Raw genomic sequence first — 56,808 nt, 5'->3', positions numbered from 1 at the left:
CAGTGTGCAGCTCGGGGGTCTGCCAGTACCGGTGGGTACTGCGACCGCAGCCGGCCGGATTGGGCGGGCTGCACTGGACTGTTTGTCCGAGCAGTGATCTTGGTGATAAGCATAGGCCCGAGGCGTCGGCAGGCGATTGCGAAGATTGCTCGAATAAACTCCACTTGCGCAATTTTTACCTCAGGATGGATAATCCAACGCAATTAACCGAATAAAGGCCCGCTCGATGAGCAAACTTGACCGTTACGACCTGAGTATTCTGGCGGAATTGCAGCGCGACGCACGTATCTCCAACCAGGAACTGGCCGAACGCATCGGCCTCTCGCCCTCACCGTGCTCGCGGCGGGTCAAGCAGTTGGAAGACGACGGCTATATCACCCGCCAGGTTGCCCTGCTCGATCGCAAGATGCTGGGCCTGAGCCTCACCGCCTACGTGCTCATCGGCATGGATCGCCACACCCCCGATCGCTTCGAGACCTTCGAAGCCGCGATCCGCAACCTGCCGCAAGTACAGGAATGCAGCCTGGTCACCGGCATCGATGCAGACTACCAGCTCAAGGTGGTGGTGCCGGACATGGACCACTATCAGAAATTGCTGTTGGGGCATCTGACCCGAATCGAAGGGGTCACCAGCGTGCGGTCGAGTTTCGTGTTGAACCAGGTGCTCAACAGCACCGAACTGCCGTTGACACATCTGCGCAGCTGACCGCTTTTGTGGCGAGGGAGCTTGCTCGCGCTCGACTGCGCAGCAGTCGCAAACCGGCCCACTGGCAATCAGGAACCGGTCAGATCTTTTTGGGGTCGCTGCGCAACCCAGCGGGAGCAAGCTCCCTCGCCACAAAAGCTCCAGCTTGCGATGAATAGCTGCGACACACCGCCGCAGCCCAATCCTGCGCCCCGCCCCCATGCCGTATACTCGCCGCGCCTTTACAACCCCGCCAATGCCGGAGTGCCCCGATGGATCCTGCTGTTTTCGAAGAGTGGATGATGACCGGCCTGGTCAGCATCCTGATCATTTTCATGGGTTTCATCGTCTGGGACCTGGCGAAGAAGTCCAAGGCCGGGCGCTTTGGTTCGTTCATCCTGTTTTTTGTGCTGGGCCTGGGCGTCGCGGCGTTCATCATCAAGAGCGTGGTGATCGGCCTGATCGAATCCGGCGCGTTATAAGCGCGCCGGTACTTCCTTCCATTGGCCCTGGTCGAGCCCTTCGATCGTCCAATCGCCGATCCTGACCCGCACCAGCCGCAGAGTCGGCAATCCCACGGCGGCAGTCATGCGGCGTACCTGGCGGTTGCGCCCTTCGCGGATCACCAGTTCCAGCCAGCTCGTCGGCACGCTTTTACGAAAACGCACCGGCGGGTTGCGCGGCCACAACTGCGGTTCGTCCAGTTGGCGGGCCTCGGCCGGCAGCGTCATGCCGTCGTTCAATTCCACGCCATCGCGCAAGCGCTGCAGCTGTTCGTCGCTCGGCTCCCCCTCGACTTGTACCCAATACGTCTTGGCCAGTTTGTGCTTGGGGTCGGCGATTCGCGCCTGCAATTGCCCGTCGTTGGTGAGTAACAACAGCCCTTCGCTGTCACGGTCCAGCCGACCGGCTGGGTAGATGCCGGGCACGTCGATAAAATCCTTGAGCGTGGCGCGCCCTTCGCCGTCGCTGAACTGCGTCAGCACGTCAAAGGGTTTGTTGAACAGGATCAGCTTCGGCTCGGACGGCGGCGCCTTGGCCACGCGGCGCGGGGCGGAGGCTGAGGGCTTTGCGCCAGGGCGGCGGGAAACGGGACGGGGCGGTCGGGGCATGGCAGTGAAACATCTAACGGTCTGGGCCGACCATGCTAGTGGCCCGACCGTTAAATGACCACCACCTGATCAGCGGAACGGCGGCTCATCGAAACTGCGCAGTTTGCGCGAGTGCAACGAGTTGAGTTCGTTGCGCAGCAGGTCCAGCGCCGCGATGCCGATCTTCAAATGCTGGTTGACCGCCCGCTCATAAAACGCGTTGGCCGAGCCCGGCAGCTTGATCTCGCTGTGCAGCGGTTTGTCCGAAACGCAAAGCAACGTGCCATAAGGCACCCGCAGGCGATAACCCTGGGCAGCGATGGTGCCGCTTTCCATGTCCACCGCGACGGCGCGGGAGAGGTTGATCAACGGTCTCTCCTGGGCCCAGCGCAGCTCCCAGTTGCGATCGTCGTAAGTCAGCACGGTGCCGGTGCGCAGGCGCTTTTTCAGCTCGTCGCCTTTCTCGCCGGTGATGTTCGCCGCCGCCTGCTGAAGCGCCAGTTGCACTTCGGCCAGGGCCGGGATCGGGATGTTCGGCGGCACGACGCGGTCGAGGATGCCATCGCGGCGCATATAGGCGTGGGCCAGCACGTAGTCGCCGATAGTCTGGGATTGTCGCAGGCCGCCGCAGTGGCCGATCATCAGCCAGCAATGCGGACGCAGCACGGCCAGGTGGTCGGTGATGTTCTTGGCGTTGGACGGCCCGACGCCGATGTTCACCAGGGTTACGCCATGGCCATCGCTGGCCTGCAAGTGATAGGCCGGCATCTGGTAGCGGTGCCAGACCACACCCGCGGCGATGGCCGAGGCTTCGCCGTGGTCCATGTTCTTGTCGATGATCACGTTGCCCGGCAGCACCATGCGCACGAAGCGCGGGTCGCTGCGCAATTGCTCCAGGCCATGGACGATGAATTGGTCGACATAACGGTGGTAGTTGGTCAGCAGGATCCACGGCTGCACATGGCGCCAGTCACTGCCGGTGTAATGCACCAGCCGACGCAGGGAAAAATCCACCCGCGCGGCGTCGAACAGCGCCAGGGGCAGCGGGTCGGTGTTTTCCCAATCGTAGAGGCCGTCGGCGATGCCATCGGTGGCGGCCGACAGGTCGGTGCTGGGGAAAACCCGCGCCAGCACGGCGGCGGTCACACCGGAGCCGGCCAGCTCATCGCCCTGCTCCACCACGTACGGGTACGGAATGTTCTGCTCGCTGACGCCCACTTCGACGGTGACAGTGAAGTCGTGCATCAACGGAACGAGTTGTTCCAGCAGGTACTTACGGAACGCGGCCGGGTGGGTGACGGTGACGCTGTAGGTGCCTGGCAACTGGACCTTGGCGTAGGCGCGGGTGGTTTGCGGGACCTCGCCGTGGCAATGGTAGGTCAGGCGCAGGGCCGGATAGCGAAACAAGGCCCGTTGCTCGGCATCCGGCTCGATGCGGTCCTTGAGATACCGCTTGAGCGCCTGGTTCAGCGCAGTGGTCGCACGCTCGTGCAGGGCCGCCAGCCGATCCACGGCTTGCTCGGCGGTTTGAACGACAATAAACGCTTCGGTCACGATCAGCTTCCTGTGTTCTGACTTGCAGGCCTTCATCTTGCCTGCATCGTGGTCCGACGGGAACAGTGGCGTATGGGTATTGCGAGAGCGAGCCTGCTCGCGATAGCGGTGTGTCAGGCACTGGGAAGGTTGGTTGTGCCGACGCTATCGCGAGCAGGCTCGCTCACACAGGGTCATGTGCCGAACTGAGCCCTTTTTAGAAACCCCGTGGGGTCGAGCGAGCGACGATGGCCTCCACGTTCAAGCCTCGGGGCAATGCGCCGTAGACCCTGGCGCCGGCCCCAAGGCGACTGGCAATGAACCCATCGCTGACGTCGCTGTTGCCCGCTTCGAGCAGCAATCGCGCCTGCAGCCCAACAGCGATGTCTTCGGTCAATTGCCGGGCGCGGTATTGGATGTCGTCGGTGTCCTTGAATGCCGCGTGCAATTGGTCGATGTGGCGGGCCAGGCGTTTATCGCCATGGCCATCGCCCAGTTCGTTGAACAGCACTTCCAGTACGCCCGGTTCCTTGGACAGGGCCCGCAACACATCGAGGCATTGCACATTGCCGGAGCCTTCCCAGGTCGAATTGACCGGCGCCTCACGATACAGGCGAGGCAGGATGCTGTCTTCGACGTAGCCGGCGCCGCCCATGCACTCGGCGGCTTCGTTGATCATCGCGGGGGCGCGCTTGCAGATCCAGTATTTGCCCACCGCCGTCACCAGTCGGGCGAACTTGGCCTCGTGGTCGTCGTTCAAGTGGTCCAGCGCCCGCCCCATGCGCAGGCTCAGGGCCAGCGCGGCTTCGCTTTCCAGCGCCAGGTCGGCCAGCACGTTTTGCATCAATGGCTGTTCGCTCAATACTCTGCCGCCGACCTTGCGGTGCGCGCAGTGATGACTGGCCTGGGTCAGCGCCTGGCGCATCAGCGCGCTGGAGCCGACCATGCAATCGAAGCGAGTCATGGCAACCATCTCGATGATCGTCGGCACGCCTCGGCCCTCCTCCCCGACCATCCAGGCCAGCGCACCGCGAAACTCCACTTCGCTGGACGCATTGGAACAGTTGCCCAGCTTGTTTTTCAGTCGCTGGATATAGAACTGGTTGCGCGTGTCGTCCGGGCGATGGCGCGGCAGCAGGAAACAGGTGAGGCCCTTGTCGGTCTGGGCCAGGGTGAGGAAAGCGTCGCACATCGGCGCCGAACAGAACCATTTGTGCCCCACCAGTTCGTAGGCCTGGCCAGGCCCGCTGGCGCCTACCGGATAGGCCTTGGTGGTGTTGGCCCGCACGTCGGTGCCGCCCTGTTTTTCGGTCATCGCCATGCCAATCGTGACCCCGGCCTTGTGGGCGATGCCGACGTTGCGCGGGTCGTATTCGGTGGTGAGCACTTTCGGCACCCAGCGCTCGGCCAGGTCCGGTTGCAGGCGCAGGGCCGGCACGCTGGCGAAAGTCATGGTCAACGGGCAACCGGTGCCGGCTTCGGCCTGGCTGTGCAGGTAGGTCATCGACGCACGGGCGACATGGGCGCCGGGTTGCGGATGAGCCCACGGCAGGCTGGGCAAGCCGTGCTCGACGGCGGTGCGCATCAACTCGTGATACGCGGGATGAAACTCCACCAGGTCGATGCGATGGCCATACCGGTCATGACTGGAAAACACCGGCGTGTTCTGGTTGGCCAGGAACCCCGCTTCCATCAACGGCCCGCCGGCCAACGCACCGTAGGCATCGATCCGCGCCTGCGCCCAACCGGCACCGAAACGCTGGGACCACTGTTGCAACGGCAGATCGATGCGGTACAGGTTGGCGCCGTCCAAGGACGGCGGCTGATTGGTGACGTCGTGGGTTTCGGCGAACTGATGCAAGTTCATGACGGGGCTCCTCGGTCGGCCAGCAGAGGATCAGTTAAGCACCGCCTCTAGGTCGATCAAAGTGGCATATCCGCCTAAGTATCGGCGCTTTCACCCTGTTTCGGACAAAGCACCCGTCGCTGCAGAATCGCCTGGAGCACCTCGAACTTCACCGGTTTGCTCAGATAGTCGATCAACGCTCCAGACGCGCATCGCTCCTGTTCGAGGTTCGGACTGACTACCAGCACGGGCAGGTCCTCACAACCGGACAGCGCTCGTATCTGGCAGCAGAGCGACACCCCGTCCAATGGCGCCGAATGGCAATCGAGGAGCACCGCGTCAACACTCTCGCCCTGTAGCAGGTCCAGGGCCGCCCGACCGTTGTCGGCGGTGCGCACCCGATAGCCCAGCTTGAGCAACATGCCTCGCATGACCAATTGATCGACGGGGTTGTCGTCCGCCAGGAGTACCGTGCAGTCCTGGGGCTGGCGGGAATCCCGGCGCCCACCGAACGAAAAAGGCGTCGGGACCTCCACTGGCAAGGCGATTTCGAATTCCACGTCCAGCTGGAAACGGCTGCCGCGCCCCGGCTCGGAAATATGAGTCAGGCGCCCGTCGAGCAATTCGACCAGTTGGCGGCAGATCGCCAAGCCTACGCCGAGCCCGCCGTACTCGCGCGTCATCGAGCCATCGAGCTGGAAGAAACGCTGGTACAACGTCGCCTCGCCAAGATCGGTGAAACCGATGCCGGTGTCGATCACCGCGAATGACAGCACCAGGCGATCGAGCTCCGACGGTCGTCCACTGACCCGCAGGGCGATGCCACCCGAGCGGGTGAACTTGATAGCGTTATCCAGCAGGCATTCCAGGCACTGGGCCAATTTAGCGCTGTCTCCCACCAACCGATCCGCCAGGCTGGGGCTTATGTCGACCTTGAAGTCCAAACCCTTGGCCGCCGCGTTGGCACCGAACTGCACCTGCAGGGCATCAATCACACCACGCAGGCTGAACGGCGTCGGGTAGACCTTGAGCTTGCCGGCCTGCAACTCGGTAAGGGTGAGGATGCCGTTGACCATGCGCATCATGTCCCGCGCCGAACCGGCGGCGGTCTGTTGATACTGGGTCAGCTCCTCGTCCATCTCGACGGTTTCCATCAGCTCCAGGGAGCCGATCACACCGTTCATCGGGGTGCGCAATTCATGGGTGAGGGTGGCGAGGAATTCATCCTTGAGTTTGTTGCCGTGGGCCAATTGCTGGTTGAGCACTTCCAGTTTCTGTCCGGCGTCGAACAGCGTCTGGGCCTGCTGCTCGCGCATGGCGTTGATGCGGTCCGCCAGGGCCAGGGACAACAATGCCACCTCGATGGCAGAACCGATCTGGCTGGCATACATGGTCAGGAAGATGTTCGGCAGGTAACCGAGCACCATCATCGTGTTGACGATCCCCCCCAGCAGGAACGCCGACCAGGCGATAATGAAATAACGAGCCACCCGCAGGCCACGCCACCAGGCGAACAGCCCGGCGGCGAAAATCACCACGGTAAATACCAGGGCCAACGCCGTCGCCAGGCGCAGGGCCAAGGCGTAGCTGGTCATCAGCGACAGCCCTACCACCACGGCACTGTAGGCGATCAGCGCCAGCAGCAGTCGATCGAGCCAGCGACTGTGTTGTGAGGTCTGCAGGAAGCTGCGGGCGAATTGACTGCCGAACAGCCCCGCGCAGCCGATGAAGAACGGCGTTGCGGCATTGGCCCACCAGGGATTGTCCGGCCAGAAATATTCCACCGCCGCGCCATTGACCGACAACTGATACAGACCGAACGAGGCGATATAGAAGATGTAGTACAAATAACTGGTGTCGCGCACGCTCAGGTAAATGAACAGGTTGTAGACCAGCATCCCCAGCAGCACGCCATAGATGATCCCCAACACATACAGGCGCACCGGCTGCTGCTCCAGGTACGCCGTGCTCGACCACAGCGTCAACGGCGCCTGGATCGAACCCTGGCTTTGCAGACGCAAGTACACGACCTGGCGTTGATCCGGCTGGAAGTCCAGGCTGAACAGGTAATTGTTCTGGCGGACCTCGCGACTGGCAAAAGGCAGAGCATCGCCCGTCTGGCGGACCAGGCGATAGGCTCCGCTGCCGTCGGCCAAGTACAGGTCCAGATGATCCAGCGGCGGATACGCCAGCTCCAGCAACCAGGTCCGCTGGGCGTCGGGATTGGCAGGACGATAGTGCAGATCCACTTTCAACCAGAACGCCGAACGTGAGTAACCGGCGTTCAGCGTGGCTTTGTCATGGGGCTTGAAACGATCGGCCGCGGCCTGGGCCAGAATCTCATCGATGGAGGCCGTGCCACTGGGGTCTTCCAACACTTGCAAAGCGTGGCCCAAAGGCAGGCTTTGGGTTGATTCATCGAATTCGAGCGCACTTGCCAAGGGGGACAAGCACAGCAGCAACATCAGCAAATAGCGCATTTAAGCCCCAGCGTGGCCTGTCCGGTTGAGTCAGGAAGCCCCCCATTCCCTGAGTAGACGTAAAACCGGCATTACCTGTTATTGGTTGGATCCATCTCTAGCATAGCCGTTGATGGCCAATTTGCACCACGGAAATTTTTCCGACAAAAGGCTCTAGCACGGGCGTCTCAGCGCCAACCATTGAGATAGAGCTGTTGCTTTGGTCAGGTTGCCAATTGGTGAAGCACAAAAGTGGTCGCCAACAAAACCCTCTGAGCCCCATCACCGATAAAAGAGGTTTGGTGATAAGCTCGCGCACCATGAATATCTACAGCTCTCGCCCCGTTGTCCTCTGTCTCTCCGGCCACGACCCCAGTGGTGGCGCCGGCTTGCAGGCAGATATCGAAGCCCTGCTTGCCCAGGGATGTCATGCCGCCCCGGCCGTTACTGCGTTGACCGTGCAAGACACGGTCAACGTCAGCGATTTCCGCGTGCTGGATCGCGAGTGGGTGCTGGCGCAAGCCAATGCCGTGCTCAACGACTCCCCCGTCGCGGCGGTCAAGCTGGGCATGCTCGGCTCGCTGGAAATGGTCGACACCGTGGTCGAGCTGCTCCAGGCACACCCGCAGTTGCCGATGGTCTGCGACCCGGTGCTGCGCGCCGGCGGCGGCGGACGGCTGGGCAAGGATGAAGTCGGCTACGCCATGCGCGAGCGCCTGCTGCCCCTGGCCACCATCGCCACGCCCAACCTGCCTGAAGCACGCATCCTCGCCGAACTGCCTGTAGGCAGCGCCGATGAATGCGCCGAAAAACTGCTGCCCTTCGTCAAGCACCTGCTGATCACCGGCGGCCATGGCGACGAGCATGAAGTCCACAATCGCCTGTACAGCCGCGACGGACACCGCGAAACGTTCACCTGCCAGCGCTTGCCCGGCAGTTATCACGGCTCCGGCTGCACCCTCGCCAGCGCCATCGCCGGCCGACTGGCCCAGGGCGAACAACTCTCCAGCGCGGTCAAGACAGCCCTGGACTACACGTGGCGCACGCTGCGCGATGCCGAACAACTGGGCAAAGGCCAGTTCGTACCGCGTCGCCTACCGCTGGATTTCTGCTCGTAGCACAGGAGCCGTGGAATGAAATTACGTGGCCTTTATGCCGTGACCGACAGCCAACTGCTGGCCGGCAAGTTCCTTGCCTATGTGCAAGCCGCGCTGGAAGGCGGCGTGACCTTGCTGCAGTACCGCGACAAAAGCAGCGACGAGGCCCGCCGCCTTCGTGAGGCCGAGGCCCTGCGCAACCTGTGCGAGCGCTACAAGACCCAACTGATCATCAACGATGACGCCGAATTGGCCGCGCGCCTGGGCGTCGGCGTGCACCTGGGCCAGACCGATGGCCCGTTGGCGCCGGTGCGGGCGTTGCTGGGCCACAAGGCAATCGTCGGCTCAACCTGCCACGCCAGCCTGGAGTTGGCCGAACAGGCCGTCAACGAAGGCGCCAGCTACGTCGCGTTCGGGCGCTTCTTCAACTCCAGCACCAAGCCTGGGGCACCCAGCGCAAACCTTGAACTGCTCGAACAGGCCCGCATCAAACTGCATATACCGGTTTGCGCCATCGGCGGCATCACCCTGGAAAACGCCGCCCCGCTGGTGGCCCATGGGGTCGACCTGCTTGCGGTGGTCCACGGCCTGTTCGGCGCCGACAGCACCGCTGAGGTGACGCGCCGCGCCCGCGCCTTCAACGACCTGCTGCACATCAAATAGTCATTTCCGTTTTCGAGAGCCCTACCATGTCCCGTTCCGAAACCCTGTTTGCCAACGCCCAGAAACATATCCCCGGCGGCGTGAACTCGCCTGTTCGCGCGTTCAAGAGCGTCGGCGGCACACCGCTGTTCTTCAAGCACGCCGAAGGCGCGTATGTCACCGATGAAGACGACAAGCGCTACGTTGATTACGTCGGCTCGTGGGGGCCGATGATCCTCGGCCATAGCCATCCGGACGTGCTGGATGCGGTGCGCAAGCAGCTGGAGCACGGGCTGTCCTATGGCGCGCCGACGGCGATGGAAACCGAGATGGCGGACCTGGTCTGCTCCATCGTGCCGTCGATGGAAATGGTGCGCATGGTCAGCTCCGGCACCGAAGCGACCATGAGCGCGATCCGCCTGGCCCGTGGCTACACCGGCCGCGACAGCATCATTAAATTCGAAGGCTGCTACCACGGCCATTCCGACAGCCTGCTGGTCAAGGCCGGTTCCGGCGCCCTGACCCAAGGCGTTCCGAGCTCGGCGGGCGTGCCAGCGGCATTTGCCAAGCACACCCTGACCCTGCCGTTCAACGACCTTGAAGAAGTCGAGAAGATGCTCGGCGAAGTCGGTCAGGAGGTGGCATGCATCATCGTCGAGCCGGTGGCCGGCAACATGAACTGCGTGCCGCCGGCGCCAGGCTTTCTCGAAGGTCTGCGCAGCCTGTGCGACCAGCATGGCGTGGTGCTGATTTTCGATGAAGTGATGACCGGCTTCCGTGTCGCCCTTGGTGGCGCCCAGGCCCACTATGGCGTGACGCCGGATTTGAGCACCTTCGGCAAGATCATCGGTGGCGGCATGCCCGTGGGCTGCTTCGGCGGCAAACGCGCCATCATGGAATGCATCGCGCCGCTGGGCCCGGTCTATCAGGCCGGCACGCTGTCGGGCAACCCGTTGGCGATGGCTGCTGGCCTGACCACCCTGCGCCTGATCAGCCGCCCGGGTTTCCACGCCGAACTGACCGAATTCACCACGCGCCTGCTCGATGGCCTGCAAGTGCGCGCCGACGCGGCCGGCATTCCGTTTGTGACCACCCAGGCCGGCGGCATGTTCGGCCTGTATTTCAGCGGCGCCGATGACATCGTGACCTTCGACGACGTGATGGCCAGCGACGCCGACCGCTTCAAGCGCTTCTTCCACCTGATGCTCGAGGGCGGCGTCTACCTGGCGCCAAGCGCCTTCGAAGCCGGCTTCACCTCCATCGCCCATGGCGAGGCGGAACTGAAGATTACCCTCGACGCGGCTGAACGAGCCTTCGCGGCACTGAAATAAGCCTGTGGATAACTGACGCTGGCTGACACCAGCGTCAGTTATTGCCCATAACCCACCGTGCCTTTTCCTACATATCTGCCCAACAAACCGTCGTTGCGGTTCCTTTGCAGCAGAAAAACGAGTAAAGACTTTGTAAGGATGGCCCCGCTTATTTCATAATGCGCGCTTATTGGATCCCCCGAAGGGTCCACGCGCCCCTCAGAGGTAAGTCGATTCCCATGAACCGCACCGGCCGCACCCTTGCCTTGGGCTGCCTGTTGCTCCTTCAGCCCCTGCTCGCTCATGCACAGGCAGGCGGTAACTCGTTGTTGATCCCGGCGATGGGCCGTTGCACCCTCAACACCCAGCCACAAGATCTCGCACCGGCACTCGACGCCTGTCGAAAAGCGGCCGACGAGGGCGATGCCCAAGCGCAATATGAATTGGGCGAGTTCTACTACGACGGCAAGGCCGCGCCCCGCGACCTCAAGCTGGCCCTCAACTATTTCGAAAAAGCCTCGCTACAAGGCCACGCCCAGGCGCAGTTCAAGCTTGGCGGCATGTTCTTCCATGGCGAAGGCGTACCGGCCAACAATGTCCAGGCGTATATCGTCTTGAAGATGGCGGCGGTCAACGGCGCCGAAGAGGCATTGGACACCGCCGACGAAGTCGCCGAGCAGATGCCCCGCGACGAGCTGGAAGTGGCCACCCAGGTGCTGGGGCAGATCTTTCGCAAATACCTGATGGAATTGCAGAACGCCGACGGACGCACGCCGTTCTCGCCACTGCCCTGATTAATGTTCTGGCCTTGAAGGCCTCATCGCGAGCAAGCTCGCTCCCACAGTTGGCTCTCTGGCGACGCAAGATTTGCGCTCACCGGCGATTTACTGCGGGAGCGAGCCTGCTCGCGATTGGGAGCAACCCGGTCTTGAACCCTACTTCTCAGGCATCGGCATCGGAAACGGCATCACATTGCCGACCGCGCCGCGGGCTTCGCTGATTTTCGGAGTGCCAAGGCGCTCGACCTCATCGATGCGCACGATCGAATGCATCGGCACGAAGCTGCGCACCACGCCTTCGAATTGCGCCTTGAGCTTTTCTTCGCTTGGGTCGACGACCACTTGTGTACGCTCGCCAAAGACGAACTCTTCCACTTCCAGAAAGCCCCACAGATCACTCTGATAGATCTGCTTGGCGTACATCTCGAACACCTGGCCCTGGTTGAGGAAAATCACCTTGTAGATTGGAGCTTCACGTTTGGTCATGGCTGGCGAAACACATCGGCGGGTAAAAATGAGGGCGCGAACTATAGCATAGCCACTGCTCGCGCAGCGGTAGGAACCGGGGGACTTGTTGCCTATAATGCGCGGTTCTTTGAATCACGTGATGATCCGTCCATGGCCAAGAAGCTTTACATCGAAACCCACGGTTGCCAGATGAACGAGTACGACAGCTCGCGCATGGTCGATCTGCTGGGTGAACACCAGGCCCTGGAAGTCACCGCCCGCGCCGAAGACGCAGACGTGATCCTGCTCAACACCTGCTCGATCCGCGAACGCGCCCAGGACCGGGTGTATTCCCAACTGGGCCGCTGGCGTGAACTGAAGCTGGCCAACCCGGAAATGGTCATCGCGGTCGGCGGCTGCGTGGCCAGCCAGGAAGGCGCGGCCATTCGTGACCGCGCGCCGTACGTGGACGTGGTCTTCGGCCCCCAGACCCTGCACCGCCTGCCGGAAATGATCGACGCGGCGCGCGTGACCAAATTGCCCCAAGTCGACGTTTCGTTCCCCGAAATCGAAAAGTTCGACCACCTGCCCGAGCCGCGCATCGACGGCCCCAGCGCTTATGTGTCGGTGATGGAAGGGTGCAGCAAATACTGCACGTTCTGCGTGGTCCCCTATACCCGCGGCGAAGAGGTCAGCCGGCCGTTCGACGACGTGATCGCCGAGATCATCCACCTGGCGGAAAACGGCGTGCGTGAAGTGACCTTGCTGGGGCAGAACGTCAACGGCTATCGCGGCCTGACCCACGACGGTCGCCTGGCGGACCTCGCCGAGTTGATCCGCGTCGTGGCGGCGGTGGACGGTATCGACCGGATCCGCTACACCACGTCCCATCCGTTGGAGTTTTCCGACAGCCTGATCCAGGCCCACGCCGAAGTTCCCGAGCTGGTCAAGCACCTGCACCTGCCGGTGCAATCGGGTTCGGACAGAATCCTCGCAGCGATGAAGCGCAACCACACGGCGCTGGAGTACAAATCCAAACTGCGCAAGTTGCGCGCCGCAGTGCCGGGGATCTGCATCAGCTCGGACTTTATCGTCGGATTCCCTGGCGAAACCGAGAAAGATTTCCAGCAGACCATGAAGCTGATCGAAGACGTGGGCTTCGACTTCTCCTATTCCTTTGTCTACAGCCAGCGCCCCGGCACGCCGGCGGCCGACCTGGCGGATGAGACGCCCGAGGAAGTGAAGAAGGAGCGGCTCAATGCTTTGCAGCACCGTTTGAACCAGCAGGGCTTTGAAATCAGCCGACAGATGGTCGGTTCGATCCAGCGGATCCTGGTCACCGACTACTCGAAAAAAGACCCGGGCGAATTGCAGGGCCGTACGGAAAACAACCGTATCGTCAACTTCCGCTGCGACACGCCAGCCCTGATCGGCCAGTTCGCCGACGTACACATCGACGCCGCGCAACCGCACTCGCTGCGGGGTTCGCTGGTGCAGTAACTGTACAGATCCCTGTGGGAGCGAGCCTGCTCGCGAAAGCGGTCTATCTGCCAACACATGCGCTGAATACAAGACCGTTTTCGCGAGCAGGCTCGCTCCCACAATGGGCTGTGTAGGTCCTGTTGTCAGATTGCGCCGCTTAAGACCTTTCGCACCCAGCCTACTGGCGTTATCCTTGATTTCACCTTAATTGCCCCTGGGCGGCTAAAAACGACCTTGAACGCACCCATCGAACCTCATCGTTTCATTCTCGAGCCCTTTGAGGCTCGCCGCTTCGCCAATCTGTGCGGGCAATTCGACGAGCATCTTCGCTTGATCGAACAGCGCCTGGCCATCGAGATCCGCAATCGCGGGAACCAGTTCGAACTGATCGGCGATCCCAAGCACACCACCTCCGCGGAAAACCTGCTGCGCCGTCTCTACCGAGAAACCAAGGCGAGCGAGCTGTCTCCGGACATGGTCCACCTGTTCCTGCAAGAGTCGGCGGTCGAAGAACTCGACAATCACGCCCCGTCGGAACCTGCCGTGGCCCTGCGCACGAAAAAAGGCATGATTCGCCCTCGCGGCTTGAATCAGCAGCGCTACGTGAAGGAAATCCTGGCCAACGACATCAATTTCGGCATCGGCCCGGCCGGTACCGGCAAGACCTACCTGGCCGTAGCCTGCGCGGTCGACGCGTTGGAGCGCGAACAGGTGCGCCGCATTCTGCTGGTGCGTCCCGCCGTCGAAGCAGGGGAAAAACTCGGTTTCCTGCCCGGCGACCTGACCCAGAAGATCGACCCGTATCTGCGCCCGCTCTATGACGCGCTGTACGAAATGCTCGGCTTCGAATACGTCGCCAAGCTGATCGAGCGACAGGTCATCGAGGTCGCGCCGCTGGCCTACATGCGTGGTCGGACCCTGAACAACAGCTTCATCATCCTCGACGAAAGCCAGAACACCACCGTCGAACAGATGAAGATGTTCCTGACCCGGATCGGTTTCGGCTCCACCGCCGTCATCACCGGGGACATCACCCAGGTCGACCTGCCCCGAGGCACCAAGTCCGGGCTGAACCACGTGATCCAGGTGCTCAAGGACGTCCCGGGCATCAGCTTCACGCACTTCATGCCCAAGGACGTCGTACGCCATCCGTTGGTGCAGCGCATCGTCGAAGCCTACGAGCGTTTCGAGAACCGCGCCGATGAAGATTCGGCCGAAAGCAAAGGCAATCGCCACAATGCTTGAACTCGACCTGCAAGAGGCCAGTGAACACCCCGCCCCCAGCGAAGCCCAGTTCCGCCAATGGTGCGAACTGGCACTGCGCCAGCGCAGCGCCGACTCGGAACTGACGATCCGCCTGGTGGACGAAGCCGAAGGCCGCGAGCTGAACCACACCTGGCGGCAGAAAGACTACGCCACCAACGTGCTGTCGTTTCCCGCCGACGTGCCCGACGAAATGCTCGACATCCCGTTGCTGGGGGACCTGGTGATCTGCGTCCCGGTCGTCGAGCGCGAGGCCGCCGAACAAGGCAAGTCACCCGAAGCCCACTGGGCCCACCTGGTGATCCATGGCTGCTTGCATTTGCTTGGTTACGACCATATGGAAGAGGACGAAGCCGAGGAGATGGAAGCGCTGGAACGAACGTTGCTTGCCGAGCTGGGTCATCCCGACCCGTATGCCGGCGACGAACACTGAAACATCAACCTGTAACGACAAAGGATTCAGAGTAATCGCTATGAGCGAAGATCGATCGACCAACGGGCAGAAGTCATGGCTGGGCAAGCTCACCCAGGCTTTTGCCCATGAGCCGAAAAACCGCCAGGAGCTGTTGGAGCTGCTGCGCGATGCACACCAGAACAAATTGCTGGACAGCGAAGCGCTGGCCATCGTCGAAGGCGCCATCCAGGTGGCTGACCTGCAGGTTCGGGACATCATGGTCCCGCGCTCGCAGATGATCAGCATCAAGGCGACCCAGACTCCCCGCGAATTCCTGCCCGCCGTGGTCGACTCCGCTCACTCGCGCTACCCGGTCGTCGGCGAGAGCCATGACGACGTCATGGGCGTGCTGCTGGCCAAGGACCTGCTGCCGCTGATCCTCCAGGAGAACGGCGACAGTTTCAATATCAAGGACCTGCTGCGCCCGGCCACGTTCGTGCCCGAGTCCAAGCGCCTGAACGTACTGCTGCGTGAATTCCGCGCCAACCACAACCACATGGCCATCGTCATCGACGAATACGGCGGCGTGGCCGGGCTGGTCACCATCGAAGACGTGCTTGAACAGATTGTCGGCGACATCGAGGATGAGCACGACGTCGAGGAAGACAGCTACATCAAGCCCTTGCCCAGCGGCGACTTCCTGATCAAGGCCCTGACGCCGATCGAGAACTTCAACGAGTTCTTCGACAGCGAATTCTCCGACGATGAGTTCGACACCGTCGGCGGCCTGGTGATGAGTGCCTTCGGCCACCTGCCCAAGCGCAACGAAACCACCGAGATCGGCTCCTGGCGCTTCCGCATCCTGAATGCCGACAGCCGCCGGATTCATCTGCTGCGCCTGTCACCCATTGCCCGTTAAACCCTGCAAGAGCCGCTAAGGAAACACATGCGCTGGATAAACCGCCCCGGCTGGCCCGGTAACCTGCTGGCCGTGGCGGCCGGTGCGATCACCACCCTGGCCCTGGCGCCGTTCGATATCTGGCCGCTGGCATTGCTGGCGGTCGGGCTGTTCTATGCTGGCCTGCGCGAGCTCTCGCCGCGCCAGGCCCTGGGGCGCGGCTGGTGTTTCGGTTTCGGCCTGTTTGGCGCCGGCACCAGTTGGATCTACGTCAGCATCCATAACTTCGGTGGCGCCTCGGTGCTGCTGGCCGGGCTTTTGATGCTGCTGTTCATTGCCGCGATCGCTTGGTTCTTCGCCCTGCCCGCCTGGCTCTGGGCGCGCTGGCTGCGGCGCAACGAGGCACCGTTGGCCGATGCCCTGGCCTTCGCCGCGCTCTGGCTGGGCCAGGAAGCCTTTCGGGGCTGGTTCCTGACCGGATTCCCCTGGCTTTACTCCGGCTACAGTCAACTGGACGGCCCGCTGGCCGGCCTTGCACCGCTGGGTGGCATGTGGCTGATCTCCTTCACCCTGGCCCTGACCGCCGCGCTGCTGTACAACGCGCCCCGATTGCTGCGTTCCGGGCGCAAAGGCTTCGTCGTCGCGGGTGTGGCCTTGCTGATCGGCCCCTGGGCGGCCGGCTTTGCGCTCAAGGGGCATGCCTGGACCAGCCCCTCGGGCGAGCCGCTGAGTGTCGCGGCCATCCAGGGCAACATCGAACAAAGCATGAAGTGGGACCCCGAGCAGCTCAACGCGCAACTGGCGCTGTACCGTGACATGAGCTTCACGTCCAAGCGCGTCGACCTGCTGGTCTGGCCGGAAACGGCCGTGCCGGTACTCAAGGAGTCCGCCCAGGGCTACCTGGACATGATGGGCAGTTTCGCCGCCGAGCGGCATTCGGCACTGATCACCGGCGTACCGATCCGCCAGGAAGTACGTCATGAGAAGCGCTATTTCAACGGCATCACCGTGACCGGCGAAGGCGACGGCACTTACCTGAAGCAGAAACTGGTGCCCTTCGGCGAGTACGTGCCATTGCAGGATATCCTGCGCGGCCTGATCGCGTTTTTCGACCTGCCAATGTCGGATTTCGCCCGAGGCCCGGCGGATCAGCCATTGCTGCAGGCCAAGGGTTACCAGATCGCGCCATTCATTTGCTACGAAGTGGTCTACCCGGAATTCGCTGCCAACCTTTCAGCGCGAAGCGACCTGTTGCTGACGATCAGCAACGACACTTGGTTCGGTACGTCGATCGGCCCGTTGCAACACTTGCAAATGGCCCAGATGCGCGCGCTGGAGGCCGGGCGCTGGATGATTCGCGCCACCAACAATGGCGTGACCGGCCTGATCAACCCCTTCGGCCAGATCACCGTCCAGATTCCGCAGTTCCAACGCGGCATCCTCTACGGTGAAGTGGTGCCGATGCACGACCTGACGCCGTACCTTCAATGGCGCTCGTGGCCGCTGATCATTTTGTGTGTATTGCTTTTGGGTTGGGCGCTGGTAGCGAGCCGGATGGCCAAGACGGTTTAACTCGCTTCCCCATCCCTGTGGCGAGGGAGCTTGCTCCCGCTGGACCGGTCCGACGCTTCGGGCGCAGCAGGCCCCGCTTTTTGGGGCCGCTGCGCGCCCCAGCGGGAGCAAGCGCCCTCGCCACAACGGCGATCACCTCGCTCCACGCGGTGTTTCAGCGGTAGAACAACCTATACCCCACCTGCCCCACCGCCTCGTTCATCAACTGCCCCGATTGCCAGATCGCCTTGAATTCCGGCATCCAGCCGCCCAGCGGCCGGGCGTTATCCTGGCCGAGGAAACCCATCGGCGCCGGCACGACCTCAAACCCCGCCCGCTCGAAACTCCACACCGCCCTCGGCATATGCGATGCATGGGTCACGACTACGACGCGCTTGATACCTTCGGACAGCAACACTTGCGCACTCATTTGGGCATTTTCCCACGTGGTGCGGCTACGCTCTTCCTGCCAGCGCACCGTCACGCCGAAATCTTCGAGCATCGAGTCGGCCATCAGCTTCGCCTCGCTGGGCGGCGTACCGTAGTGCAAGCCACCGCTGGTCAGCACCGGCAGCCCGGATGCCTTGGCCAGCCGCGCCGCATAACGCTGGCGCTCAAGGCCAATGCCAGTGGGCTGGTCGGCGCCCCAGGCCAGATCGCCGCGCTCACGACCGGAGCCCAGCACCACGATGGCATCGGCCCTTTGGGCCAAGCTCATCCAGTCACTGCGCAGCAATGGCGGTTCGCGCTCCAACGCCTTGGCGCTCCATTGCACCACCACCGGCAGGCTCATCAACCAGAAACCACCCAGGCCCACGGCGAAACACAAGCGGGCCAGCCGCGGGCGAGAGTTGCGCCACCACCAGGCGAGCGCCAGCAACAACAAAAGAATGCCAGGCGGCAATAGAAGTTGTTTGATGAAATAGCGAAACGGCATCGGGCATCTCCATAGATGCCCGAAGCCTAGGTGGGTTGACGCAAAGCGACAACAGATTCCAAGAACCTCGAATCAAAAAAAAGCGACACGCGTGAATCCGGCCTTTACTTGAACTGCAGGGACCGGACCTTTACAGCATCCTTGTCGGGCGTCCGATCCTTGAGCCAGACAATCTTGGCCGATCGGGGCGCTTCGAGACGCTTGTTTGCCTGGGCCCCATTTGCTGAGGCCTGGTGCCCGGCCTGTTCAAGGTAAGCCTTGACCAGCTCGAACTCTGCGGGGCTCAGGCCTCGCAGTTCCAGCTCTGCCGGGCGTTCATCACGCAAGCGACCGGCGGTTCTTGCGGCGTCCAAGGCCATCCCCAGGCGATCGATCAGTTTTTCATACAACTCAGGTGTAGCGACTTTTCGTTGTGATTCAACCATCCCTCACCTCATTGAAGATAAGACTCACTCCCCATTCAGAAGCTTAGCTTCGCTGGGCAAACCGGCTGGACGCCGCGACCAACGGCCCAGAACCCCGGTCGTCGCCAATGGTCGGCAAAAGGCTCGGCAATGGTTGAGCAGCAATCAGGGTTTCCCTCGGCGGAGCGCGGTCATGTATGCTACGGCGCTTCCTGTAACTCCACTTCCAGCTTGGCTGGGCATCGAAAACGCCGCATTCGGCGTCATCTGCGTCCAGCATGGCAATGAAGAGGATTGGGCCACCCCATTCAGTACAAAAGTAGCCATGCACGAACACTACCAGCCCCGTGAAATCGAAGCCGCCGCCCAGTCGTTCTGGGACGAGCAAAAGTCCTTTGAAGTCAGTGAACAGCCAGGCAAGGAGACGTACTACTGCCTGTCGATGTTCCCTTACCCCAGCGGCAAGCTACACATGGGGCACGTGCGCAACTACACCATCGGCGACGTGATCTCCCGCTACCAGCGCATGCAAGGCAAGAATGTCCTGCAACCCATGGGTTGGGACGCCTTCGGCATGCCGGCGGAAAACGCCGCGATGAAGAACAACGTCGCCCCCGCCAAGTGGACGTACGAAAACATCGCGTACATGAAGACCCAGCTGCGCAGCCTGGGCCTGGCGGTGGACTGGTCCCGCGAGGTGACCACCTGCAAGCCCGACTACTATCGCTGGGAACAATGGCTGTTCACCCGCCTGTTCGAGAAAGGCGTGATCTACCGCAAGAACGGCACCGTGAACTGGGACCCGGTGGACCAGACCGTACTGGCCAACGAGCAAGTGATCGACGGTCGCGGCTGGCGCTCCGGCGCGCTGATCGAAAAGCGCGAGATCCCGATGTACTACTTCAAGATCACCGCCTACGCGGATGAACTCCTGGAGAGCCTCGACGAGCTGACCGGCTGGCCCGAGCAAGTCAAGACCATGCAGCGCAACTGGATCGGCAAGTCCCGGGGCATGGAAGTGCAGTTCCCCTACGACGTCGCCTCCATTGGCGAAGCCGGCACCCTGAAGGTCTTCACCACCCGTCCGGACACCCTGATGGGCGCCACTTACGTGGCCGTGGCCGCCGAGCATCCGCTGGCGACTCTGGCAGCGCGGAACAACCCCGATTTGCAGGCGTTCATCGCCGAATGCAAAGGCGGCAGCGTCGCCGAAGCCGACGTCGCCACCCAAGAGAAGAAAGGCCTGCCGACTTCGTTGTTCGTCGAGCACCCGCTCACCGGCGAGAAACTGCCGGTGTGGGTCGCCAACTACGTGCTGATGCACTACGGCGACGGCGCGGTCATGGCGGTGCCCGCCCACGACGAGCGTGATTTCGAGTTCGCCCACAAATACAACCTGCCGGTCAAGCCAGTCGTGCGCACCAGCGCCGGCGACCAGACACCAGCGCCTTGGCAGGACGCCTACGGCGAACACGGCGAGCTGATCAATTCCGGTGAGTTCGACGGCCTGGATTTCGCTGGCGCCTTCGATGCCATCGAAGTGGCCCTGATCAAGAAGAACCTCGGTGCCTCGCGCACCCAGTTCCGCCTGCGCGACTGGGGCATCAGCCGCCAGCGCTACTGGGGTTGCCCGATCCCGATCGTGCATTGCGACACCTGCGGTGACGTACCGGTGCCGGAAGATCAGCTGCCGGTGGTCCTGCCGGAAGACGTCGTACCCGACGGCGCCGGTTCGCCCCTGGCGCGCATGCCCGAGTTCTACGAGTGCAGCTGCCCGAAATGCGGCGCACCGGCCAAGCGTGAAACCGACACCATGGACACCTTCGTCGAGTCCTCGTGGTACTACGCCCGCTACGCCTCGCCGCACTTTGAAGGCGGCCTGGTGGAAAAATCCGCGGCTGACCACTGGTTGCCGGTGGATCAATACATCGGCGGCATCGAACACGCCATTCTTCACCTGCTCTACGCGCGCTTCTTCCACAAGCTGATGCGTGACGAAGGCCTGGTGAGTTCAAACGAGCCGTTCAAGAACCTGCTGACCCAGGGCATGGTGATCGCCGAGACGTACTATCGTCGCGAAGCCAACGGTGCCTACACGTGGTTCAACCCGAGCGACGTCGAACTCGAACGCGACAGCAAGGCCAAGGTCATCAGCGCCAAGCTGATCGCCGACGGCCTGCCGGTGGAAATCGGCGGCACCGAGAAAATGGCCAAGTCGAAGAACAACGGCGTCGACCCTCAGTCGATGATCGACCAGTTCGGCGCGGACACCTGCCGCCTGTTCATGATGTTCGCCTCGCCACCGGACATGAGCGCCGAATGGTCCGACTCCGGCGTCGAGGGCTCGCACCGCTTCCTCAAGCGCGTCTGGCGCCTGGCCCAGGCCCACGTCACCCAGGGCCTGCCGGGCAAACTGGACGTCGCCAGCCTGAACGATGACCAGAAAGCCGTCCGTCGTTCGATTCACCTGGCGATCAAGCAGGCCAGCCACGACGTCGGCCAGAACCACAAATTCAACACCGCCATCGCCCAGGTGATGACGCTGATGAACGTACTGGAAAAAGCCGCCCAAGGCACCGAGCAGGATCGCGCACTGATTCACGAAGGCCTGGAAGCAGTGACGCTGCTGCTGGCGCCGATCACCCCGCACATCAGCCACGAGTTGTGGAATCGCCTGGGTCACGCTGACCCGGTGATCGACGCCCGCTGGCCGCTGGTGGACGAAAGTGCGCTCGTGCAGGACAGCCTGACCCTGGTCATCCAGGTCAACGGCAAACTGCGTGGCCAGATCGAAATGCCGGCCGCCGCCACGCGCGAAGAAGTCGAAGCCGCCGCGCGGGCCAACGAAAACGTGCTGCGCTTCGTCGATGGCCTGACAATCCGCAAAGTGATCGTCGTGCCCGGCAAACTGGTCAACATCGTCGCAAGCTAATTGGATCGGGCGTCCGGGCCAAGGGCCCGGCGCCGAATTTGACCTGCGGGGCCGCACGCTCGGCCCATGGGTTTCAAGGGGAGCAACAAGATGATCAAACGTAATCTGCTGGTTATGGGCCTGGCGGTCCTGTTGAGCGCCTGCGGCTTCCAGCTGCGCGGCACCGGCACCACCGAACTGGCCATCACCGAACTGGACCTCAGCGCGCGCGACGCCTATGGCGATACCGTAAAAGCATTGCGCGACACGCTGGAAGACAGCGGCGTGAAAGTCTACAGCGGTGCGCCGTACAAGCTGGTATTGACCCGCGAACAGCAAAGCCAGCGCAGCCTGAGCTATGCCGGCGCCGGTCGCTCGGCCGAATACGAGCTCAACAACGTGCTGAACTATGAAATCCGCGGGCAAAACAACCTGGTGCTGCTGGACGACAAGCTGCAAGTACAGAAGGTCTACCTGCATGACGGCAACAACATCACCGGCTCCGACCAGGAGTCCAGCGAAGTACGCGAAGAAATGCGTCGCGACCTGGTACAACGGATGATGCTGCGCCTGCAACAACTGAGCCCGGCCCAGTTGGAGCAACTGCAACAGACCGCCGACGCCAAGGCCAAGGCCGAAGCCGAAGCGCTGGAAGCAGCACGCAAGGCGGAAGCGGAAACCCCGCAACAATCGCCTATGCAAATTCCTGCTCCATAAGCCTTGCGGGGCGCCTCGGCGCCCCGCTCGCCTTCTCTCCTGAACAGCGTTTATGAAACTGGCCCCCGCCCAACTCGGCAAACACCTGCAAGGCGCCCTCGCGCCGGTCTACATCATCAGCGGCGATGACCCGCTGCTGTGCCAGGAAGCCGCCGACGCCATCCGCTCCGCCGCTCGCCAACAAGGCTTCGACGAACGCCAGGTGTTCGCGGCCGACGCCAGTTTCGACTGGGGCACGCTGCTGCTGGCAGGGGCGAGCATGTCGCTGTTTGCCGAAAAACGCCTGCTGGAACTGCGCTTGCCCTCGGGCAAACCCGGTGACAAAGGCGCCGCCGCGCTGATCGAATATTGCTCGCGACCGGCCGAAGACACGGTGCTGCTCATCAGCCTGCCGAAACTCGACGGCAGCGCGCAGAAAACCAAATGGGGCAAGGCGCTGGTCGAAGGTCCACAGACCCAGTTCGTGCAGATCTGGCCGGTGGATGCCAGCCAGCTGCCGAACTGGATCCGCCAACGCCTGTCCCAGGCCGGTCTATCGGCCAGCCAGGACGCGGTTGAACTGATTGCCGCCCGGGTCGAAGGCAACCTGTTGGCCGCCGCCCAGGAAGTCGAAAAGCTCAAGCTGATGGCCGAGGGCGGCCAGATCACCGTGGAAACGGTGCAGGCCGCCGTGGCTGACAGCGCCCGCTTCGATGTCTTCGGGCTGACCGACGCAATCCTCAACGGCGAAGCCGCTCATGCCTTGCGCATGCTCGAAGGCCTGCGGGGCGAAGGCGTCGAACCTCCGGTGATCCTCTGGGCCCTGGCCCGGGAGCTGCGGCTGCTGGCCAACCTGTCGCTGCAATACAGCCAGGGGGTGCCCCTGGACAAGGCCTTCAGTCAGGCTCGCCCGCCAGTGTGGGACAAGCGCAAACCGCTGATGAGCAAGGCGCTGCAACGCTATTCCGCGTCACGCTGGGCCCAATTGCTGCTCGAGGCCCAGCGCATCGACGCGCAGATCAAGGGCCAGGCCGCCGGCTCGCCGTGGATGAGCCTCAGTCGGTTGTCGTTGTTGATGGCCGGACAACGACTCCCTTTACCCGCGGAATAAACCTCTTTTCCAAGCAACAGACTTTTTGTGTCAAGCATGATTTTGTGGCGAGGGAGCCACAATCCCCTCGCCATCTTGAAATTTCCTACGCAATGCAGGGACTGGACAAAACCCCAGTCCTGTCCCATGATTCCCCCCGCACAACCACCCCTACGAGAGATCCAATCATGAGCAAAAAGCCATCCAGGCATGGCCCCAACAAAGCCAAGTCCATCGTCGCCCAACCCCTGTTCCGCAGCCGCCAGGAACGACCCGCCAAGGGCAAAGGCAGCTACCGCCGCGAAGCCTTCCAGTCTGACAACTGGGAGGCTTCTTGCTTTCTGGCGGCATGAAACACCTGGACAAGCCCTACAGCCCTTTCGCATGTTAAGGTCAGCACCTGATTTGATTTTCTGGACCCCTGAATGCCCTTCTGTCTTCCCCGTGGTTGGCCTTTGCGCCAATTGATTGCCGCCACAAGCGTTGTCCTGCTGGTGGCCTGTGCAGAGAAACCCACCGCCGCCGACGCCCAACCGCTCCAGACCGCTCCCGTCGTGACAGCGCCGGCTATCGTGCCGCCTGTCGTGCCTACCGGGGACGACCTGGCCATCGTGCCCACCCAGACCTTTGCCGAATGGCAAGCCGGGTTCCGCAAGCAGGCATTGGCCGCCGGGATTCGAGCCGACCTGTTCGACCGCGCCTTCATCGGCGTCAGTCCGGACATGAGCGTGATCAAGGCCGATCGCAGCCAACCTGAATTCACCCGGCCGGTGTGGGAATACCTCGACGGAGCGTTGTCGCCTCTGCGGGTACGCAAGGGCCAGGCGTTGGTCCAGCAGCACGCCGATATCCTGCAAAGCATCGAGCAACGCTATGGCGTCGATCGCGCGGCGTTGGTGGCGGTGTGGGGCATGGAGAGCAATTTCGGCCAGTTCCAGGGCACCAAGGCGGTCATCAACTCCTTGGCGACCCTGGCCTATGAAGGACGACGCCCAGGTTTTGCCCACGCACAACTGATCGCCGCGCTGCAGATCCTGCAACAGGGCGATATCACGCCAGAAAAAATGCTCGGCTCCTGGGCCGGCGCCATGGGCCAGACCCAGTTCATTCCAACCACCTACAACACCCATGCGGTGGACTTCGACGGCGACGGCCGCCGGGACATCTGGGGCAGCTCTACCGACGCCCTGGCCTCGACCGCGCATTACTTGCAAAACTCCGGATGGCAGCGCGGCCAGCCGTGGGGGTTCGAGGTGCGGCTGAAGGAAGGCTTCGACTATCCGCTGGCCGACGGCTTGATCCGCAAGCCCGTCGCCGAGTGGCTGCAACTGGGTGTAAGCCTGCCCAACGGCGCCCAGCCGCCGGCCGGCTCCGAACATTTGTCGGCAGCCCTGCTGTTGCCCGCGGGCTATCGCGGCCCGGCGTTCCTGGTGCTCGATAACTTCCGTGCAATTCTCAAATACAACAACTCGTCGTCCTATGCATTGGCGGTCAGCCTGCTGTCGGAGCGTTTCAGCGGCGCAGGGCTGATTGACGGCTCATGGCCAAAGGACGACTTGCCCCTGAGCCGCAGCGAACGCATCGAATTGCAGACCCTGCTGGGCAAACATAATTACGACGCTGGCAACCCCGACGGCATCATCGGCGCCAATACCCGCAAGGCGATCCGCAGCGCCCAGCAGTCGCTTGGCTGGCCGGCGGATGGGTATCCGACGCACAAATTGCTGGAAGCGTTGCGTAGCCGTTGAAGCCGCTTATGGCGGAGTATCGCCATCGCGAGCAGGCTCGCTCCCACAAGGTCCTTGGAAAGCCTGTGGGAGCGAGCCTGCTCGCGATGACTGATTTGCAAACGCTCAATAACTAGCGACTGACCACCACATCCTGCCCCAACACCAGCCTCTTCTCCCCCGCATCCAGCGTCACCAGCGCCCCCATGGGCAACGTCAGGTTCGGATCACAGTGCCCGCTGCGCCAACCCGACAACACCGGGATGCGCAACGGCGCGAAGGTCTGCTTGAACAAGCGATTCAACGCCTCGACGTCCACACCCGCCACGTCTCCCAACAGCACTCCTCGCAATTTGGCCAGGGTTCCCGCCAATCGCAGCTGGGTGAGCAGGCGATCGATGCGGTAAAGCGGCTCGTTGACGTCCTCCACCAGCAGGATCACCCCTTCGGCGTCGATTTCGTAGGGCGTGCCCATGGTCGCGGCAATCATCGACAGATTGCCCCCCAGCAAACGGCCGTGGGCGATGCCCGGTTCGACTGTGGTCAACGGATACGCTGCCGGATGGCTCAACACGTCACCGGCCTTCAATTGCCCGCGTAGCAGGCTGAAGAATGAGGTAATGGTCGATGGCTCCTTGTCGCCCAACAGGTCGGCATTGAGCAAGGGGCCGTGGAAGGTGACGAAGCCTGCGTAGCGGCTGATGGCCAGGTGCAGGGCTGTGATGTCGCTGTAGCCTACGAATGGCTTGGGGTTGCCTTTCAAGAGGTTGAAGTCGATGCGATCGAGTAGACGCGGGGTGCCGTAGCCGCCGCGCAGGCAGATGATGGCTTTGACTTCTGGATCGGCGAAGGCGGCGTGGAGGTCGTTGAGGCGTGTTTCGTCGCTGCCGGCGAGGTAGCCGTTCGTTTCGTAGACGCCTGGGAAGATGCGCAGTTCGTGGCCCCTTGCGCGCATCCATTGGATCGCTTTCTCCGTATCCAGGGGGGCGGGGCCGGCGGGGGCGATCACGCCGACCAGGCCTTCGGGTGGGAGGGCTGGGACGGGGTGATGTGGGGTTAGAGTGTGGACCATGGGTTTTCCGATTTTTAAATCGTGTGAATATCCGTTTCTGCGGTAACGGCGGCTTATGGTTCCGCTCTTACAGCGGGTCACTTTTGGAAAGAGCGCCAAAAGTAACCAAAAACGCTCCGCCCCACCACTCGGCACCTCGCCTAGGCTCGGCGTACCCTCACTCCGGCATTGCTCCGTGGGCCCGCCGCGAAGGGCCATCCATGGCCCAGCGCGGCTATCCCGGCATCCATGCCGGGATATCCACTGCGCAATGCCTGCGTTCGGCCAGCGTGGTTTAACGGGGCGCCAAGATCAAGATCAAGATCAAGGTCCAAAGCAAGAGCGACACAAAATTCATATGCGCCGCAAACTCCTGTGGGAGCGAGCTTGCTCGCGATGAGGCCGGCACATTCGGCATAACCGCAAACTGACACATCGCTATCGCAAGCAAGCCCCCCACAGAAGAAACGCGCTCACCAAAAAACAGGTCGGCCTAAAGGCCGCCTCGCTTTTGCTTTTGCTTTTGATCTGAAACGCCCCGTTAACCACGATGCCTTCGTTCAGGCATGCCGAGCCTAGGCGAGGCACCGAGTGGTGGGGCAAAGCCTTTTTGGTTACTTTTTTGGCGTCTGAAAAAAGTAACCCGCCGTAAGGGCGGAACCATAAGCCGCCATCACACAATAACGGATCTACACACCACCCAAAGCTAAAAGATCAGGACCCCAGAAGCTCAGCCTTGACCAATTTGGCCTGCTCATCAGCATGATACGAAGAACGCACCAAAGGCCCCGAGGCCACATTCTTGAAGCCCATCTTGTACCCCTCCTCAGCAAACCAGGCAAAGGTATCCGGGTGCACAAAACGCTGCACCGGCAAGTGGCTGCGCGAAGGTTGCAGGTACTGCCCCAAGGTCAACATGTCGATGTCATGCTCACGCATGCGCTTCATGACTTCGATGACTTCCTCATCGGTCTCACCCAGGCCCAGCATCAAGCCGGACTTGGTCGGAATATGCGGCATCATTTGCTTGAAGCGTTGCAGCAGGGTCAACGACCACTGGTAATCCGAACCCGGACGCGCGGCCTTGTACAGGCGCGGCACGGTTTCCAGGTTGTGGTTGAACACATCCGGCGGCTCGGCGGCGGTGATTTCCAGGGCGATGTCCATGCGGCCGCGGTAGTCCGGCACCAGGGTTTCCAGTTGGACATTCGGCGACAGCTTGCGGATTTCGCGGATGCAGTCGGCAAAGTGCTGGGCACCGCCGTCACGCAGGTCGTCGCGGTCCACCGAGGTGATGACCACGTACTTGAGCTTCAGGTCAGCGATGGCGATGGCCAGGCTTTCCGGCTCGTTGGTGTCCAATGGCTTCGGACGGCCGTGGCCGACGTCACAGAACGGGCAGCGACGGGTGCAGATGTCGCCCATGATCATGAACGTCGCGGTGCCGCCGGAGAAGCATTCGCCCAGGTTCGGGCAGGAGGCTTCTTCGCAGACGCTGTGCAGCTTGTGCTTGCGCAGCAGCGCCTTGATGCGGTCGACTTCCGGAGAGACCGGGATGCGCACGCGGATCCAGTCGGGCTTCTTCGGCAATTCGGTGGTCGGGATGATCTTGACCGGGATGCGTGCAACCTTCTCGGCGCCGCGCAGCTTGACGCCGGCCTCTACCTTGGCACGCGGGGCCGGACGCTCGGTGACGTCCAGCGTCGGGATCATGGTTTGCACTGCATCAGTAGTCATATCAGTCGATTCCGCCCGTGAGGGTCGTCTGCTCAGCATAGTCGAGGTGTTTGACGAGCTGCGCGCGCAGCCGGGCATTTACCTCGGCAAATTCAATCGATCCTGTGTGATCGCGCAGCTGGGTCATCGCCAGCCCTGCGTAGCCACAGGGATTAATCCGTCGAAACGGCTCAAGATTCATGTCCACGTTCAACGCCAGGCCGTGAAACGAACAGCCATGGCGGATCCGCAGCCCAAGGGAGGCGATCTTCGCCCCGTCGACGTACACGCCCGGCGCATCGGGCTTTGCCGCCGCGCTTACGCCGTAGCTGGCGAGCAAATCGATCAGGCACGTTTCCATGCGGGTGACCAGCTCGCGTACACCGAATCCCAGCTTGCGCACATCCAGCAACAGATAGGCGACCAGTTGGCCGGGCCCATGGTAAGTCACCTGCCCGCCCCGGTCGACCTTCACCACCGGGATGTCGCCGGGCAACAACAAGTGCTCGGCCTTGCCCGCCTGGCCCTGGGTGAACACCGGTGGGTGCTCGACCAGCCAGACTTCATCGTCGGCGGTGGTACCGCGTTCGTTCGTGAAGCGTTGCATGGCATGCCAGACCGGCTCGTAAGCCATCGTGCCCAGCTCGCGAAAGCCCAGCGTGCCCGGCATCACAACACCATGTGCACGAAACCGGTCGCTCGCAGCTCGCTGTTGATGTCGTAGAGCTGTTCCTGGCCGGTGGCAATGATATGCAGCTGGATGGTCGTGTACTTGCCGTTGGTACTCTGGCGCTCGGCCAGCGTCTTGAGGTCAACGGTGGCGTGCTTCTCAAGGATCGCGACGATCTTGTCCTTGAAGCCCACACCGGTGTCGCCGATTACTTTGATCGGGTAGTCCTCGCAAGGAAACTCGATCTTTGGCGCCTTTACTTCGGAGTCTGTCATGGCGTAACGGCCTCGCAAGCCGTGGTAACGAACATGGCCCCGTGCCGGAAAGGAACGGGGCCATGCAGGTCAACACTTGAAATCAGTTGAACAAGCCGTAGAAGAATAGACGGATGCTATCCCACATGCGGCGGAAAATACCACCTTCCTCGACCGCATCCAGCGCGATCAGGTCGGCGCTGTGCACCACTTTGTCGTCCAGTTTGACTTCGACCTTGCCGATGACGTCACCCTTGGCGATCGGCGCGGTCAGTTGCGGGTTCATGGTCATGCTGGCGGCGAGCTTCTTGAGCTGGCCTTTAGGCAAGGTCATGGTCAGGTCCTGGGCCAGGCCGGCCTTGACCTGGTTGGTGGCGCCTTTCCAGACCTGGGCCTGGGCCAGTTCGGTGCCCTTCTGGTAGAAGGTCTGGGTTTCGAAGAAGCGGAAACCGTAGGTCAGCAGCTTCTGGGTCTCAGCGGCGCGGGCCACTTCGCTGTTGGTACCGAACACCACGGCGATCAGCCGCATGCCGTCACGAACGGCCGACGACACCATGCAGTAACCCGCTTCCTCGGTGTGGCCGGTCTTCAGACCGTCGACAGTCTTGTCGCGCCACAGCAGCAGGTTGCGGTTGGGCTGCTTGATGCCATTCCAGAAGAACTCTTTCTGGGAATAGATGGCGTAGTGCGCCGGGTCTTCATGAATGATGGCCCGCGCCAGGATCGCCATGTCGTGAGCCGACGAATAATGCTCCGGGTTCGGCAGACCGGTCGGGTTCATGAAGTGACTGTTGGTCATGCCCAGGTCGGCCACGGTCTTGTTCATCATGTCGGCGAATGCGTCTTCGCTGCCGGCGATGTGCTCGGCCAGGGCGACGCTGGCGTCGTTGCCGGACTGGATGATGATCCCGTGCAGCAGGTCGCTGACGGTCACTTGCGAACCGACCTTGATGAACATCCGCGAACCGCCGGTGCGCCAGGCGTTCTCGCTGACGGTCACCGGATCGTTTTCACCGATCTGGCCACGACGGATTTCCAGCGTGGCGATGTAGGCCGTCATCAGCTTGGTCAGGCTGGCCGGTGGCAGACGCTGGTCACCGTTGTTTTCCACCAGCACCTCGCCGCTGCTGGCATCCATGAGCACAAAGGATTTGGCGGCCAATTGAGGCGGCGCCGGCATCATCTCGACCGCGAACGCGGCCGGTGAGAGAAGCAGCGGGACTAGCAGGCAAAGGCGTTTGGCAAAGGTGGTGATGTTCATCCGTCTCTCGAAATCGCTAATGGAAACTGCCCGGAGGCAATACTAAACAGGCAGCTTTCTAACGGGCCGCCGCGCACTTAAGTTGCTCACTCACAACCCTTGCCGGGCTTTTGTTATTCATCGAGCCAACAACCTGACCCGCCCAAACCACAAGCGGGCCTCAATCAATTATTCAGCGGTGACCAGGCTCGGCGAACCGAGATTGGCCAGGCGCACGCTGTTCTGTACCTGCTGGACCTCACCCGGAGAACCGATCGGCCCCAGGCGCACCCGATGCAGTGTCTGCTGGTTGCGCACGATCGAGCTGATGAACACCGGCGCGCTGACCATCGAGCTCAGCTTCGATCTCAACAGTTCTGCAGCGTCCGGGTTGGCGAACGCGCCCACTTGAAGATACTGGCCAGACGCTGTTGCAGAAGCGTTTTTTTTTGCGTCGATCTGCACGGGCACCACGGCCGCCGCATGCTGCTGCGGCGGTGGGGTCCATTGCTCGACCGTGCCGGTGGAAGCCGTCACGGTTGGCGCGGCATTCTGCGCTACTTTTGGCTCGTTGAGCATCAAAGGCGCCGGACGGCCGCGCTGGGCCCACCATTCCTGCGGATCGATGCCCTCGACTTTTACCCGCGCGGTGCCAGTTTCAGCGTAACCGAGCTTTTTCGCCGCCGCATACGACAAGTCGATGATGCGATCGGAATAGAACGGCCCACGGTCGTTGACACGCAGGATCACCGTCTTGTTGTTGTCCAGGTTGGTCACCCGCACATAACTGGGCAGTGGCAAGGTCTTGTGGGCCGCGCTCATGCCATAGAGGTCGTAGACCTCGCCATTGGCGGTGTTCTGGCCGTGGAACTTGGTGCCGTACCAGGACGCCGTGCCCGAGGCGACGTAGCGCTTGGATTCAGCCATCGGGAAATAGGTCTTGCCCAGCACTGTATACGGGTTGGCCTTGTAGGGGCCGGTGTGCAGGGTCGGCGTCGCGTCGGGAATGCGCGAGACATCCACGTCCCACCACGGCGCGCCGTCCTTGTGGGCCCGGTTGATGTCCAGGCCTGGGGTGGCGCGCACGACGTTGGGGCTTTTCTGGGTGGGTGCGCGGCTGGTCGAACAACTGACAACCAGTAACGACAGCGCCGCCAATGCCACCAGCTTGAGGGGCCTGGCTTTCAGGGGTTGATAGGTAGGCAATGCCTGCATTATTTGACGCCCCGTGCTTTGACCAGCTCTTCAGACAGTTGATATACAGCCATGGCGTACATCACGCTGCGGTTATAACGCGTAATCGCGTAGAAATTCTTCAGGCCCATCCAATATTCAGGGCCCTGCTCGCCTTCCAGGCGCATCGCGGTGACCGACATATCGTCACGCAGCGCATCATGACTCGACCAGCCCAGCGCTCGCAACTCCCCGACGGTTTTCGTCGGCTCGATCCCTTCGGTCAAGCCCTCGTCAACCTGCTCGCCGCGCACGTCGGCACGGCTGACCACCGGCTCGCCGGCTTCCCAGCCGTGGCGCTTGAAATAACTGGCAACGCTACCGATCGCATCGGTCGGGTTGGTCCAGATATTGATGTGGCCATCACCGTCGAAATCCACCGCGTAGGCGCGGAAACTGCTGGGCATGAATTGCGGCAGGCCCATGGCTCCGGCGTAGGAACCCTTGAGAGTCAGCGGATCGACCTGCTCTTCGCGGGCCAACAGCAGAAACTCGCGCAGCTCCTTGCGGAAGAACTCGGCGCGCGGCGGATAATCGAAGCCCAGGGTCGACAATGCGTCGATGACCCGGAAATTGCCGGTGTTGCGGCCAAAGAAAGTTTCAACGCCAATGATCGACACGATGACCTGGGCCGGCACGCCATATTCCTGCTCGGCGCGAGCCAGGGCCGCCTCGTGCTGACGCCAGAAGTCCACGCCCCGGGCGATACGCGCCTCGGTGATGAACATCGGCCGGTACTCGCTCCACTGCTTGACGCGCTCGGCGGGCCGGGAGATCGCATCGAGGATCGACTGCTTGCGCTCGGCCTCGCGGAACACCCCCATCAGCTGCTCGCCGGCAAACCCGTAGTCGCGGGTCATCTCACCGACGAACTCGGCCACCTGCGGCGAGCCTTCGTATTCGCCCGCCAAGGCATGCGGCGCACAGCCCAGTAAGCCGACCAGGCCGACCCACGGCGCATATCGCGTCGACCAGCCACGCATTGCTTGCATTGAACTCTTCACCTTATTCAAACCTGCGCGATCCATTTGCGATGCGTATGAATCGACATCAAAACCCCAAACGCTGACAGTAGCGTCACCAGCGAAGTTCCTCCGTAGCTAATGAATGGCAACGGCACCCCCACGACCGGCAACAGGCCACTGACCATACCGATGTTGACGAAAACATAAACAAAAAAAGTCATGGTCAGGCTGCCAGCAAGCAATTTGCCGAACAGGGTCTGGGCCTGGGCGGTGATCACCAGGCCTCGCCCGATCAGCAGCAGATAGATCAGCAGCAGCACGCAGATGCCTACCAGGCCGAACTCCTCGCCCATCACGGCAATGATGAAGTCGGTATGGCTTTCCGGCAAAAAGTCCAGGTGCGACTGGGTGCCCATCAGCCAACCCTTGCCGAACACCCCACCGGAACCGATGGCGGCCTTGGACTGGATGATGTTCCAGCCGGTGCCCAGCGGATCGCTTTCCGGGTCGAGGAATGTCAGGACGCGTTGCTTCTGGTAGTCGTGCATCACGAAATACCACATGGCCACCGACACCGGCACGGCGGCGGCGATCACGCTGAGGATCCAGCGCCAGCGCAACCCGCCCATGAACAGCACGAACGCGCCGCCGGCCAGGATCAGCAGCGAAGTGCCCAGGTCCGGCTGGCGCACGATCAGGATGAACGGGATACCGATCAGCAACAGGCTGATACATACATGCTTGAGTTGCGGCGGCAACGAGCGTTTGGCCAGGTACCAGGCAATGGTCGCCGGCATGATGATCTTGAGAAATTCCGAGGGCTGGAAACGGATCACCCCGGGGATGTTGATCCAGCGGGTGGCGCCCATGGCGTTATGACCCATGATGTCCACCACCACCAGCAACCCCACGCCGACCACATAGGCCAGTGGCACCCAGCGCGCCATGAAGCGTGGTTCGAGTTGGGCGATGACGATCATCGACACCAGGCCGATGCCGAACGAGGTGGCCTGCTTGGCCAGCAGGTCCCAATTCTTGCCGCTGGCTGAATAAAGTACGAACAGGCTGCCGGCCGCCAGTGTCAGCAGCAGGATCAGCAGCGGACCGTCGATGTGCATGCGCTGCAGCAACGTGGCGCGACGGCGCATCACATCTTCGCTGGAGAGGATGCGGTCGAAATTATTCTTCACGGGCCGTAGCCTCCGCGCTGATCGGGCTTGCGAATTCGGGCTTGAGCTGGCCGTGCTCATCCAGCAGCCAGGCGTCCATGACCTGGCGCACCACCGGCGCGGCGACACCAGAACCGGACTCACCGTTCTCGACCATTACCGAGACGACGATCTTCGGGTTATCGGCCGGCGCGAAACCGACGAACAAGGCGTGGTCGCGGTGGCGCTCCTGGACCTTGGAGCGGTCGTACTTCTCACCCTGCTTGATGGCCACGACCTGGGCGGTCCCGCTCTTGCCGGCGATCCGGTATTGCGCACCGATGGAAGCCTTGCGCGCCGTGCCCCGGGCACCGTGCATTACCTGTTGCATGCCGATGTTGACCTTCTGCCAGTCCGATGGATTGCGCAGGATGATGTCCGGCACCGGGTCCGGATCCACGGGCTTCTGGCCCTCGATGGTCTTGGCCAGGTGCGGGCGATACCACTTGCCCTTGCTCGCCACCAGAGCCGTGGCCTGGGCCAGTTGCAACGGCGTGGCCTGCATGTAGCCCTGGCCGATCCCCAGGATCAAGGTTTCGCCCGGGAACCAGGCCTGTCGGCGGGTCGCGCGCTTCCACTCCCGAGACGGCATCAGGCCCGGCGATTCTTCGAACATGTCCAGGGAGACTTTCTGGCCGAGACCGAACTTGTTCATGTAGGACGACAACCGATCGATCCCCAGCTTGTGGGCCAGGTCATAGAAGTAGGTATCGTTGGAGCGCATGATCGCCGTTTCCAGGTCCACGTAGCCGTCACCGGTGCGGTTCCAGTTGCGGTACTTGTGGTCGTAGTTCGGCAGTTGGTAATAACCGGGGTCATAGACCCGGCTCGATGCAGTGACCACGCCGGCATCCAGCCCGGCGATCGCCACGGCCGGCTTGATGGTCGACCCCGGCGGATACAGGCCGCGCAACACGCGGTTGAACAGCGGCCGGTCGATGGAATCGCGCAGCTCGGCGTAGGCCTTGAAGCTGATGCCGGTGACGAACAGGTTCGGGTCGAAGCTTGGCTGGCTGACCATCGCCAGGACTTCGCCGGTGCTGGGGTCCAACGCGACCACGGCGCCACGCCGTCCGCCCAGCGCCGCTTCGGCGGCTTCCTGCAACTTGATGTCCAGGCTCAGGACGATGTCCTTGCCAGGAATCGGGTCGGTGCGCTTGAGCACCCGCAACACCCGGCCTCGGGCGTTGGTCTCGACTTCCTCGTATCCCACCTGGCCGTGCAGCTCGGCCTCGTAGAAACGCTCGATACCGGTCTTGCCGATATGGTGGGTGCCGCTGTAGTTGACCGGATCGAGGGTCTTGAGCTCTTTCTCGTTGATCCGTCCCATGTAGCCGACCGAGTGGGCAAAGTGCGGCCCTTGCGGATAATGCCGCACCAACTGCGCCACCACCTCGACGCCGGGCAGGCGGAACTGGTTCACCGCGATCAGCGCGATCTGCTCTTCGGTCAGCTCGAACATGATCGGCACCGGCTCGAAGGGGCGCCGGCCCTGGCGCATGCGCTTCTCGAAAATCGCCCGGTCCTCGGGTGTCAACTGCAGCACCTCGACGATCACGTCGAGGACTTTTTGCCAGTCGCCAGAGCGCTCGCGGGTCATGCTCAGGCTGAAGCTAGGCCGGTTATCGGCCACCACCACGCCATTGCGGTCGAAAATCAGCCCTCGGGTCGGCGGAATCGGCTGTACGTGGACGCGGTTGCTCTCCGAGAGGGTCGAGTGATACTCGTACTGGATGACCTGGAGGAAATACAGCCGCGCGATCAGCACGCCGATCAGCGTGACCACGGCGATAGCCCCGAACACGACGCGGCCCCGCACCAGACGGGCGTCTTTTTCGTGGTCCTTGATGCGGATCGGCTGAGGCATGAGGGCAGGATTACTTGTGATAAGGGTGCCCGGACAAGACTGTCCAGGCACGGTACAACTGTTCACCGATCAGGATCCGCACCAGTGGGTGCGGCAACGTCAGGGGCGACAACGACCAGCGCTGATCGGCCCGCGCACAGACTTCAGGCGCCAGCCCTTCCGGGCCACCGACCATGAAATTGACCGTGCGCGAATCCAGTCGCCAGCGATCGAGCTCCACCGCCAGTTGCTCGGTGCTCCAGGGCTTGCCGTGGACTTCGAGCGTGACGATCCGCTCGTTCGGCCCGACCTTGGCCAGCATGGCTTCGCCTTCCTGGCGGATGAAACGCGCCACGTCAGCGTTCTTGCCACGGGTATTGAGCGGAATTTCCACCAGTTCCAGGGCCAGCTCGGACGGAAGACGCTTGGCATATTCATGCCAGCCTTCTTCCACCCACTTGGGCATGCGAGAACCGACGGCGATCAGGCGCAGTCGCACAGCGATCCCTTATTGCTGGTCTTTGTTGAGCTTGGTGAAGTGCTCATGGGAGTTTTCCGGGCTGTGGTGCGCGGCACTGGCCGAACGGCTCTGCTCGGCGCCTGCCCACAGGCGTTCCAGGTCGTAGAACTGGCGCGCCGACGCGGTCATCATGTGAACGATGACATCGTCCATGTCCAGCAGCACCCAGTCGCTTTCGCCCTTGCCTTCTTCGCCCAACGGCTTGGCGCCTTGCTTTTTGACTTCTTCGCGAACTTTTTCCAGCATCGCATTGATCTGGCGATTGGAGGTACCGGTGGCGATGATCATGTAGTCGGTGATGCTCTGCTTCTCGCGAACGTCGATCACCTGGATGTCCTGGGCCTTGACGTCTTCCAGGGCCGCCACGGCCACCTTGACCAGCTCTTCGCCGGTCAGCGCCACGCCGGCGTGTGCTTCTACCGGCAGCGGGGCGCTCTTGAAGGTGCCCTTGCGCTTAACTTTGTTCAGGTCTTTGTCAGTCATAGAAAACTCGTTTTGCTCATGTGTTCGGGTGCTCGGTACACGTGGATTCGTGTCGGCGGAGCACGCCTTGTTCAGTTCGACGCACGGTACAGCCCGTGCGCATCGATGTAGGCCAGGACCGCGTCGGGCACCAGGAAACGTACCGACTTACCGCTGGCCAGCAGTTGACGGATCTGGGTGGCGGATACCGCGAGCGGCGTCTGCCAGACGAATGCAATCTGTCCGCTCGGCCCCTTGAGGGCCAGCGGGTCGCTCACCGAGCGCGCCGCCAGCAGGTTGCGCAAGGCATCCGGCGGTTCGCTGTCGGCATCCGGGCGTTGCAGCACCAGGATGTGGCAATGCTGGAGCAACTCTTCCCAGCGATGCCAAGTGGGCAGGCCGCAAAAAGCGTCCCAGCCCAGAAGCAGAAAAACCTGGGCATCAGCGGCCAGTTCGGCACGCATCAGCTCCAGGGTATCAATGGTGTAGGACGGTTTGTCCCGCTGCAATTCGCGGGCATCCACCACCAACGGCGCCACGCCGGCCACCGCGCACTCGACCATCGCCAGGCGATCCCGGGCCGACACCTGCGGCGTGTCCCGATGAGGCGGCCGGGCGCTGGGCGTCAGGCGCAACTCATCGAGGGCCAGCGCGTCGGCGACTTCCAGCGCACCGCGCAGATGGCCGATGTGCACCGGGTCGAATGTGCCACCCAGGATACCAATGCGCTTTGGCGCGATCGCCGTCACAACGGGCATCGTCATAGAGGCCAGTGGGTCGAGGTCGCCCAAGTCAGGCCGGCTCCTGTCCGCGCAACTGGCCGTCACCGACCACGATGTACTTCTCGCAGGTCAGGCCTTCGAGGCCCACCGGACCGCGGGCGTGCAGCTTATCAGTAGAAATGCCGATCTCGGCACCCAATCCGTATTCAAAGCCATCGGCGAAGCAGGTCGGGGTGTTGATCATCACCGAAGCAGAGTCCACTTGCGCCACGAAACTCCGGGTTTCGCCCTGGTGTTCGCTGACGATGGCGTCGGTGTGATGGGAGCCATGACGGTTGATATGCTCGATCGCCTGGTCGAGCCCATCGACCACGCGGATCGACAGGATCGGCGCCAGGTATTCGGTATCCCAGTCTTCTTCCGTGGCCGCAATGGCCTCGATGATTGCCCGCGTGCGCTCGCAACCACGCAGCTCGACGCCTTTTTCGCGGAACTGGGCAGCCATCGACGGCAGGAAATCCTTGGCTACGGCCTGGTCCACCAGCAGGGTTTCCATCGCACCGCAGATGCCATAACGATAAGTCTTGGCGTTGAAGGCAATGCGCTGGGCCTTCGGCAATTCGGCGTGGGCGCTGACGTAGATATGGCAGATGCCGTCCAGGTGCTTGATCACCGGCACGCGGGCGTCGCGACTGACGCGCTCGATCAGGCCCTTGCCGCCGCGGGGCACGATGACGTCCACAAACTCGGGCATGGTGATCAGCGCCCCGACCGCGGCGCGATCGGTGGTTTCCACCACTTGCACGACGGCGGCCGGCAGGTTGGCTTCGGCCAGGCCACGCTGGATGCAGGCGGCAATGGCGCGGTTGGAATGGATCGCCTCGGAACCGCCACGCAGGATGGTCGCGTTACCGGACTTCAGGCACAGGCTCGCGGCGTCGATGGTCACGTTCGGCCGCGACTCGTAGATGATCCCGACCACGCCCAGGGGCACGCGCATCTTGCCGACCTGGATACCCGATGGCCGATAGCTCATGTCGCGGATCGCCCCGACCGGGTCCGGCAGTGCCGCGACCTGGCGCAGACCGACGATCATGCCGTCGATGCGCGCCGGTGTCAGCGCCAGGCGTTCGAGCATGGCCGGCTCCAGACCATTGGCCCGGCCAGCGGCCAGGTCCAGCTCATTGGCGGCGGACAACTCGGCGCGAGACGCGTCCAGCGCGTTGGCGGCGGCCTGCAAGGCGCGGTTTTTCTGCGCGGTGCTGGCACGGCCGATGACGCGCGACGCTTCGCGGGCGGCGCGACCCAGGCGGGTCATGTAGTCAAGAACGGACTCAGTCATGGTCTGTGTGGTCTTGGCAAAGAGGAAAGCGGCAGATTATAGCTGTCGTAACCCTCGACTAACAGCATGGACTCACAGCGGTGACCGGCGGAGGCGCAAAACAGCCATCGAACGCGAATGTTTCCGTGATTGTTCAGCGGTAATTAAGCTTTCCATTGTTATCATCGCGCTACTTTTGGCCTTACTTCGTCCATCGACATGACCGATTCGCCTTCCGTACCCATCGCTTTGCCACACGCTTTTTTTGATCGCGACGCCCAGGTGCTCGCCCGGGACCTGCTGGGCAAGGTCATTCGGCACAAGGTCGGCAGCCTGTGGCTCAGTGCGCGGATCATCGAGACCGAAGCCTATTACTTCGCCGAGAAAGGCAGCCACGCCTCCCTGGGCTATACGGAAAAGCGCAGGGCGTTGTTTCTCGATGGCGGACACATCTATATGTATTACGCCCGGGGCGGCGATTCACTGAATTTCAGTGCGCAAGGCCCGGGTAATGCGGTGTTGATCAAGTCTGCGTATCCCTGGGTGGATGCCATCAGCGGCCCGGACAGCCTGGCGCAGATGCTCCTCAACAATCCCGACGCCCAAGGCCGACCACGCGCGCCACAAAAGCTGTGTGCCGGCCAGACCTTGCTGTGCAAGGCCCTGGGCCTGAAAGTGCCGGACTGGGACGCCAAACGCTTCGACCCTGAACGGCTGCTGGTGGAAGATGTGGGCGTGCCGACGGTGAATGTGATCCAGACCACTCGCCTGGGCATTCCACTGGGACGAGACGAACACCTGCCCTACCGCTTCGTCGATGCCGCCTACGCGCAATGGTGTACCCGCAACCCGATGCGGCGCGGACAGGTCGAGGGCCGGGATTATGTTTTGCTGTCCTGAACACAACGCCGTGCATGCCCATCAATATTCAATGGAGTTGTCTTTATGGGCCAATGGCTCGATAGCATTACCGGCTGGCTGACCGTCAACCCACAATGGCTGGCGGTGGCGGTGTTTGTCGTCGCTTGCGTTGAATGCCTGGCCATTGCCGGGTTGATTGTGCCGGGCACGGTGTTGTTGTTCGCCATCGCGGTGCTGGCCGGCAGTGGGGCGTTGTCCCTGGGCGAAACCTTGCTGCTGGGCCTTCTCGGCGGATTGCTGGGGGATCTGGTTTCGTACTTTCTCGGACGGCATTTCCACCAGAACATCCGGCGCCTGCCGGGGCTGCGACAACATCCGGAATGGATGAGCGCAGCGGAAAGCTATTTCCAGCGCTACGGTATCGCCAGCCTGCTGGTGGGGCGTTTCATCGGCCCGCTGAGGCCGATGCTGCCGATGGTGGCCGGGATGTGCGACATGCCGTTCCCACGCTTCGCGGTCGTCAGCGTGGTGGCGGCGGCAGGCTGGACCGTTGCCTACCTGCTTCCCGGCTGGGCCACCGGAGCGGCGTTCCGCCTGCCACTGCCCGAAGGCTTCTGGCCACAAGCCGGCGTCGTCATCGGCAGCATCGCGGTGATGCTCGGCCTGAGCGTCAACAGCAGCCTGCGTCGTCACCGTCATGCCTCGGCAATCATCGCGGGTGTTGGCCTGGCCATCCTGATCGGCCTGTTCACTGGTTTTCGCTACCTGACGGCTTTCGACCAGGGCCTGATTGCCCTGGTCCAGGAACATCGCAGCGCAACGCTGGATGAAATCGCCGTGACCTTCACGCTGATCGGCGAATTCCGCTACATGCTGATCTTCAGCGCCCTGGTTACCGGACTGTTGTTATTGGGACGCCAATGGCGCCAGGCAATCTTTGCCGGGGGCACGATGCTGCTCACGGCCCTGGCCAACACCGGCTCCAAACTGTTTTTCGCCCGCGTGCGCCCTGAGATCCTGAGCGAACCGTTGACCAGCTACAGCATGCCCAGCGGCCATGCTTCTGGCGCATTCGCGCTGTTCCTGACCCTCGCCGTGCTGGCCGGCCGGGGACAGCCGCCGCGCCTGCGCTTGACCTGGCTGCTGCTAGGCGCATTGCCGGCCCTGGCCATCGCCCTGTCGCGGGTGTACCTCGGGGCGCATTGGCCGAGCGACATCGTTGCCGGCGCCATGCTCGCCGCCACCGTCTGCGCCGCCGTCCTGTGGCTGACCCAGCGCCAGGAACCGCTGCGCGCCATGTCGCCAAGAGTCTGGTGGCTGGTCCTGCCGGCGCTGTTGGCGGCCTTCAGCTTCTTCGCCCTGCGGCACCTGCCGCATGCGATGTTGCGGTATGCCTATTGATGTCAGGCAAACAGTTCGCCCTGTAATTCATCCAACAGCGCTTGGATCGCATCCAGCCGCTGTTGCGGGTCGTCCAGTTGCAGCAGGTCGATCTTGTCCAGCTCATTGAACGGCAGCAGATAGGCCAACTGATTGGCGAGGGACTGTTGGCCCTTGGCTTCGGTGCCCATGTTCAGCGCCTCGACCATCGGGTGTTCGGCGAGGGCCTTGAGCAGCGCCACCAGGTCGGCATCTTCATCTTGCAACGGTTGTTCCGGCTCGTCCTCCAGCCACTCGACCTGCGCCACGGTGAGCTGATCCGCCTGGACGCTGGTGCTGTGCACCAGGAAACGCCGTGCGCCTTGCACGCGGATCCCCAGCAAACCGTTTTCCTGCTGGGAAAAATCGGTGATCAGCGCTTCACACCCGACCCGCGCGTAGCCATCGGGCGCAATGCCGACTTCCTCGCCATCGAGGATGCACACCACGCCAAAACCTTCGCCTTTTTTCATGCAGCGCCCGATCATGTCGAGGTAACGCGCCTCGAAGATTTGCAGATCAAGAGTGCAACCGGGGAACAACACAGTGTTCAACGGGAACAGCGGCAAGCTCATAACCCATTCCTTAAACAGTCATCGACACCACCAGCGGCAGCAGCACCGCCGTGGCCACGCCCATCAAACTCATCGCCAGGGCCGCGAAGGCGCCGGTCTCCTCGCTTTCCTGCAACGCCACCGAGGTGCCCACCGCGTGGGCGGTCAGGCCCAGGGCCATGCCCCGCGCTTCAGGGCTGTGGACACCCCATCGGGTCAAAATACTCGGCCCCAGGATCGCCCCCAGCACACCGGTGATCAGCACGAATACCGCCGCCATGGCCGCCACGCCGCCAATCTGCTCGGCCACCAGCATGGCGATCGGCGACGTCACCGACTTGGGTGCCATCGTCATGAGGATCATGTGCTCGGCGCCAAACGCCCAGCCCAGCACCACCGCGGAACCGGTGGCGAACACCCCGCCTACCACCAGCGTAGTAAAAATCGGCCAGAACAATTGGCGGATTCGCCGCAGGTTCAAGTACAACGGCACCGCCAGGGCCACGGTTGCCGGCCCCAGCAGAATGCTCAGGATCTCGGTGCTCTTGCGATACTCGGCGTAACTGATGCCGCAGCCCACCAGCACGGCGATCAACACCAGCATCGACATCAATACCGGCTGAAGAAACACCCAGCGAGTCTTCTCGAACGCCGCCAGCACCAATTGATAGGCGCCCAGGGTAATGCCGATGCCGAACAGCGGGTGATGGATGACCGAGGTCCAGGTGCCTTGCCAATCGAACATCATGGGGCGTCCTCCGGCTCGACACTGTGGCGCCGGGCCAGGCGCTGCATCATCACGCCCGTCAACGCCACCGAAAGGACCAACGACAACATCAGCGCACCGACAATCGCCCAGAAATCGGCGGCGATCGCCCGGGCATAGACCATCACCCCAACCGCCGGCGGCACCAGCAGCAACGGCAGGTAGCGCAACAGGCTGCTGGCGGCCAGGTTCAACGGCTCGCTGACTTCGCCGCGAGTGATCAGGTAGCCCAGCATCAGCAGCAGGCCAACGATCGGCCCCGGCAGGATCGGCAGGAACAAATGGTTGATGGCAGTGCCCAGCAATTGGAACAGCACCAGCCAGGTCAGGCCCCGTAGCAACATCCGCTCTTTCCCCCGCAACACGTGTTCAAAGAATGCGCCGGCATTATAAGCACGCCCACGCTATGGTTCGGCATTCGTAAAAAGCATGGTCGATGACCTTCCCGGTCGGCCATGTTGATCTACAGTGGTTCTCGGGGGCGCAGACCCCCGTTCCATAAAAGCAGGACAGATGAACCAAGGAGAGTCTCAATGCCCTACGTTCCCGTTACAGCGCTCAAGGATTATGTCGGCAAGGAACTGGGATGTTCCGACTGGCTGACCATCGACCAGGACCGCATCAACCTGTTCGCCGAAGCCACCGGCGACTTCCAGTTCATCCATGTCGACCCGGTCAAGGCCGCGCAGACCCCGTTCGGCAGCACCATCGCCCACGGTTTCCTGTCGCTGTCGCTGATGCCCAAATTGATGGAAGACATCCTGATCCTGCCCGAGGGTGTGAAGATGGTCGTCAACTACGGGCTCGACAGCGTGCGCTTCATCCAGCCGGTGAAGGTCGACTCCAAGGTCCGGCTCAAGGTCGATCTGGTGGACGTGACCGAGAAAAAACCTGGCCAATGGCTGCTCAAGGCCACCGCCACGCTGGAAATCGAAGGTTCGGAAAAACCGGCCTACATCGCCGAGCCACTGTCGCTCTGCTTCGTGTAGACCCTCGCGGTCGCGAAACCGCTCATGCAGTTTCGCATCGCGTCAACGCGCATAGCTGCGGCATACTCGTCGCCTGATTACCTGGATCCCGTTATGCGCGCACTTGTACCCCTGACCCTGGCCCTCCTGCTCACAGCCTGCGGCGATGGCGAATCGCTGCTGCCTCCCGATGCACGCCTGCCCGATGGCGGGCGTTATCGCGGCGACCTGGTGGACGGCCTGTTGCAAGGCCAGGGACGCATCGATTACCCCAACGGCAGCTGGTACGCCGGCCAGTTCGACAAGGGCCAGTGGCACGGCACCGGGGAGTGGCACGGCAGCAATGGCGAAGTCTATCGCGGCCAATTCGAGCAAGGCCTGTTCCATGGCCAGGGCAGCCTGACCACACCGACCAGCAGCTACACAGGCGGCTTCAAGCAAGGCCGGCGGGACGGCGAAGGGACGCTCAAGGAAAACGGCATGACCTACCGGGGCGAATTCAAGGCCGACCGTTACTCCGGCCTCGGGCGCCTCGAACTCGACGATGGCAGCCAGTATCAAGGCCCGTTCGCCAACGGCAAGCCCAACGGCGAAGGCCAGCGCTTCGATGCCAGCGGCAACCAGTTCACCGGGCATTTCGTCGACGGCCAGCTCCAGGGCAAGGGCACATTCAACAGTGCCGAAGGCGACGTCTACATCGGCGGTTTCCGCAACAACCAACTCAACGGTCGGGGGCGTTATGAAAATGCCGACGGCGATGTCTGGATCGGCCAGTTCAAGGACGGCGCGCTGACCGGCAAAGGCGAACTGATTGGCGCGGACGGCAGTCATTATCTCGGCCAGTTCAACGAATGGCGCTTCACCGGCGAGGGCCGCCTCAACCTGCCCGATGGCAGCTTCTACGTGGGCCAGTTCGAAAGCGACAGCTACCACGGGCGCGGCACCTTGGTACTGACCGACGGCACGGTGCAAAGCGGCACCTGGGCCAACGGCCTGCGGATACGCGACGCCGACGGCAAGCTGCTGCCGGACGTGCTCGAACGCGGCATCCTGGCCCAAGGCCGACTGCTCGACGAAGCGCTGGCCGATATCCCCGCGTCGACGCCTGAGGTGGAACTGTACAGCCTGACCCTGGGCGGCGACGGCAAGCAGAGCGTGTTCCTGCGTGAATCCGACTACGTTGCCAATATGCTTGCCAGCCGTTTCGGCGCGACCGGCCAGATCCGCCTGGTGAACCACCGCGATCACCTCAGCGACCGGCCCATGGCCAGCCGCGAAAGCCTGCGCCGCGCCGCCGTCACTTTGGCCGAGCGCAGCGGCCCGGAAGACCTGATATTCATCTACCTGACCAGCCACGGCACCAGCGAGCACGAACTGGTGCTCGACCAACCTCGCATGGAACTGGCCGACCTGCCCGCCGACGAATTGGCCGTTGTCCTGGCGCCGCTCAAGCATCGCGACAAGATCGTGGTGATCTCGGCCTGTTATTCCGGTGGGTTCATTCCGGCGCTCAAGGATGAACGCACGTTGATCATGACCGCGTCCCGGGCCGACCGGGTGTCATTCGGCTGCTCCGAGGAGGCCAACTTCACTTATTTCGGCGACGCCCTGTTCGCCCAGGCGCTGAACCAGACCGACGACCTGGAGCAAGCGTTCAAGCGCGCCAAGGGCATCGTTGCCGAACGCGAGCAGGCGGACAATTTCGAAGCCTCGGAACCGCAGATCTGGGCGCCGAGGACGGTGCTGTCCCACTGGCAATTGCTGCGCAAGCAACAAGCGCGAAAAGCATTGCGAAGTGCTGCATTGAACGACGAGGGCAAAAAGAGCAACTAAGCTGAACCGTATCAAGGGGGAGACACTATGTACTTGACGCCTCAGCATGTTTTGCTCGCCGGCGCGACCGGATTGACCGGGGAACATCTGTTGGATCGGCTGCTCAATGAGCCGACCATCACCCGGGTACTGGCGCCTTCCCGCCGGCCACTGGCCGAGCATCCGCACTTGGAAAATCCGGTTGGGGAACCGGCCGAGTTGCTGCAACGGCTCGAAGGCCCGGTCGACATCGCCTTCTGCTGCCTCGGCACCACCATCAAGAAAGCCGGCTCCGAACAGGCGTTTCGCGCCGTGGACCTGGACCTGGTGGTGGCCTTCGCCAAACGCGCCCGGGAGCTGGGCGCGCGGCATCTCATCGTGATCAGTGCGTTGAATGCCGACGCGAAGTCGTCGATCTTCTACAACCGGGTCAAAGGCGAAATGGAGGCGGCCCTCAAGGCCCAGGATTGGCCGCAACTGACCATCTGCCGCCCTTCCCTGCTGCTCGGCGAGCGGGTTGAACCGCGCCTGGCCGAGCAACTGGCCGGGCCGTTGTCCAAGCTGATTCCCGGCAAGTACCACGGTATCGAAGCCTGCCAACTGGCCCGGGCCATGTGGCGTCTGGCGCTGGAAGAGCAGGATGGGGTGCGGGTGGTGGAGTCGGATGAGTTGCGCAGGCTTGGGAAATGATTCTGTAGCGCCTGCGTGGATGCATAGTGGCGAGGGAGCTTGCTCCCGCTCGACTGCGCAGCAGTCGCCTTGGATCTCAGGGGAAAAAGCTGGGGGCTTCTCCGCAGCCCAGCGGGAGCAAGCGCCCTCGCCACAGGTTGTGAGGCAATTGCTTGCTACAACCCCCCAGTCGCCTGGAACCCCACACCCAACGCCGTAAACAACGACAACGGCAACAACAAAGTATCGAGCAACGCGCTCCCAGGCAGATCGAGGCCCGGATAGCTCGGCGCCTCAGCGCCAAAGCGGTCCTTGGCGCAGCAACCGCCGTTCAGCGCATAAAGATCCAGGCGCGTCCCGGCGTACACCACCGGCGCACCCGGCTTGGCGGCGTCGAGGGTGCGGGCGGTGGCGCAACCGGTCAGTTGCAACGCCAGCAACACCGCCAGCAGCTTATTCATCGCTGCTCAAATGATGCTCGCCCCAACGTGGCAGCATGTCTTGGGGAATGTTCATCAGGTTGAGGATCCGGGCGACCACGAAATCGATCAGGTCATCGATGGTCTGTGGCTGATGATAGAAACCCGGCGAGGCCGGCAAAATGGTTACGCCCATGTTCGACAGCTTGAGCATGTGCTCCAGGTGAATGCTCGAATACGGCGCTTCCCGGGGCACCAGGATCAACTGGCGACGCTCCTTGAGCGTGACGTCCGCCGCCCGTTCGATCAGGTTGTTGCAGGCACCGGTGGCAATCGCCGACAGCGTCCCGGTGGAACACGGCACCACCACCATCGCCGCTGGCGCGCCGGAGCCGGAGGCCACCGGCGACATCCAGTCTTCCTTGCCATACACACGAATCTGCCCCGCCGCCGCTCCGGTGTACTCGGTGAGGAAGGCCTGCATCATCTGGGTCTTGGGTGGCAAGGTCACGTCGGTCTCGGTGGCCATCACCAGTTGCGCGGCCTTGGAGATGAGGAAATGCACTTCGCGGTCTTCGCGCACCAGGCAATCGAGCAAGCGCAAGCCGTACTGGGCGCCGGACGCACCAGTCATCGCCAGCGTGATGCGTTCCGGGCCATTGCCCTGCAAGCGAGTGTTCATTTCAGCGCCTCGGCCAGTTTGCCGTGCAGGCCGCCGAAGCCGCCATTGCTCATGATCACCACGTGGGTGCCGGGCTGGGCCTGGCTTTTGACGCGTTCGATGATGCCTTCCAAGGAATCGCTGACAATCGACGGCACCGTACACAGCGCGGCGGTGGCGGCCAGATCCCAACCCAGGTTGGCCGGCGCATACCAGATCACCTGGTCGGCATCGACCACGCTTTCCGGCAAGCCGTCGCGGTGGGCACCGAGCTTCATGGAATTGGAGCGCGGCTCGATGATAGCGATCAACGGCGCATCACCGATGCGCTTGCGCAAGCCGTCGAGGGTGGTGGCAATAGCCGTCGGGTGGTGGGCGAAGTCGTCGTAAATGGTGATGCCGCGGACTTCGGCAACCTTTTCCATCCGCCGTTTCACGCTTTTGAACGCGCTCAACGCGGCGATGCCCATGGACGGCACCACGCCGACATGCCGGGCCGCCGCCAGGGTCGCCAGGGCATTGGCGACGTTGTGCTGGCCGGTCATGTCCCACTCGACCACGCCTTGGGGCTGGCCTTCGAACATCACTTCAAACTCAGAGCCGTCATCCTTGAGCAGCTTGACCTGCCACTGACCGCCCGCACCGGTGGTTTGCACCGGCGTCCAGCAGCCCATTTCAGTGACGCGCTGCAACGCCGGCTCGGTAGTCGGGTGGATCACCAGGCCTTCGCTGGGGATGGTGCGCACTAAATGGTGGAATTGCCGCTCAATGGCCGGCAAATCGGGGAAGATGTCCGCATGATCGAACTCGAGGTTATTAAGGATCGCCGTGCGTGGACGGTAGTGGACGAACTTCGAGCGCTTGTCGAAAAATGCGCTGTCGTACTCATCGGCCTCGATCACGAAGAACGGCGTGCCACCCAGGCGCGCCGACACCGAGAAATTCTGCGGCACGCCACCGATCAAGAAGCCCGGGCTCATGCCCGCGTGCTCCAGCACCCAGGCGAGCATGCTGCTGGTGGTGGTCTTGCCGTGGGTGCCGGCCACGGCCAGGACCCAACGGCCCTGCAGCACATGGTCGGCCAGCCATTGCGGCCCGGACACGTACGGCAGGCCTTTGTTGAGCACGTACTCCACCGCCGGGTTGCCACGGGACATGGCGTTGCCGATGACCACCAGGTCCGGCGCCGGGTCCAGCTGTGCCGGGTCATAGCCCTGGGTCAACTCGATGCCCTGGGCTTCCAGCTGAGTGCTCATGGGCGGATAGACGTTGGCGTCGGAACCCGTCACGTGATGGCCTAATTCCTTCGCCAAAACCGCCATCGAACCCATGAAAGTGCCGCAAATACCGAGAATATGGATGTGCATAATCGACCTCGTAAACATGGCCGCAGGTTAGCGTAGGGAGGGGAAAATCGCACCTTGTGTTTAGCCTTCGCACCGAGATCCACCGTGGGAGGGAGCCTGCTCGCGAAGGGCCGCGACGCGGTTATCGGGCAATCGCGTGCTTGCGCAGTTTGCGGTAGAGGGTATTGCGGCTGATCCCCAGCTGTTCAGCTGTGTGGGTCATATGCCAGCGCTGGCGCTCCAGCGCATCGAGCAACGCCAGTCGCTCGGCATCTTCCAGCGGGTGTTCTGTCGGGGCTTCTACCTGCTCCACCGGGCATTGACGGATCATCGCCGGCAAGTCTTCCAAACCAATCCGCCCGCCGTCGCACAACGCAGCGAGGGTACGCAGCACATTGCGCAGCTGCCGCACGTTGCCCGGCCAGTCGAAGCCCAGCAATGCCTGGCGCGCCGGTTCGTCGATAAACACCGTCTCGGCGCCGCTCTCTTCAGCCCACAGGAAATCCAGCAGCTGAGATTTGTCACTGCGCTCACGCAACGCCGGCAACGGGATTTCCAAGCCATTGAGGCGGTAATACAGATCCTCGCGAAAACTGCCATCGCGCACCCGGTCGAGCAATTGCCGGTGAGTGGCGCTGATGATGCGCACGTTCACCGCCTCGGGTTCGCCGCCGATGGGCACCACGAGGCGATCTTCCAGCACCCGCAGCAAGCGAGTCTGCAAGGCCAGCGGCATGTCGCCGATTTCATCGAGAAACAGCGTGCCGCCGTCGGCCTGTTGCAACTTGCCGCGCATGCCCTCTTTTCTCGCGCCGGTGAAGGTGCCGCCGCGATAACCGAACAGCTCGCTTTCGATCAGGCTTTCTGGAATCGCGGCGCAGTTGAGGGCGACGAAGTTTTTCTCGGCGCGCTGGCTGGCATGGTGCACAGCCTTGGCAAACGCCTCCTTGCCGGAGCCGGTCTCGCCGTGGATCAGCAGCGGCACATCGCGTTCGTAGACCCGCAGTGCCTTGCGAAAATGTTCCTGCAACGCCGCATCCCCCAGGCAGATCCCCGGCAGACGTGCCGACTCGATGACTTTGAGGGCCGGCGCGACCGGGGCCGGGACGCTACGCGGCTGGCCGCGCAACACGGCAAACAGATGTCGGCCGTCACGGGTGCGCAACGGCCAACTGGCGCTGGCCTGGGCACTGGCCCGGCCCATCAGCTCATCCAGGGAACAATCAAAAAAGTCTTCGACCCGCTGACCAAGCAAGCCGCCACGAATGTGCCCGAGCAGGTTCAGCGCGCTCTGGTTCACCGCGCAGATCCGCCCTTCGCCGTCGAACGCCATCAGCCCTTCGCTGAACAGCCCCACGGACTCGGCCTGCAAGTGGAAGCGCAGCAACCATTGATTGTCGAAGCAACGCAGGAAATAACAGCTCTCGATCATCTTCGCCGAGAGATTGACCAGGGCCATCGTGTGGAACTGGCTCTGGCGCGACACGTCTGGCCGGGCCGAGGACACATCGAGCACCGCCAGCAGTTCGCCATGAGGGTCGAACACCGGGCTCGCCGAGCAGGTCAGGCCGGTGTGACGGCCGCGAAAATGTTCTTCCTGGTGGATGGTCAGGGCTTGGCGTTCCACCAGGCAGGTGCCGATGCCGTTGGTGCCTTCGCAGGCTTCGCTCCAGTCGGCGCCCAGCCAAAGGCCGGCCCGCTCGAAAATCTTCCGCTCGCTGGGGGCAGTGACGCAGTTGAGGATCACGCCCCGAGCGTCGGTGAGCAGCACAGCGTGGCCGGCGCCGGAGAGTTGCTGATGCAGGCTGGTCATTTCCGTGCCGGCGATATGCAGCACTTGCTGCAAACGCTCGCGGCTTTCCAGCACGCGGCCATGTTCAAGCACCGTCGGCGCCAGGTTCTGCGCCGGGTCGAGGTGATAGTCCTCAAGGCAGCGCAGCCAGGAACGGGCAATCGACGGATCGCTGCCAGGCCCCTGCAAATGGGCCTTGCCCTGGGTGACCGTCAAGACTTGCTGGGCATGGCGACTCAAATGGTTGCTGTGCATTTCTTATTGTTCTCCCCTGAAGGACCTGCCTCACTGGAGCAACTGTTTAACATTTAACCCGTGCTCGACACTTAACCTGTGGCGAGGGGATTTATCCCCGCTGGGCTGCGCAGCAGCCCTGAAACCTGAGCATGCGGTGGATCAGATTGATCGAGTTGGCTGCTTTGGGGGCTGCTGCGCAGCCCAGCGGGGATAAATCCCCTCGCCACAATGCTGAGCAGGCCAACTTCGTGAGGCCCAGCATCCTCCAGCCCAACCGCCTTTGCAATGCTGGCGCGACCTGCCGGTCACAGACTGTCTCAGCCATGGCACAAACTGTCACACCCTGCGTATCGCAACCGTGACACAGCCCCTCCGTTTGTCTGACGAATTCCTCCCAAAGTCTTGATTTCCGGGCCCTGCAAGGCAATGGCCCAACCTTTGCTCTAGGCTTAAGTACCAGCGCGAATTTGCGCGGCTCCCTAATAAGCACAAAAGCCAAGGAGAACTCATCATGCGTTACGCTCACCCCGGTACTGAAGGCGCTATCGTTTCGTTCAAGGCCAAATACGGTAACTACATCGGCGGCGAGTTCGTCGCGCCTGTCAAAGGTCAGTACTTCACCAACACTTCGCCGGTCAATGGCCAGCCCATTGCCGAATTCCCGCGCTCCACGGCCGAAGACATCGACAAAGCCCTGGATGCCGCTCACGCCGCCGCTGATGCCTGGGGCGCTACGTCGGTCCAGGCCCGTTCGCTGATCCTGCTGAAAATCGCCGACCGCATCGAAGCGAACCTCGAAACCCTGGCGATCACCGAATCCTGGGACAACGGCAAGGCCGTGCGTGAAACCCTCAACGCCGACATCCCATTGGCAGCCGACCACTTCCGCTACTTCGCCGGTTGCCTGCGAGCCCAGGAAGGCAGCGCCGCCGAGATCGACGGCAACACCGTGGCCTATCACATCCATGAACCACTGGGCGTGGTCGGGCAGATCATCCCGTGGAACTTCCCGCTGCTGATGGCCGCCTGGAAACTCGCTCCGGCTCTGGCCGCCGGCAACTGTGTGGTACTCAAGCCGGCCGAGCAAACCCCGCTGGGCATCTGCGTGCTGATGGAACTGATCGGCGACCTGCTGCCACCGGGCGTGCTGAACGTGGTGCAAGGTTTCGGCAAGGAAGCCGGTGAAGCCCTCGCCACCAGCAAGCGCATCGCCAAAATCGCCTTCACCGGTTCCACCCCGGTGGGCTCGCACATCATGAAATGCGCCGCAGAGAACATCATCCCGTCCACCGTGGAACTGGGCGGCAAGTCGCCGAATATCTTCTTCGAAGACATCATGCAGGCCGAGCCAAGCTTCATCGAAAAAGCCGCCGAAGGCCTGGTGCTGGCGTTCTTCAACCAGGGCGAAGTCTGCACCTGCCCATCCCGCGCCTTGGTGCAGGAGTCGATCTACGACGAATTCATGCAAGTGGTGATGAAGAAAATCGAGCAGATCAAGCGCGGCGACCCGCTGGACACCGACACCATGGTCGGCGCCCAGGCATCCGAGCAGCAATTCGACAAGATTCTTTCGTACTTGGAAATCGCCAAGGGCGAAGGCGCGCAACTGTTGACCGGCGGCCAGGTGGAGAAACTCGAAGGCAACCTTTCCAGCGGTTATTACATCCAGCCGACCCTGCTCAAGGGCACCAACAAGATGCGCGTCTTCCAGGAAGAAATCTTCGGCCCGGTGGTGAGCATCACCACCTTCAAGGACGAAGCCGAAGCCCTGGCGATCGCCAACGACACCGAGTTCGGCCTCGGCGCGGGCCTCTGGACCCGCGACATCAACCGCGCCTACCGCATGGGCCGGGCGATCAAGGCCGGTCGCGTCTGGACCAACTGCTACCACCTGTACCCGGCCCACGCCGCGTTCGGTGGCTACAAGAAGTCCGGCGTCGGGCGCGAGACGCACAAGATGATGCTCGACCACTACCAGCAGACCAAGAATCTGCTGGTGAGCTACGACATCAATCCGCTGGGGTTCTTCTAAGTAAAATAGGGCGAGGCAGGCAACCCTGCTTCGCCCTTTAGATTGCCTTCGCGAGCAGGCTCGCTCCCACAGGGATTTGTGGATAACTCTTCTTCAGGGTTGGAACCGATCCACTGTGGGAGAGAGCTTGCTCGCGATGGCGGCGGCACATCCAGCACAGCTACAACTGAATCACGCGTCATGAGCAAGCCCGCTTCACAGGGCCAAAAAAAATAAAAACAGGTGAACCCTTATGCCAAGCGATCATGCAACCCCGCAACCGGCAACGTCCTCGGTCGATTTCGAAAAAGTCGGCTCCGAATATTTCCAACAACGTGAACTGAAGAAAGGCGCGGCGGGCTGGGTCCTGCTGGTGGGCCTGGGCGTGGCCTATGTCATTTCCGGCGACTACGCTGGCTGGAACTTCGGCCTGGCCCAGGGCGGCTGGGGTGGGATGTTCCTCGCCACGCTGCTGATGGCCGCGATGTACCTGTGCATGTGTTTTTCCCTCGCCGAGCTGTCTTCGATGATCCCCACCGCCGGCGGCGGCTACGGTTTTGCCCGCAGCGCATTCGGGCCTTGGGGCGGATTCCTCACGGGAACCGCGATCCTGATCGAATACGCCATTGCCCCGGCGGCGATTGCCGTGTTCATCGGCGCCTATTGCCAGTCGCTGTTCGGCATTGGCGGCTGGATGATCTACCTGGCGTTCTACATCATCTTCATTGCCATCCACATTTTCGGCGTCGGAGAAGCCCTCAAGCTGATGTTCATCATCACCGCCGTCGCCGCCCTGGCACTGGGGGTTTTCCTGGTGGCGATGGTGCCGCACTTCAACGTCGCCAACCTGTTGGACATTCCGGTCACCGAGGCCGCTGGGGCCAGTTCGTTCCTGCCGTTCGGCTACGTCGGCGTCTGGGCGGCCATCCCTTATGCGATCTGGTTTTTCCTCGCCGTGGAAGGCGTGCCGCTGGCCGCTGAAGAAACCAAGAACCCCAAGCGCGACCTGCCGCGCGGCCTGATCGGCGCGATGCTGGTGCTGGTGGCCTTTGCCCTGCTGATTCTGGTGATCGGCCCGGGCGGCGCGGGCTCCAACGCGCTGATGGCGTCGGGCAACCCACTGGTGGAAGCCCTGGCCAAGGCCTACGGCGGCTCGACCTGGATGGGCAACTTCGTCAACCTGGTCGGCCTGGCCGGTTTGATCGCCAGTTTCTTCTCGATCATCTACGCCTACTCGCGGCAGATATTCGCGCTGTCCCGCGCCGGCTACCTGCCGCGCAAACTCTCGGAAACCAATAAAAGCAAAGCGCCGGTCCTGGCGTTGGTCATCCCCGGCATCATCGGTTTCGGCCTGTCCTTGACCGGCCAGGGCGACCTGCTGATTCTGGTGGCGGTGTTCGGCGCGACCATTTCCTACGTGCTGATGATGGCCGCGCACATCACCCTGCGCATCCGTCGCCCCAAAATGGACCGGCCATACCGCACGCCGGGCGGCATCTTCACCTCGGGCGTGGCGCTGGTGCTGGCGTGTATCGCCGTGGTGGCGGGCTTCCTGGTCGATCCTCGGGTGGTGATCGGCGCCGCGATCATCTATGGAGTGTTAATTGCTTACTTTGCTTTCTACAGTCGGCATCACTTGGTCGCAGGCACGCCCGAAGAGGAATTCGCGGCCATTCAAAAAGCCGAAGAAGCCTTGCACTAAGCCGTAACGTGCCGAAAAACACGGCGCCGCCCAGCGGCGCCGTCACGGAGAACCTGTATGGCCAGTTTTGCACACACGGTCGGCGCCCAGACCTACCGCTTCGACAGCCTCAAAGACCTGATGGCCAAGGCCAGCCCGGCGCGTTCCGGGGATTTCCTGGCCGAGATCGCCGCGCTCAACGATGGCGAGCGCGTGGCCGCGCAAATGGCCCTGGCTGACTTGCCCCTCAGCCATTTCCTGCAAGAAATGCTGATTCCTTACGAGGCCGACGAAGTCACCCGTTTGATCGTCGACACTCACGACAAACAAGCTTTTGCCGTCGTCAGCCACCTCACGGTCGGCGGTTTTCGCGATTGGCTGCTCAGCGAAGCCGCCGACGAACAGAGCCTGCGGGCACTGGCTCCTGGCCTGACGCCGGAAATGGTCGCCGCCGTGTCGAAAATCATGCGCGTGCAAGACCTGGTGCTGGTGGCGCAGAAAATCCGCGTGGTGACCAAGTTTCGCGGCACCCTCGGCCTGCGCGGGCGATTGTCCACGCGCCTGCAACCCAACCACCCCACCGACGAACCCGCCGGCATCGCCGCGAGCATCCTCGACGGCCTGCTCTTCGGCAACGGCGACGCCATGATCGGTATCAACCCGGCCACTGACAGCACCGCCTCGATCTGCGCCATGCTGGAAATGCTCGACGCCATCATCCAGCGCTACGACATCCCCACCCAAGGTTGCGTGCTGACCCACGTCACCACCTCCATCGAAGCGGCGAACCGGGGCGTGCCCCTGGACCTGGTGTTCCAGTCCATCGCCGGCACCGAAGCGGCCAACGCCAGTTTCGGCATCAGCCTGAACATTTTGAAGGAAGGCTACGACGCAGGGCTCAGCCTGAATCGCGGCACCTTGGGCAACAACCTGATGTATTTCGAAACCGGCCAAGGCAGCGCGCTGTCGGCCAATGCCCACCACGGCGTCGATCAACAGACCTGCGAGACGCGGGCCTACGCCGTGGCGCGACATTTCAACCCGTTCCTGGTGAACACGGTTGTAGGCTTCATCGGTCCGGAATACCTCTACAACGGCAAACAAATCATCCGCGCCGGCCTCGAAGACCACTTCTGCGGCAAGCTGCTCGGCGTGCCGATGGGCTGCGACATCTGCTACACCAACCACGCCGAAGCCGACCAGGACGACATGGACACCCTGCTGACCCTGCTGGGCGTGGCCGGGATCAACTTCATCATGGGCATCCCCGGCTCCGACGACATCATGCTCAACTACCAGACCACCTCGTTCCACGACGCCCTCTATGCCCGCCAGACCCTGGGCCTCAAGCCCGCGCCGGAATTCGAAACCTGGCTGGCGAACATGGGCATCTTCACTCAGGCCGATGGCCGGGTGCGGTTCGGCGACAACCTGCCACCGGCGTTTCGTCACGCCCTCGCGCATTTGGGATAAGAGACCTGCCCATGGATAAAAACCCCGTCGACTCGCAAAACCCTTGGCTGAACCTGCGCAACCTCACCCCGGCGCGCATCGCCCTGGGCCGCACCGGCACCAGCCTACCCACCTCGGCGCAACTGGACTTCCAATTCGCCCACGCCCAGGCCCGCGATGCTGTGCACCTGGCGTTCGATCACCAGGGCATCCGCGCACAACTGACTGAGCGTGGCCGTGAAAGCCTGTTGCTCCACAGCGCAGCCAGCGACCGCAATAGCTATCTACAACGCCCGGATCTGGGTCGACGGCTCGACGACGCCTCCGCGCAAATCCTTCAGGACTACGCCGCCGCCCATCCCGGCGGTGTGGACTTGGTCATTGTGGTGGCTGACGGGCTGTCAGCGCTGGCGGTACATCGCCATACGCTGCCGTTCCTGGCGCGCCTGGAAGAACAGATCGCCGCCGAAGGCTGGTCTGTGTCGCCCATCGTTTTGGTGGAACAGGGCCGCGTCGCGGTGGCCGATGAAGTGGCGCAGCGGCTCGGCGCAAAAATGTCGGTGATCCTGATCGGTGAACGCCCCGGCCTCAGCTCCCCCGACAGCCTGGGGCTGTATTTTACCTACGCCCCCAAGGTCGGCCTGACCGATGCGTATCGCAACTGCATCTCCAACGTGCGCCTCGAAGGCCTGAGCTATGGCATGGCGGCCCATCGCCTGATCTATCTGATGCGCGAGGCCTGTCGCCGACAGCTCTCGGGGGTCAATCTGAAGGACGAAGCCCAGGTAAACACTTTAGAGGCGGAAAACGGTGCCGATATGAAAGGTAATTTCCTACTGGCGCCGCCCCCAAGCTGAACCTGTCATGCAATTGCGCTTTTGATCCGCTTTCAGGCAGCATCTGGGCACGGCAGTCCGCCGTTGTTGTCAGACTTGATGTCGACCTTTGCAGACGAGACCTACCATGCGGATTATCCAAGCGACGCTGGAACACCTGGACCTGCTGACCCCATTGTTCGTCAAATACCGGGAATTCTACGGCTCGCTGCCTTTTCCGGACTCGTCCCGGGCCTTCCTGGAAAAACGCCTGCGCCGCAAAGAGTCGGTGATCTACCTGGCCCTGCCGGATGATGACGACAGCAAGTTGCTCGGTTTCTGCCAGCTCTACCCCAGCTTCTCGTCACTGTCGCTCAAGCGCGTGTGGATCCTCAACGACATCTACGTCGCCGAAGACGCCCGCCGCCAACTCGTCGCCGACAACCTGATCCGCACCGCAAAAAAAATGGCCAAGGAAACCAACGCCGTCCGCATGCGCGTCTCCACTAGCAGCAACAACGACGTCGCGCAGAAAACCTACGAGTCGATCGGCTTCAAGGAAGACTCCGAGTTCAAGAACTACGTGCTGCCAATCAGCGAAGGGCTTTGACCCCTGCGGCTAGATGAAGCCTCTGTGGCCAAGTGAAACCTTGTGACTGAGTGAAACCCTCGTGGCGAGGGAGCTTGCTCCCGCTGGGCTGCGCAGCAGCCCCAAAACCTGAGCACGCGGTACATCAGGCCGACCGAGCTGCCTGCTTTGGGACCGCTACGCGGTCCAGCGGGAGCAAGCTCCCTCGCCACAAAATCGGTCCGAGCCACGCCTCATCCAGCCAGTCCCCTTGGAAATCCCCCGCTACAAACTCAACACGCGCTTCACAATCCCCACCGTATAATG

The 56,808-nt window shown here is 62.3% G+C and carries 53 protein-coding genes; 26 read left to right on the top strand and 27 right to left on the bottom strand.

Annotated elements, in window-relative coordinates; all coding sequences use genetic code 11:
- The first annotated feature begins 226 nt into the window (after positions 1–226).
- Positions 227–706: an Lrp/AsnC family transcriptional regulator gene (locus tag DOCECA_RS25975; RefSeq protein WP_039594083.1), complete on the top strand. Its 480-nt coding sequence runs from the start codon at positions 227–229 to the stop codon at positions 704–706.
- A gap of 251 nt (positions 707–957) precedes the next feature.
- Positions 958–1,167 (top strand): DUF2788 domain-containing protein, encoded by a 210-nt coding sequence (locus DOCECA_RS25970; RefSeq protein ID WP_003228500.1) that lies wholly within the window; start codon positions 958–960, stop codon positions 1,165–1,167.
- On the opposite strand, the gene DOCECA_RS25965 is transcribed toward DOCECA_RS25970, so the two are convergent.
- From DOCECA_RS25965 to DOCECA_RS25950, 4 genes are all read right to left on the bottom strand, one after another.
- Entirely contained in the window at positions 1,162–1,728 is a 567-nt protein-coding gene (locus DOCECA_RS25965) for a pseudouridine synthase (RefSeq protein ID WP_434611509.1), read from the bottom strand. The two genes, DOCECA_RS25970 and DOCECA_RS25965, sit on opposite strands and share 6 nt — an antisense overlap.
- Before the next feature lie 138 nt (positions 1,729–1,866).
- Positions 1,867–3,366: an AMP nucleosidase gene (amn, locus tag DOCECA_RS25960; protein WP_305501175.1), complete on the bottom strand. Its 1,500-nt coding sequence runs from the start codon at positions 3,364–3,366 to the stop codon at positions 1,867–1,869.
- Between the two features lie 160 nt (positions 3,367–3,526).
- The gene (locus DOCECA_RS25955) at positions 3,527–5,176 is read right to left on the bottom strand and encodes an acyl-CoA dehydrogenase family protein (RefSeq protein WP_434649947.1); all 1,650 of its coding nucleotides are present in this window, start codon (positions 5,174–5,176) and stop codon (positions 3,527–3,529) included.
- Positions 5,177–5,250: 74 nt separating this feature from the next.
- A complete protein-coding gene (locus tag DOCECA_RS25950; RefSeq protein WP_445571282.1) occupies positions 5,251–7,635 on the bottom strand; it encodes a 7TM diverse intracellular signaling domain-containing protein in 2,385 nt (794 codons plus the stop codon).
- Between the two features lie 299 nt (positions 7,636–7,934).
- Here DOCECA_RS25950 and DOCECA_RS25945 point away from each other — a divergent pair, with 299 nt between their 5' ends.
- The 4 genes from DOCECA_RS25945 (at position 7,935) to DOCECA_RS25930 (ending at position 11,457) form a co-directional block, all read left to right on the top strand.
- Positions 7,935–8,732, top strand: coding sequence for a hydroxymethylpyrimidine/phosphomethylpyrimidine kinase (locus DOCECA_RS25945; RefSeq protein ID WP_445571281.1), 798 nt, complete (start codon positions 7,935–7,937; stop codon positions 8,730–8,732).
- Positions 8,733–8,747: 15 nt separating this feature from the next.
- On the top strand, positions 8,748–9,374 hold the full coding sequence (gene thiE / locus DOCECA_RS25940; RefSeq protein ID WP_434609415.1) for a thiamine phosphate synthase: 627 nt from the start codon (positions 8,748–8,750) through the stop codon (positions 9,372–9,374).
- Between the two features lie 26 nt (positions 9,375–9,400).
- Positions 9,401–10,684: a glutamate-1-semialdehyde 2,1-aminomutase gene (hemL, locus tag DOCECA_RS25935; protein WP_420767316.1), complete on the top strand. Its 1,284-nt coding sequence runs from the start codon at positions 9,401–9,403 to the stop codon at positions 10,682–10,684.
- A 218-nt stretch (positions 10,685–10,902) separates the two neighbouring features.
- On the top strand, positions 10,903–11,457 hold the full coding sequence (locus DOCECA_RS25930) for a tetratricopeptide repeat protein (protein ID WP_420767317.1): 555 nt from the start codon (positions 10,903–10,905) through the stop codon (positions 11,455–11,457).
- Between the two features lie 141 nt (positions 11,458–11,598).
- Here the strand turns inward: DOCECA_RS25930 and DOCECA_RS25925 are convergent, their stop codons facing one another.
- Complete coding sequence (locus DOCECA_RS25925; protein WP_003185742.1) at positions 11,599–11,928, bottom strand: DUF1820 family protein; 330 nt, start codon at positions 11,926–11,928, stop codon at positions 11,599–11,601.
- Between the two features lie 132 nt (positions 11,929–12,060).
- Here DOCECA_RS25925 and miaB point away from each other — a divergent pair, with 132 nt between their 5' ends.
- The 5 genes from miaB (at position 12,061) to lnt (ending at position 17,498) form a co-directional block, all read left to right on the top strand.
- Positions 12,061–13,389 carry a tRNA (N6-isopentenyl adenosine(37)-C2)-methylthiotransferase MiaB gene (gene miaB / locus DOCECA_RS25920; RefSeq protein WP_420767318.1) on the top strand — a complete coding sequence of 443 codons (1,329 nt, stop codon included), beginning with the start codon at positions 12,061–12,063 and terminating at the stop codon, positions 13,387–13,389.
- Positions 13,390–13,605: 216 nt separating this feature from the next.
- Positions 13,606–14,616 (top strand): PhoH family protein, encoded by a 1,011-nt coding sequence (locus DOCECA_RS25915; RefSeq protein WP_434609410.1) that lies wholly within the window; start codon positions 13,606–13,608, stop codon positions 14,614–14,616.
- The gene (gene ybeY / locus DOCECA_RS25910; protein ID WP_434562148.1) at positions 14,609–15,067 is read left to right on the top strand and encodes an rRNA maturation RNase YbeY; all 459 of its coding nucleotides are present in this window, start codon (positions 14,609–14,611) and stop codon (positions 15,065–15,067) included. The genes DOCECA_RS25915 and ybeY overlap by 8 nt, the downstream gene beginning before the upstream one ends.
- A 40-nt stretch (positions 15,068–15,107) precedes the next feature.
- Entirely contained in the window at positions 15,108–15,947 is an 840-nt protein-coding gene (locus DOCECA_RS25905; protein ID WP_420767321.1) for an HlyC/CorC family transporter, read from the top strand.
- Between the two features lie 27 nt (positions 15,948–15,974).
- Entirely contained in the window at positions 15,975–17,498 is a 1,524-nt protein-coding gene (gene lnt / locus DOCECA_RS25900) for an apolipoprotein N-acyltransferase (protein ID WP_445571280.1), read from the top strand.
- Between the two features lie 154 nt (positions 17,499–17,652).
- Here the strand turns inward: lnt and DOCECA_RS25895 are convergent, their stop codons facing one another.
- Both DOCECA_RS25895 and DOCECA_RS25890 read right to left on the bottom strand, forming a co-directional pair.
- On the bottom strand, positions 17,653–18,414 hold the full coding sequence (locus tag DOCECA_RS25895) for a YdcF family protein (RefSeq protein WP_445571279.1): 762 nt from the start codon (positions 18,412–18,414) through the stop codon (positions 17,653–17,655).
- Positions 18,415–18,518: 104 nt separating this feature from the next.
- Positions 18,519–18,839 carry a hypothetical protein gene (locus DOCECA_RS25890; protein ID WP_445571278.1) on the bottom strand — a complete coding sequence of 107 codons (321 nt, stop codon included), beginning with the start codon at positions 18,837–18,839 and terminating at the stop codon, positions 18,519–18,521.
- A 304-nt stretch (positions 18,840–19,143) separates the two neighbouring features.
- Here DOCECA_RS25890 and leuS point away from each other — a divergent pair, with 304 nt between their 5' ends.
- The 5 genes from leuS to DOCECA_RS25865 all read left to right on the top strand — a co-directional run bounded on the left by leuS (position 19,144) and on the right by DOCECA_RS25865 (position 25,263).
- Positions 19,144–21,750 (top strand): leucine--tRNA ligase, encoded by a 2,607-nt coding sequence (gene leuS, locus DOCECA_RS25885; protein WP_445571277.1) that lies wholly within the window; start codon positions 19,144–19,146, stop codon positions 21,748–21,750.
- 90 nt (positions 21,751–21,840) lie between these two features.
- Entirely contained in the window at positions 21,841–22,446 is a 606-nt protein-coding gene (locus DOCECA_RS25880; RefSeq protein ID WP_420767326.1) for an LPS-assembly lipoprotein LptE, read from the top strand.
- Between the two features lie 52 nt (positions 22,447–22,498).
- Positions 22,499–23,536, top strand: a complete 1,038-nt coding sequence (gene holA, locus DOCECA_RS25875) for a DNA polymerase III subunit delta (protein WP_420767327.1) — start codon at positions 22,499–22,501, stop codon at positions 23,534–23,536.
- A gap of 167 nt (positions 23,537–23,703) precedes the next feature.
- Positions 23,704–23,868 carry an alternative ribosome rescue factor ArfA gene (gene arfA / locus DOCECA_RS25870; protein ID WP_030140368.1) on the top strand — a complete coding sequence of 55 codons (165 nt, stop codon included), beginning with the start codon at positions 23,704–23,706 and terminating at the stop codon, positions 23,866–23,868.
- Between the two features lie 72 nt (positions 23,869–23,940).
- The gene (locus tag DOCECA_RS25865; RefSeq protein ID WP_445571276.1) at positions 23,941–25,263 is read left to right on the top strand and encodes a lytic murein transglycosylase; all 1,323 of its coding nucleotides are present in this window, start codon (positions 23,941–23,943) and stop codon (positions 25,261–25,263) included.
- A gap of 112 nt (positions 25,264–25,375) precedes the next feature.
- Here the strand turns inward: DOCECA_RS25865 and DOCECA_RS25860 are convergent, their stop codons facing one another.
- From DOCECA_RS25860 to DOCECA_RS25800, 13 genes are all read right to left on the bottom strand, one after another.
- Complete coding sequence (locus DOCECA_RS25860; RefSeq protein WP_434649937.1) at positions 25,376–26,314, bottom strand: S66 peptidase family protein; 939 nt, start codon at positions 26,312–26,314, stop codon at positions 25,376–25,378.
- Positions 26,315–27,007: 693 nt separating this feature from the next.
- Complete coding sequence (gene lipA / locus DOCECA_RS25855; RefSeq protein WP_014340371.1) at positions 27,008–28,030, bottom strand: lipoyl synthase; 1,023 nt, start codon at positions 28,028–28,030, stop codon at positions 27,008–27,010.
- 1 nt (position 28,031) lies between these two features.
- Positions 28,032–28,679 carry a lipoyl(octanoyl) transferase LipB gene (gene lipB / locus DOCECA_RS25850; protein ID WP_434649935.1) on the bottom strand — a complete coding sequence of 216 codons (648 nt, stop codon included), beginning with the start codon at positions 28,677–28,679 and terminating at the stop codon, positions 28,032–28,034.
- Complete coding sequence (locus DOCECA_RS25845; protein WP_420767331.1) at positions 28,679–28,954, bottom strand: DUF493 domain-containing protein; 276 nt, start codon at positions 28,952–28,954, stop codon at positions 28,679–28,681. Before DOCECA_RS25845 ends, lipB begins: the two co-directional genes overlap by 1 nt.
- An 82-nt stretch (positions 28,955–29,036) precedes the next feature.
- A complete protein-coding gene (locus DOCECA_RS25840; RefSeq protein WP_420767332.1) occupies positions 29,037–30,194 on the bottom strand; it encodes a D-alanyl-D-alanine carboxypeptidase family protein in 1,158 nt (385 codons plus the stop codon).
- Between the two features lie 168 nt (positions 30,195–30,362).
- Positions 30,363–31,388 carry a septal ring lytic transglycosylase RlpA family protein gene (locus tag DOCECA_RS25835; RefSeq protein ID WP_434562130.1) on the bottom strand — a complete coding sequence of 342 codons (1,026 nt, stop codon included), beginning with the start codon at positions 31,386–31,388 and terminating at the stop codon, positions 30,363–30,365.
- Complete coding sequence (gene mltB, locus DOCECA_RS25830) at positions 31,388–32,398, bottom strand: lytic murein transglycosylase B (protein WP_420767334.1); 1,011 nt, start codon at positions 32,396–32,398, stop codon at positions 31,388–31,390. The genes DOCECA_RS25835 and mltB overlap by 1 nt, the downstream gene beginning before the upstream one ends.
- Before the next feature lie 17 nt (positions 32,399–32,415).
- Positions 32,416–33,519, bottom strand: a complete 1,104-nt coding sequence (gene rodA / locus DOCECA_RS25825) for a rod shape-determining protein RodA (protein ID WP_045157031.1) — start codon at positions 33,517–33,519, stop codon at positions 32,416–32,418.
- A 31-nt stretch (positions 33,520–33,550) separates the two neighbouring features.
- Complete coding sequence (gene mrdA / locus DOCECA_RS25820) at positions 33,551–35,446, bottom strand: penicillin-binding protein 2 (protein WP_420767335.1); 1,896 nt, start codon at positions 35,444–35,446, stop codon at positions 33,551–33,553.
- Positions 35,447–35,456: 10 nt separating this feature from the next.
- A complete protein-coding gene (rlmH, locus tag DOCECA_RS25815; protein WP_003185785.1) occupies positions 35,457–35,924 on the bottom strand; it encodes a 23S rRNA (pseudouridine(1915)-N(3))-methyltransferase RlmH in 468 nt (155 codons plus the stop codon).
- 9 nt (positions 35,925–35,933) lie between these two features.
- Entirely contained in the window at positions 35,934–36,428 is a 495-nt protein-coding gene (gene rsfS / locus DOCECA_RS25810) for a ribosome silencing factor (RefSeq protein ID WP_420767336.1), read from the bottom strand.
- Between the two features lie 71 nt (positions 36,429–36,499).
- Positions 36,500–37,171: a nicotinate-nucleotide adenylyltransferase gene (gene nadD / locus DOCECA_RS25805; RefSeq protein WP_162488984.1), complete on the bottom strand. Its 672-nt coding sequence runs from the start codon at positions 37,169–37,171 to the stop codon at positions 36,500–36,502.
- A gap of 28 nt (positions 37,172–37,199) precedes the next feature.
- Entirely contained in the window at positions 37,200–38,471 is a 1,272-nt protein-coding gene (locus DOCECA_RS25800; protein WP_445571275.1) for a glutamate-5-semialdehyde dehydrogenase, read from the bottom strand.
- Positions 38,472–38,669: 198 nt separating this feature from the next.
- On the opposite strand from DOCECA_RS25800, the gene DOCECA_RS25795 reads away from it, so the two are divergent.
- Together DOCECA_RS25795 and DOCECA_RS25790 are read left to right on the top strand one after the other, a co-directional pair.
- On the top strand, positions 38,670–39,350 hold the full coding sequence (locus DOCECA_RS25795; RefSeq protein ID WP_445571274.1) for a DNA-3-methyladenine glycosylase: 681 nt from the start codon (positions 38,670–38,672) through the stop codon (positions 39,348–39,350).
- Positions 39,351–39,395: 45 nt separating this feature from the next.
- A complete protein-coding gene (locus DOCECA_RS25790) occupies positions 39,396–40,712 on the top strand; it encodes a bifunctional DedA family/phosphatase PAP2 family protein (RefSeq protein WP_434609381.1) in 1,317 nt (438 codons plus the stop codon).
- A 2-nt stretch (positions 40,713–40,714) separates the two neighbouring features.
- Here DOCECA_RS25790 and DOCECA_RS25785 read toward each other — a convergent pair whose 3' ends face one another.
- Genes DOCECA_RS25785 through DOCECA_RS25775 form a run of 3 tightly spaced genes read right to left on the bottom strand, consistent with a single transcriptional unit; the run spans position 40,715 to position 42,394 of the window.
- Positions 40,715–41,305, bottom strand: a complete 591-nt coding sequence (locus DOCECA_RS25785) for an LON peptidase substrate-binding domain-containing protein (RefSeq protein WP_420767340.1) — start codon at positions 41,303–41,305, stop codon at positions 40,715–40,717.
- Positions 41,306–41,315: 10 nt separating this feature from the next.
- Positions 41,316–42,032: an LrgB family protein gene (locus DOCECA_RS25780; protein WP_445571273.1), complete on the bottom strand. Its 717-nt coding sequence runs from the start codon at positions 42,030–42,032 to the stop codon at positions 41,316–41,318.
- Positions 42,029–42,394, bottom strand: coding sequence for a CidA/LrgA family protein (locus DOCECA_RS25775; protein WP_434609378.1), 366 nt, complete (start codon positions 42,392–42,394; stop codon positions 42,029–42,031). The genes DOCECA_RS25780 and DOCECA_RS25775 overlap by 4 nt, the downstream gene beginning before the upstream one ends.
- Positions 42,395–42,583: 189 nt before the next feature.
- On the opposite strand from DOCECA_RS25775, the gene DOCECA_RS25770 reads away from it, so the two are divergent.
- The 3 genes from DOCECA_RS25770 (at position 42,584) to DOCECA_RS25760 (ending at position 45,520) form a co-directional block, all read left to right on the top strand.
- Positions 42,584–43,039 carry a MaoC family dehydratase gene (locus DOCECA_RS25770; RefSeq protein WP_039594307.1) on the top strand — a complete coding sequence of 152 codons (456 nt, stop codon included), beginning with the start codon at positions 42,584–42,586 and terminating at the stop codon, positions 43,037–43,039.
- Between the two features lie 93 nt (positions 43,040–43,132).
- Positions 43,133–44,851, top strand: coding sequence for a C13 family peptidase (locus DOCECA_RS25765; RefSeq protein ID WP_420767344.1), 1,719 nt, complete (start codon positions 43,133–43,135; stop codon positions 44,849–44,851).
- A 27-nt stretch (positions 44,852–44,878) separates the two neighbouring features.
- Positions 44,879–45,520 carry an oxidoreductase gene (locus DOCECA_RS25760; protein WP_420767345.1) on the top strand — a complete coding sequence of 214 codons (642 nt, stop codon included), beginning with the start codon at positions 44,879–44,881 and terminating at the stop codon, positions 45,518–45,520.
- 155 nt (positions 45,521–45,675) lie between these two features.
- Here DOCECA_RS25760 and DOCECA_RS25755 read toward each other — a convergent pair whose 3' ends face one another.
- From DOCECA_RS25755 to DOCECA_RS25740, 4 genes are all read right to left on the bottom strand, one after another.
- The gene (locus tag DOCECA_RS25755) at positions 45,676–45,960 is read right to left on the bottom strand and encodes a YceK/YidQ family lipoprotein (protein ID WP_045157038.1); all 285 of its coding nucleotides are present in this window, start codon (positions 45,958–45,960) and stop codon (positions 45,676–45,678) included.
- Positions 45,953–46,600, bottom strand: a complete 648-nt coding sequence (gene ubiX, locus DOCECA_RS25750; RefSeq protein WP_420767346.1) for a flavin prenyltransferase UbiX — start codon at positions 46,598–46,600, stop codon at positions 45,953–45,955. Before ubiX ends, DOCECA_RS25755 begins: the two co-directional genes overlap by 8 nt.
- A complete protein-coding gene (gene mpl / locus DOCECA_RS25745) occupies positions 46,597–47,946 on the bottom strand; it encodes a UDP-N-acetylmuramate:L-alanyl-gamma-D-glutamyl-meso-diaminopimelate ligase (protein WP_445571272.1) in 1,350 nt (449 codons plus the stop codon). Before mpl ends, ubiX begins: the two co-directional genes overlap by 4 nt.
- 121 nt (positions 47,947–48,067) lie before the next feature.
- The gene (locus DOCECA_RS25740; RefSeq protein WP_445571271.1) at positions 48,068–49,972 is read right to left on the bottom strand and encodes a sigma-54-dependent Fis family transcriptional regulator; all 1,905 of its coding nucleotides are present in this window, start codon (positions 49,970–49,972) and stop codon (positions 48,068–48,070) included.
- Between the two features lie 493 nt (positions 49,973–50,465).
- Here DOCECA_RS25740 and exaC point away from each other — a divergent pair, with 493 nt between their 5' ends.
- The 5 genes from exaC to DOCECA_RS25715 all read left to right on the top strand — a co-directional run bounded on the left by exaC (position 50,466) and on the right by DOCECA_RS25715 (position 56,523).
- Positions 50,466–51,986 (top strand): acetaldehyde dehydrogenase ExaC, encoded by a 1,521-nt coding sequence (gene exaC / locus DOCECA_RS25735; protein ID WP_434562114.1) that lies wholly within the window; start codon positions 50,466–50,468, stop codon positions 51,984–51,986.
- Between the two features lie 232 nt (positions 51,987–52,218).
- A complete protein-coding gene (gene eat / locus DOCECA_RS25730) occupies positions 52,219–53,667 on the top strand; it encodes an ethanolamine permease (protein WP_434609370.1) in 1,449 nt (482 codons plus the stop codon).
- 57 nt (positions 53,668–53,724) lie between these two features.
- A complete protein-coding gene (locus DOCECA_RS25725) occupies positions 53,725–55,119 on the top strand; it encodes an ethanolamine ammonia-lyase subunit EutB (RefSeq protein ID WP_434609367.1) in 1,395 nt (464 codons plus the stop codon).
- Positions 55,120–55,130: 11 nt separating this feature from the next.
- On the top strand, positions 55,131–55,955 hold the full coding sequence (eutC, locus tag DOCECA_RS25720; RefSeq protein ID WP_434562108.1) for an ethanolamine ammonia-lyase subunit EutC: 825 nt from the start codon (positions 55,131–55,133) through the stop codon (positions 55,953–55,955).
- Between the two features lie 106 nt (positions 55,956–56,061).
- A complete protein-coding gene (locus tag DOCECA_RS25715; RefSeq protein ID WP_420767353.1) occupies positions 56,062–56,523 on the top strand; it encodes a GNAT family N-acetyltransferase in 462 nt (153 codons plus the stop codon).
- Positions 56,524–56,808 lie beyond the last annotated feature (285 nt).

Source organism: Pseudomonas sp. E102 (assembly GCF_052660185.1).
The sequence above is the reverse complement of the archived record's forward strand: the minus strand, read 5'-3'. Positions and strand labels throughout refer to the sequence as shown.

Bases quoted from the DNA above. Each gene is read 5' to 3' on its own strand.
- lipA (WP_014340371.1), bottom strand. From the start codon at position 28,030: ATGACTACTGATGCAGTGCAAACCATGATCCCGACGCTGGACGTCACC.
- DOCECA_RS25860 (WP_434649937.1), bottom strand. From the start codon at position 26,314: ATGGTCCACACTCTAACCCCACATCACCCCGTCCCAGCCCTCCCACCC.
- exaC (WP_434562114.1), top strand. From the start codon at position 50,466: ATGCGTTACGCTCACCCCGGTACTGAAGGCGCTATCGTTTCGTTCAAG.
- DOCECA_RS25760 (WP_420767345.1), top strand. From the start codon at position 44,879: ATGTACTTGACGCCTCAGCATGTTTTGCTCGCCGGCGCGACCGGATTG.
- mpl (WP_445571272.1), bottom strand. From the start codon at position 47,946: ATGCACATCCATATTCTCGGTATTTGCGGCACTTTCATGGGTTCGATG.
- eat (WP_434609370.1), top strand. From the start codon at position 52,219: ATGCCAAGCGATCATGCAACCCCGCAACCGGCAACGTCCTCGGTCGAT.
- DOCECA_RS25755 (WP_045157038.1), bottom strand. From the start codon at position 45,960: ATGAATAAGCTGCTGGCGGTGTTGCTGGCGTTGCAACTGACCGGTTGC.
- DOCECA_RS25905 (WP_420767321.1), top strand. From the start codon at position 15,108: ATGAGCGAAGATCGATCGACCAACGGGCAGAAGTCATGGCTGGGCAAG.
- nadD (WP_162488984.1), bottom strand. From the start codon at position 37,171: ATGACGATGCCCGTTGTGACGGCGATCGCGCCAAAGCGCATTGGTATC.
- DOCECA_RS25790 (WP_434609381.1), top strand. From the start codon at position 39,396: ATGGGCCAATGGCTCGATAGCATTACCGGCTGGCTGACCGTCAACCCA.
- DOCECA_RS25845 (WP_420767331.1), bottom strand. From the start codon at position 28,954: ATGACAGACTCCGAAGTAAAGGCGCCAAAGATCGAGTTTCCTTGCGAG.
- DOCECA_RS25780 (WP_445571273.1), bottom strand. From the start codon at position 42,032: ATGATGTTCGATTGGCAAGGCACCTGGACCTCGGTCATCCATCACCCG.
- DOCECA_RS25770 (WP_039594307.1), top strand. From the start codon at position 42,584: ATGCCCTACGTTCCCGTTACAGCGCTCAAGGATTATGTCGGCAAGGAA.
- DOCECA_RS25835 (WP_434562130.1), bottom strand. From the start codon at position 31,388: ATGCAGGCATTGCCTACCTATCAACCCCTGAAAGCCAGGCCCCTCAAG.
- DOCECA_RS25925 (WP_003185742.1), bottom strand. From the start codon at position 11,928: ATGACCAAACGTGAAGCTCCAATCTACAAGGTGATTTTCCTCAACCAG.
- DOCECA_RS25970 (WP_003228500.1), top strand. From the start codon at position 958: ATGGATCCTGCTGTTTTCGAAGAGTGGATGATGACCGGCCTGGTCAGC.
- DOCECA_RS25785 (WP_420767340.1), bottom strand. From the start codon at position 41,305: ATGAGCTTGCCGCTGTTCCCGTTGAACACTGTGTTGTTCCCCGGTTGC.
- arfA (WP_030140368.1), top strand. From the start codon at position 23,704: ATGAGCAAAAAGCCATCCAGGCATGGCCCCAACAAAGCCAAGTCCATC.
- DOCECA_RS25930 (WP_420767317.1), top strand. From the start codon at position 10,903: ATGAACCGCACCGGCCGCACCCTTGCCTTGGGCTGCCTGTTGCTCCTT.
- eutC (WP_434562108.1), top strand. From the start codon at position 55,131: ATGGATAAAAACCCCGTCGACTCGCAAAACCCTTGGCTGAACCTGCGC.
- holA (WP_420767327.1), top strand. From the start codon at position 22,499: ATGAAACTGGCCCCCGCCCAACTCGGCAAACACCTGCAAGGCGCCCTC.
- DOCECA_RS25945 (WP_445571281.1), top strand. From the start codon at position 7,935: ATGAATATCTACAGCTCTCGCCCCGTTGTCCTCTGTCTCTCCGGCCAC.
- DOCECA_RS25955 (WP_434649947.1), bottom strand. From the start codon at position 5,176: ATGAACTTGCATCAGTTCGCCGAAACCCACGACGTCACCAATCAGCCG.
- DOCECA_RS25765 (WP_420767344.1), top strand. From the start codon at position 43,133: ATGCGCGCACTTGTACCCCTGACCCTGGCCCTCCTGCTCACAGCCTGC.
- mltB (WP_420767334.1), bottom strand. From the start codon at position 32,398: ATGCAAGCAATGCGTGGCTGGTCGACGCGATATGCGCCGTGGGTCGGC.
- lnt (WP_445571280.1), top strand. From the start codon at position 15,975: ATGCGCTGGATAAACCGCCCCGGCTGGCCCGGTAACCTGCTGGCCGTG.
- thiE (WP_434609415.1), top strand. From the start codon at position 8,748: ATGAAATTACGTGGCCTTTATGCCGTGACCGACAGCCAACTGCTGGCC.
- DOCECA_RS25895 (WP_445571279.1), bottom strand. From the start codon at position 18,414: ATGCCGTTTCGCTATTTCATCAAACAACTTCTATTGCCGCCTGGCATT.
- DOCECA_RS25800 (WP_445571275.1), bottom strand. From the start codon at position 38,471: ATGACTGAGTCCGTTCTTGACTACATGACCCGCCTGGGTCGCGCCGCC.
- amn (WP_305501175.1), bottom strand. From the start codon at position 3,366: ATGAAGGCCTGCAAGTCAGAACACAGGAAGCTGATCGTGACCGAAGCG.
- DOCECA_RS25740 (WP_445571271.1), bottom strand. From the start codon at position 49,972: ATGCACAGCAACCATTTGAGTCGCCATGCCCAGCAAGTCTTGACGGTC.
- miaB (WP_420767318.1), top strand. From the start codon at position 12,061: ATGGCCAAGAAGCTTTACATCGAAACCCACGGTTGCCAGATGAACGAG.
- DOCECA_RS25840 (WP_420767332.1), bottom strand. From the start codon at position 30,194: ATGAACATCACCACCTTTGCCAAACGCCTTTGCCTGCTAGTCCCGCTG.
- DOCECA_RS25775 (WP_434609378.1), bottom strand. From the start codon at position 42,394: ATGTTGCTACGGGGCCTGACCTGGCTGGTGCTGTTCCAATTGCTGGGC.
- hemL (WP_420767316.1), top strand. From the start codon at position 9,401: ATGTCCCGTTCCGAAACCCTGTTTGCCAACGCCCAGAAACATATCCCC.
- mrdA (WP_420767335.1), bottom strand. From the start codon at position 35,446: ATGCCTCAGCCGATCCGCATCAAGGACCACGAAAAAGACGCCCGTCTG.
- DOCECA_RS25880 (WP_420767326.1), top strand. From the start codon at position 21,841: ATGATCAAACGTAATCTGCTGGTTATGGGCCTGGCGGTCCTGTTGAGC.
- ubiX (WP_420767346.1), bottom strand. From the start codon at position 46,600: ATGAACACTCGCTTGCAGGGCAATGGCCCGGAACGCATCACGCTGGCG.
- rodA (WP_045157031.1), bottom strand. From the start codon at position 33,519: ATGCGCCGTCGCGCCACGTTGCTGCAGCGCATGCACATCGACGGTCCG.
- DOCECA_RS25975 (WP_039594083.1), top strand. From the start codon at position 227: ATGAGCAAACTTGACCGTTACGACCTGAGTATTCTGGCGGAATTGCAG.
- rsfS (WP_420767336.1), bottom strand. From the start codon at position 36,428: ATGACTGACAAAGACCTGAACAAAGTTAAGCGCAAGGGCACCTTCAAG.
- DOCECA_RS25795 (WP_445571274.1), top strand. From the start codon at position 38,670: ATGACCGATTCGCCTTCCGTACCCATCGCTTTGCCACACGCTTTTTTT.
- DOCECA_RS25725 (WP_434609367.1), top strand. From the start codon at position 53,725: ATGGCCAGTTTTGCACACACGGTCGGCGCCCAGACCTACCGCTTCGAC.
- DOCECA_RS25715 (WP_420767353.1), top strand. From the start codon at position 56,062: ATGCGGATTATCCAAGCGACGCTGGAACACCTGGACCTGCTGACCCCA.
- lipB (WP_434649935.1), bottom strand. From the start codon at position 28,679: ATGCCGGGCACGCTGGGCTTTCGCGAGCTGGGCACGATGGCTTACGAG.
- DOCECA_RS25865 (WP_445571276.1), top strand. From the start codon at position 23,941: ATGCCCTTCTGTCTTCCCCGTGGTTGGCCTTTGCGCCAATTGATTGCC.
- DOCECA_RS25950 (WP_445571282.1), bottom strand. From the start codon at position 7,635: ATGCGCTATTTGCTGATGTTGCTGCTGTGCTTGTCCCCCTTGGCAAGT.
- ybeY (WP_434562148.1), top strand. From the start codon at position 14,609: ATGCTTGAACTCGACCTGCAAGAGGCCAGTGAACACCCCGCCCCCAGC.
- leuS (WP_445571277.1), top strand. From the start codon at position 19,144: ATGCACGAACACTACCAGCCCCGTGAAATCGAAGCCGCCGCCCAGTCG.
- DOCECA_RS25890 (WP_445571278.1), bottom strand. From the start codon at position 18,839: ATGGTTGAATCACAACGAAAAGTCGCTACACCTGAGTTGTATGAAAAA.